The 53,434-nt window shown below is 42.4% G+C and carries 59 protein-coding genes and 2 pseudogenes; 11 read left to right on the top strand and 50 right to left on the bottom strand.

What is annotated here, in order from left to right:
• The 21 genes and pseudogenes from KFO40_RS25745 to KFO40_RS17935 all read right to left on the bottom strand — a co-directional run.
• Positions 1 to 215: pseudogene (locus KFO40_RS25745) on the bottom strand (hypothetical protein); the annotation flags it as partial.
• 24 nt (positions 216 to 239) lie between these two features.
• Positions 240 to 458: pseudogene (locus KFO40_RS18030) on the bottom strand (hypothetical protein); the annotation flags it as partial.
• Positions 459 to 593: 135 nt separating this feature from the next.
• Positions 594 to 869 (bottom strand): hypothetical protein, encoded by a 276-nt coding sequence (locus KFO40_RS18025; RefSeq protein WP_008766343.1) that lies wholly within the window; start codon positions 867 to 869, stop codon positions 594 to 596.
• On the bottom strand, positions 835 to 2,256 hold the full coding sequence (locus KFO40_RS18020) for a reverse transcriptase (protein WP_008766342.1): 1,422 nt from the start codon (positions 2,254 to 2,256) through the stop codon (positions 835 to 837). The genes KFO40_RS18025 and KFO40_RS18020 overlap by 35 nt, the downstream gene beginning before the upstream one ends.
• Positions 2,257 to 2,270: 14 nt before the next feature.
• The gene (locus KFO40_RS18015) at positions 2,271 to 2,651 is read right to left on the bottom strand and encodes a four helix bundle protein (RefSeq protein ID WP_008766341.1); all 381 of its coding nucleotides are present in this window, start codon (positions 2,649 to 2,651) and stop codon (positions 2,271 to 2,273) included.
• 145 nt (positions 2,652 to 2,796) lie between these two features.
• Complete coding sequence (locus tag KFO40_RS18010; RefSeq protein WP_211146662.1) at positions 2,797 to 3,609, bottom strand: DUF1566 domain-containing protein; 813 nt, start codon at positions 3,607 to 3,609, stop codon at positions 2,797 to 2,799.
• A 22-nt stretch (positions 3,610 to 3,631) separates the two neighbouring features.
• Positions 3,632 to 4,423 carry a hypothetical protein gene (locus tag KFO40_RS18005; protein ID WP_008766339.1) on the bottom strand — a complete coding sequence of 264 codons (792 nt, stop codon included), beginning with the start codon at positions 4,421 to 4,423 and terminating at the stop codon, positions 3,632 to 3,634.
• Between the two features lies 1 nt (position 4,424).
• On the bottom strand, positions 4,425 to 10,715 hold the full coding sequence (locus KFO40_RS18000; RefSeq protein WP_211146661.1) for a hypothetical protein: 6,291 nt from the start codon (positions 10,713 to 10,715) through the stop codon (positions 4,425 to 4,427).
• Positions 10,716 to 10,721: 6 nt separating this feature from the next.
• Entirely contained in the window at positions 10,722 to 11,564 is an 843-nt protein-coding gene (locus tag KFO40_RS17995) for a hypothetical protein (protein ID WP_008766337.1), read from the bottom strand.
• Positions 11,557 to 12,045, bottom strand: a complete 489-nt coding sequence (locus tag KFO40_RS17990) for a hypothetical protein (protein WP_008766336.1) — start codon at positions 12,043 to 12,045, stop codon at positions 11,557 to 11,559. Before KFO40_RS17990 ends, KFO40_RS17995 begins: the two co-directional genes overlap by 8 nt.
• Complete coding sequence (locus tag KFO40_RS17985) at positions 12,035 to 12,883, bottom strand: hypothetical protein (RefSeq protein ID WP_008766335.1); 849 nt, start codon at positions 12,881 to 12,883, stop codon at positions 12,035 to 12,037. The genes KFO40_RS17990 and KFO40_RS17985 overlap by 11 nt, the downstream gene beginning before the upstream one ends.
• The gene (locus tag KFO40_RS17980) at positions 12,883 to 13,161 is read right to left on the bottom strand and encodes a LysM peptidoglycan-binding domain-containing protein (RefSeq protein ID WP_008766334.1); all 279 of its coding nucleotides are present in this window, start codon (positions 13,159 to 13,161) and stop codon (positions 12,883 to 12,885) included. The genes KFO40_RS17985 and KFO40_RS17980 overlap by 1 nt, the downstream gene beginning before the upstream one ends.
• Positions 13,158 to 13,661, bottom strand: a complete 504-nt coding sequence (locus tag KFO40_RS17975) for a hypothetical protein (RefSeq protein WP_008766333.1) — start codon at positions 13,659 to 13,661, stop codon at positions 13,158 to 13,160. The genes KFO40_RS17980 and KFO40_RS17975 overlap by 4 nt, the downstream gene beginning before the upstream one ends.
• A complete protein-coding gene (locus KFO40_RS17970) occupies positions 13,661 to 14,158 on the bottom strand; it encodes an N-acetylmuramoyl-L-alanine amidase (RefSeq protein ID WP_008766332.1) in 498 nt (165 codons plus the stop codon). Before KFO40_RS17970 ends, KFO40_RS17975 begins: the two co-directional genes overlap by 1 nt.
• The gene (locus tag KFO40_RS17965; RefSeq protein ID WP_008766331.1) at positions 14,151 to 14,399 is read right to left on the bottom strand and encodes a hypothetical protein; all 249 of its coding nucleotides are present in this window, start codon (positions 14,397 to 14,399) and stop codon (positions 14,151 to 14,153) included. The genes KFO40_RS17970 and KFO40_RS17965 overlap by 8 nt, the downstream gene beginning before the upstream one ends.
• A gap of 12 nt (positions 14,400 to 14,411) precedes the next feature.
• Complete coding sequence (locus KFO40_RS17960; RefSeq protein WP_008766330.1) at positions 14,412 to 14,711, bottom strand: hypothetical protein; 300 nt, start codon at positions 14,709 to 14,711, stop codon at positions 14,412 to 14,414.
• Between the two features lie 11 nt (positions 14,712 to 14,722).
• On the bottom strand, positions 14,723 to 15,022 hold the full coding sequence (locus KFO40_RS17955; protein WP_008766329.1) for a hypothetical protein: 300 nt from the start codon (positions 15,020 to 15,022) through the stop codon (positions 14,723 to 14,725).
• Positions 15,019 to 15,522 carry a hypothetical protein gene (locus KFO40_RS17950; protein ID WP_008766328.1) on the bottom strand — a complete coding sequence of 168 codons (504 nt, stop codon included), beginning with the start codon at positions 15,520 to 15,522 and terminating at the stop codon, positions 15,019 to 15,021. Before KFO40_RS17950 ends, KFO40_RS17955 begins: the two co-directional genes overlap by 4 nt.
• Positions 15,519 to 16,490: a hypothetical protein gene (locus tag KFO40_RS17945; protein WP_008766327.1), complete on the bottom strand. Its 972-nt coding sequence runs from the start codon at positions 16,488 to 16,490 to the stop codon at positions 15,519 to 15,521. Before KFO40_RS17945 ends, KFO40_RS17950 begins: the two co-directional genes overlap by 4 nt.
• Positions 16,487 to 17,122, bottom strand: coding sequence for a DUF6046 domain-containing protein (locus KFO40_RS17940; protein WP_008766326.1), 636 nt, complete (start codon positions 17,120 to 17,122; stop codon positions 16,487 to 16,489). The genes KFO40_RS17945 and KFO40_RS17940 overlap by 4 nt, the downstream gene beginning before the upstream one ends.
• A 4-nt stretch (positions 17,123 to 17,126) precedes the next feature.
• Positions 17,127 to 19,055 (bottom strand): phage tail tape measure protein, encoded by a 1,929-nt coding sequence (locus KFO40_RS17935; protein WP_008766325.1) that lies wholly within the window; start codon positions 19,053 to 19,055, stop codon positions 17,127 to 17,129.
• Positions 19,056 to 19,098: 43 nt separating this feature from the next.
• On the opposite strand from KFO40_RS17935, the gene KFO40_RS17930 reads away from it, so the two are divergent.
• Positions 19,099 to 19,257 (top strand): hypothetical protein, encoded by a 159-nt coding sequence (locus KFO40_RS17930; RefSeq protein WP_153842118.1) that lies wholly within the window; start codon positions 19,099 to 19,101, stop codon positions 19,255 to 19,257.
• Between the two features lie 11 nt (positions 19,258 to 19,268).
• Here the strand turns inward: KFO40_RS17930 and KFO40_RS17925 are convergent, their stop codons facing one another.
• Genes KFO40_RS17925 through KFO40_RS17905 form a run of 5 tightly spaced genes read right to left on the bottom strand, consistent with a single transcriptional unit; the run spans position 19,269 to position 23,381 of the window.
• Positions 19,269 to 19,649 (bottom strand): hypothetical protein, encoded by a 381-nt coding sequence (locus KFO40_RS17925; RefSeq protein ID WP_008766324.1) that lies wholly within the window; start codon positions 19,647 to 19,649, stop codon positions 19,269 to 19,271.
• Between the two features lie 28 nt (positions 19,650 to 19,677).
• Complete coding sequence (locus KFO40_RS17920; protein ID WP_008766323.1) at positions 19,678 to 20,118, bottom strand: hypothetical protein; 441 nt, start codon at positions 20,116 to 20,118, stop codon at positions 19,678 to 19,680.
• Positions 20,119 to 20,122: 4 nt separating this feature from the next.
• On the bottom strand, positions 20,123 to 21,346 hold the full coding sequence (locus tag KFO40_RS17915; protein WP_211146660.1) for a DUF2586 family protein: 1,224 nt from the start codon (positions 21,344 to 21,346) through the stop codon (positions 20,123 to 20,125).
• Positions 21,347 to 21,357: 11 nt separating this feature from the next.
• Positions 21,358 to 22,293 carry a hypothetical protein gene (locus tag KFO40_RS17910; protein WP_004308935.1) on the bottom strand — a complete coding sequence of 312 codons (936 nt, stop codon included), beginning with the start codon at positions 22,291 to 22,293 and terminating at the stop codon, positions 21,358 to 21,360.
• A gap of 26 nt (positions 22,294 to 22,319) precedes the next feature.
• Complete coding sequence (locus KFO40_RS17905; RefSeq protein WP_008766321.1) at positions 22,320 to 23,381, bottom strand: Clp protease ClpP; 1,062 nt, start codon at positions 23,379 to 23,381, stop codon at positions 22,320 to 22,322.
• Positions 23,382 to 23,583: 202 nt separating this feature from the next.
• Here KFO40_RS17905 and KFO40_RS17900 point away from each other — a divergent pair, with 202 nt between their 5' ends.
• The 6 genes from KFO40_RS17900 to KFO40_RS17875 all read left to right on the top strand — a co-directional run bounded on the left by KFO40_RS17900 (position 23,584) and on the right by KFO40_RS17875 (position 29,914).
• Complete coding sequence (locus tag KFO40_RS17900; RefSeq protein ID WP_004303263.1) at positions 23,584 to 24,099, top strand: DUF1804 family protein; 516 nt, start codon at positions 23,584 to 23,586, stop codon at positions 24,097 to 24,099.
• Positions 24,099 to 25,637 (top strand): hypothetical protein, encoded by a 1,539-nt coding sequence (locus tag KFO40_RS17895; RefSeq protein ID WP_055256005.1) that lies wholly within the window; start codon positions 24,099 to 24,101, stop codon positions 25,635 to 25,637. The genes KFO40_RS17900 and KFO40_RS17895 overlap by 1 nt, the downstream gene beginning before the upstream one ends.
• A gap of 2 nt (positions 25,638 to 25,639) precedes the next feature.
• Positions 25,640 to 26,062, top strand: a complete 423-nt coding sequence (locus KFO40_RS17890) for a hypothetical protein (RefSeq protein WP_008766319.1) — start codon at positions 25,640 to 25,642, stop codon at positions 26,060 to 26,062.
• A gap of 32 nt (positions 26,063 to 26,094) precedes the next feature.
• Positions 26,095 to 28,641, top strand: coding sequence for a DUF935 family protein (locus tag KFO40_RS17885; RefSeq protein ID WP_008766318.1), 2,547 nt, complete (start codon positions 26,095 to 26,097; stop codon positions 28,639 to 28,641).
• 83 nt (positions 28,642 to 28,724) lie between these two features.
• Positions 28,725 to 29,303, top strand: a complete 579-nt coding sequence (locus KFO40_RS17880) for a hypothetical protein (RefSeq protein WP_008766317.1) — start codon at positions 28,725 to 28,727, stop codon at positions 29,301 to 29,303.
• Positions 29,304 to 29,314: 11 nt separating this feature from the next.
• The gene (locus KFO40_RS17875) at positions 29,315 to 29,914 is read left to right on the top strand and encodes a hypothetical protein (protein ID WP_008766316.1); all 600 of its coding nucleotides are present in this window, start codon (positions 29,315 to 29,317) and stop codon (positions 29,912 to 29,914) included.
• 8 nt (positions 29,915 to 29,922) lie between these two features.
• Here the strand turns inward: KFO40_RS17875 and KFO40_RS17870 are convergent, their stop codons facing one another.
• Entirely contained in the window at positions 29,923 to 30,180 is a 258-nt protein-coding gene (locus tag KFO40_RS17870) for a hypothetical protein (RefSeq protein WP_008766315.1), read from the bottom strand.
• A 266-nt stretch (positions 30,181 to 30,446) separates the two neighbouring features.
• Between KFO40_RS17870 and KFO40_RS17865 the strand changes: the two genes are divergently transcribed.
• The gene (locus KFO40_RS17865) at positions 30,447 to 31,358 is read left to right on the top strand and encodes an SPL family radical SAM protein (protein ID WP_008766314.1); all 912 of its coding nucleotides are present in this window, start codon (positions 30,447 to 30,449) and stop codon (positions 31,356 to 31,358) included.
• Between the two features lie 51 nt (positions 31,359 to 31,409).
• On the opposite strand, the gene KFO40_RS17860 is transcribed toward KFO40_RS17865, so the two are convergent.
• The 16 genes from KFO40_RS17860 to KFO40_RS17785 all read right to left on the bottom strand — a co-directional run bounded on the left by KFO40_RS17860 (position 31,410) and on the right by KFO40_RS17785 (position 39,318).
• Entirely contained in the window at positions 31,410 to 31,592 is a 183-nt protein-coding gene (locus tag KFO40_RS17860) for a hypothetical protein (RefSeq protein ID WP_008766313.1), read from the bottom strand.
• Positions 31,593 to 31,600: 8 nt separating this feature from the next.
• On the bottom strand, positions 31,601 to 31,849 hold the full coding sequence (locus KFO40_RS17855) for a hypothetical protein (RefSeq protein ID WP_008766312.1): 249 nt from the start codon (positions 31,847 to 31,849) through the stop codon (positions 31,601 to 31,603).
• A gap of 20 nt (positions 31,850 to 31,869) precedes the next feature.
• Complete coding sequence (locus KFO40_RS17850; protein ID WP_008766311.1) at positions 31,870 to 32,046, bottom strand: hypothetical protein; 177 nt, start codon at positions 32,044 to 32,046, stop codon at positions 31,870 to 31,872.
• 22 nt (positions 32,047 to 32,068) lie between these two features.
• Entirely contained in the window at positions 32,069 to 32,365 is a 297-nt protein-coding gene (locus KFO40_RS17845; RefSeq protein ID WP_032841071.1) for a hypothetical protein, read from the bottom strand.
• 10 nt (positions 32,366 to 32,375) lie between these two features.
• Positions 32,376 to 32,825 carry a hypothetical protein gene (locus KFO40_RS17840; RefSeq protein ID WP_008766309.1) on the bottom strand — a complete coding sequence of 150 codons (450 nt, stop codon included), beginning with the start codon at positions 32,823 to 32,825 and terminating at the stop codon, positions 32,376 to 32,378.
• A gap of 176 nt (positions 32,826 to 33,001) precedes the next feature.
• Positions 33,002 to 33,205, bottom strand: coding sequence for a hypothetical protein (locus KFO40_RS17835; RefSeq protein ID WP_004303279.1), 204 nt, complete (start codon positions 33,203 to 33,205; stop codon positions 33,002 to 33,004).
• Positions 33,206 to 33,212: 7 nt separating this feature from the next.
• Complete coding sequence (locus tag KFO40_RS17830) at positions 33,213 to 33,476, bottom strand: hypothetical protein (RefSeq protein WP_008766308.1); 264 nt, start codon at positions 33,474 to 33,476, stop codon at positions 33,213 to 33,215.
• Positions 33,473 to 33,859 carry a hypothetical protein gene (locus KFO40_RS17825; protein ID WP_008766307.1) on the bottom strand — a complete coding sequence of 129 codons (387 nt, stop codon included), beginning with the start codon at positions 33,857 to 33,859 and terminating at the stop codon, positions 33,473 to 33,475. The genes KFO40_RS17830 and KFO40_RS17825 overlap by 4 nt, the downstream gene beginning before the upstream one ends.
• Entirely contained in the window at positions 33,856 to 34,503 is a 648-nt protein-coding gene (locus KFO40_RS17820) for a DUF3164 family protein (protein ID WP_008766306.1), read from the bottom strand. The genes KFO40_RS17825 and KFO40_RS17820 overlap by 4 nt, the downstream gene beginning before the upstream one ends.
• 23 nt (positions 34,504 to 34,526) lie before the next feature.
• A complete protein-coding gene (locus KFO40_RS17815) occupies positions 34,527 to 34,751 on the bottom strand; it encodes a hypothetical protein (RefSeq protein ID WP_008766305.1) in 225 nt (74 codons plus the stop codon).
• Positions 34,738 to 35,169, bottom strand: coding sequence for a hypothetical protein (locus KFO40_RS17810; RefSeq protein WP_008766304.1), 432 nt, complete (start codon positions 35,167 to 35,169; stop codon positions 34,738 to 34,740). Before KFO40_RS17810 ends, KFO40_RS17815 begins: the two co-directional genes overlap by 14 nt.
• Positions 35,138 to 35,815, bottom strand: coding sequence for an ATP-binding protein (locus tag KFO40_RS17805; protein WP_008766303.1), 678 nt, complete (start codon positions 35,813 to 35,815; stop codon positions 35,138 to 35,140). Before KFO40_RS17805 ends, KFO40_RS17810 begins: the two co-directional genes overlap by 32 nt.
• Positions 35,812 to 36,726 (bottom strand): AAA family ATPase, encoded by a 915-nt coding sequence (locus KFO40_RS17800; protein ID WP_008766302.1) that lies wholly within the window; start codon positions 36,724 to 36,726, stop codon positions 35,812 to 35,814. Before KFO40_RS17800 ends, KFO40_RS17805 begins: the two co-directional genes overlap by 4 nt.
• A gap of 28 nt (positions 36,727 to 36,754) precedes the next feature.
• Positions 36,755 to 38,947 carry a hypothetical protein gene (locus tag KFO40_RS17795; protein WP_008766301.1) on the bottom strand — a complete coding sequence of 731 codons (2,193 nt, stop codon included), beginning with the start codon at positions 38,945 to 38,947 and terminating at the stop codon, positions 36,755 to 36,757.
• Between the two features lie 19 nt (positions 38,948 to 38,966).
• Positions 38,967 to 39,131, bottom strand: coding sequence for a hypothetical protein (locus KFO40_RS17790; RefSeq protein ID WP_008766300.1), 165 nt, complete (start codon positions 39,129 to 39,131; stop codon positions 38,967 to 38,969).
• Between the two features lie 7 nt (positions 39,132 to 39,138).
• Positions 39,139 to 39,318: a hypothetical protein gene (locus KFO40_RS17785; RefSeq protein WP_004310117.1), complete on the bottom strand. Its 180-nt coding sequence runs from the start codon at positions 39,316 to 39,318 to the stop codon at positions 39,139 to 39,141.
• 126 nt (positions 39,319 to 39,444) lie between these two features.
• Between KFO40_RS17785 and KFO40_RS17780 the strand changes: the two genes are divergently transcribed.
• Complete coding sequence (locus KFO40_RS17780; RefSeq protein WP_055256002.1) at positions 39,445 to 39,696, top strand: hypothetical protein; 252 nt, start codon at positions 39,445 to 39,447, stop codon at positions 39,694 to 39,696.
• Positions 39,697 to 39,879: 183 nt separating this feature from the next.
• On the opposite strand, the gene KFO40_RS17775 is transcribed toward KFO40_RS17780, so the two are convergent.
• Complete coding sequence (locus KFO40_RS17775; protein WP_008766298.1) at positions 39,880 to 40,122, bottom strand: hypothetical protein; 243 nt, start codon at positions 40,120 to 40,122, stop codon at positions 39,880 to 39,882.
• Positions 40,123 to 40,207: 85 nt separating this feature from the next.
• Between KFO40_RS17775 and KFO40_RS17770 the strand changes: the two genes are divergently transcribed.
• A complete protein-coding gene (locus KFO40_RS17770; protein WP_055256001.1) occupies positions 40,208 to 41,005 on the top strand; it encodes a helix-turn-helix transcriptional regulator in 798 nt (265 codons plus the stop codon).
• Positions 41,006 to 41,400: 395 nt separating this feature from the next.
• A complete protein-coding gene (locus KFO40_RS17765) occupies positions 41,401 to 41,619 on the top strand; it encodes a hypothetical protein (RefSeq protein ID WP_007765896.1) in 219 nt (72 codons plus the stop codon).
• A gap of 300 nt (positions 41,620 to 41,919) precedes the next feature.
• On the opposite strand, the gene KFO40_RS17760 is transcribed toward KFO40_RS17765, so the two are convergent.
• From KFO40_RS17760 to KFO40_RS17735, 6 genes are read right to left on the bottom strand one after another with little or no spacing between them, the layout of a single operon-like run.
• Complete coding sequence (locus KFO40_RS17760; RefSeq protein WP_211146659.1) at positions 41,920 to 44,823, bottom strand: SusC/RagA family TonB-linked outer membrane protein; 2,904 nt, start codon at positions 44,821 to 44,823, stop codon at positions 41,920 to 41,922.
• Positions 44,824 to 44,830: 7 nt separating this feature from the next.
• A complete protein-coding gene (locus KFO40_RS17755; RefSeq protein WP_178286846.1) occupies positions 44,831 to 46,606 on the bottom strand; it encodes a RagB/SusD family nutrient uptake outer membrane protein in 1,776 nt (591 codons plus the stop codon).
• Between the two features lie 11 nt (positions 46,607 to 46,617).
• Positions 46,618 to 49,743 carry a SusC/RagA family TonB-linked outer membrane protein gene (locus KFO40_RS17750; RefSeq protein ID WP_178286845.1) on the bottom strand — a complete coding sequence of 1,042 codons (3,126 nt, stop codon included), beginning with the start codon at positions 49,741 to 49,743 and terminating at the stop codon, positions 46,618 to 46,620.
• Between the two features lie 48 nt (positions 49,744 to 49,791).
• Positions 49,792 to 50,862 carry a DUF4961 domain-containing protein gene (locus KFO40_RS17745; protein WP_178286843.1) on the bottom strand — a complete coding sequence of 357 codons (1,071 nt, stop codon included), beginning with the start codon at positions 50,860 to 50,862 and terminating at the stop codon, positions 49,792 to 49,794.
• 16 nt (positions 50,863 to 50,878) lie between these two features.
• Positions 50,879 to 51,331, bottom strand: a complete 453-nt coding sequence (locus KFO40_RS17740; RefSeq protein WP_178286841.1) for a DUF5004 domain-containing protein — start codon at positions 51,329 to 51,331, stop codon at positions 50,879 to 50,881.
• 16 nt (positions 51,332 to 51,347) lie between these two features.
• The gene (locus KFO40_RS17735) at positions 51,348 to 53,216 is read right to left on the bottom strand and encodes a RagB/SusD family nutrient uptake outer membrane protein (protein WP_178286839.1); all 1,869 of its coding nucleotides are present in this window, start codon (positions 53,214 to 53,216) and stop codon (positions 51,348 to 51,350) included.
• Between the last annotated feature and the right edge of the window lie 218 nt (positions 53,217 to 53,434).

Genomic DNA, 53,434 nt, shown 5'->3' with positions numbered 1-53,434 from the left:
TTCCTTTTTAGGCTAGCAAAGGTATATGCATGAAGGGAATTGACTAAACTTAATCCCCCAAGAATTACAACTGAGCCATTTAAAACCTCTTCTTGTGCTTCTTCTAATGGAGTACTCTTATATTCCAAAGGAATTGCTTCAAATTTATCGCAAGCTCCTAATATTCCACACATCAAAAAAAGTGAGAAGATCTTTCCATTTTTATATCTATTCATATTTATGTTCATTTAATCATTAAATTAGAATGTCAATTGTACACCAAGATTCACTACACGCTGATTCATATAAGCATCACCCGCCGTATTAGTTTTTATCTCAGGATCTTGCTGATATTTATCATAACCTGTAAATGTCAATAAATTATAAGCATTCACATAGAAACGAATGTTATCTACATACTTAGGTAATACTTTCTTTGGAAGTTGATATCCTAAATCAATCGTCTTCAAACGGATATACTACAATCGCCAAATCAAAAAATTCCCGACCGAAAAACAAAATGTGTCATTAAAACACATATTAACATAAAACAAAATGTGATTTTTGGTGCAAAATTAAAGCCTGTTTAATCATCGTTTAAACAGGCTTTAATTTTAATCTATGATCATGTAAACTGATAAATCAGGATTGGCAACAAGCGGAAGAACATCCTCATCATCAAGAACGCTCATTGCATATCTATGAATACTTTTCTTTATCATTTCCAACGTTGGTTTTTCAAGGAATATGGAACTGGCAAATGTCACCAGTTCGTTTCCTTCGTTATCGGTTCTGTCAATGGATTGTATTGCATATCGTATTATCCATGTTCCATCGGATAATTGTTCGATCGGCTTAGCCAATTTCCGGGGTAAGATATTTTTTCGCATTGCCTTTTCTTATTTGTTTTTTTAATTGTTTCTTAAAATTATATTCGTTCTTCAACACAAAAACCTCCCAATGTCCCTGAACATAAAAATATTCCCACCATGCAGGATTAATACGTTTCGCCACTTTCCGTCTTAGATTGTACGTATTGAAATGCCTCATTAATCCATAGTAGGAATTCAGGGTGGCAACAAATTTGTCCGCGTGTGCTTCCGCAAAGCCTTCCTCCGCTATTTTATTATATTTGCTGATTACATCGTATAAATTACCGACAACACGGTTTGAAATATAAATTCGACCGGGCAAAATGAATGCCCCTACAAACAAAACTCCCTTAGAATGATGCTGTATATATATTTTTTTAGGATGTAATTTAAGAAGCAGCTGCTCTTTCAGGTAACTGTCAAGCAAAGGAACAGTATTTAGAATATCTTCTTTATTACGCATTACAAAGGCGAAATCATCCACAAAACGCACATAATGCTTGATTCCCAGTATTTCGGAAACATAGTAATCAAAACAAGAACCGATAAAATTTGCGAATTTCTGCGCATGAAGACTGCCGGGGGCAAAACCATGATCCGGATCAGCATGAAACAAACTTTTATCATGAGGCAACTCATCCCATAAATGTAACGGTGATTTCCTATAACATTTATACTGTGGCTGGTGAAAGATAACAGTGCGCAATATATATAATAAACACTCTATATCGTCGCCTTTATAGTTATCCCGGATAAACAGGTCGATCATTTCCCATAACAGGGATTTGGACATTGACATAAAAAAGCTTTTGAAATCACCCTTGAAAATGTATGCGTCTTTCGTATAATTTTCACTGACTTCCATGATCATCCCATTCAGATAGATAACAGCCGAAAGTGCTCCTTCACCAATACGGCAATTTTTTGAAACATTTCCCTGTGCCTGAAAACGCTCTTCCAAAATAGGATCAAGGCGTAGATCAGCCCAATGTTGTATTACACGATCAACATAAGCGGAAGCAAAAATTTCACGAAGAACGGGCTTTTTCCGTATGAAGCATTTTGAATAATCAGGTTCGTAGCGACCGTATCTGATAGCATCCCACACGGCAACCAAATCCGTGTCATATTCAAACGAAAACTCTATGCAGTCATCTGTATTGCGTTTATTCTTGCAACAGACGTCAAATGCATGCACGATGGAAGATAAGGGTATGTCATAGATCGGTTTATCTGTTGCGGAAACGGGACGAACCCTGCCTGCGTTAGTCTTGTTGTTCGTGTTCACGTTGCCGTTGTTCATGTTCACGTACCACGCGTTCGAGGATTCAGCATTCACTGTCTTAGTCTTTCCCGGTTCATCACCGGGGGAATGCCCAATAGATAAATTAGATTGCTCTCCCATAAACTCCGTGAAGATTATGGCTCTGGCTTTACGGAAGCTGTCTTTTCCTGGGAAGCGGTGAAATTACGCCACCCTATAATTTGCTTTTCAATCGACGTAATCATCTCAATGATGTCTGCTGTCGTCTGAATATTGATCAGTTTCCGGTCTCGACATACCCTTAATAAGAGTTTCAATGTATCAAACTTAACAAGGAATTCGTTCAGGTATTCCACTCGACGCGGAAGGCTTGAATTTGCATAACGGATCAACTCGCAACAACGAAGGGCGGACATCATAAGTTCCGTACCGAATTCGTACCTGTAATTCTTCGGAAACTTGTCTCTTGCATCAAGTATCAACATTAATAACCGATACATTAATTGATAGACTGGTCTGTCCTCTGCTTTTCCCATGTTAATTTTTGATATTTTTAAAATTTTTCTTTTGCTCCGCAAAGTTAATGATTGTCAAACTATTAACACTCATTTTTTCAGAATTTTAAAACTTAAAAAGCCCCTACCGGGGCTAATTAAACGTAACTATCTAAGAGATAAAGAGTTAAAGAGATAAAGAATCTATTGCGGAAACGGGACGAACCCTGCCTGCGGTGGTCTTGTTGTACGTGTGCACGCTGCCGTAGCTCATGTTCACGTACCACGCGCTCGAGGCGTCGTATTCGGTGCTGCTCCAATACCAGTCGGCTGTAATTATATTTTGATTACCTGATACAGAGGATAATAACTCATTGATTTCGGTCTTATATTTGGCGATGGTAATGAGTTCTCCTTCGCTGGGAAGATACCACTCGGTTTTGTCTTCAAGTCCGTCCAGTTCAAGCGTACAAGCCTTATAGTTCTTTGCTGCTTCTGCGGCTGGTGCACCGACGACACCGGAATTATCCTTGACTCCTGCAGTGGCTTCTATGATAGCATCAGTATTTTGCTTTCCGTCTGCCGTTTCATAAAGCCCTTGATTACCGTTCCCGTAATTCTTAACGCCACGGATGTCCGTACCGTATGCCCCCCATTTGAAAGTACGCCCGCCTATATCGTCAGTGCAGTCGCTTTTCGCTATGACGAACTGGCGACGATCCGCACGGATACGGACACCTACACGCAGGTATTTTGAACGGTTATTTGCGCTAAGGGAATTCCATTCTTCAGCAGTAAAGAACACGTTGACACCGTCTTCGATCCGGATTGTGGCAAAGGACAGGTCAAGCAGCCCGCCAGCCCATCTGATATATTTTGCAATGTCACTGGCAGGCGTATTTTCGTTCACGTTGGTAAAACCGATCTCCTGCAAAACAGATACCTGTTCTTCTTTATTCATGCGCAAAAGCAATGCGCTTTCATTATTCTTGTCTGTCATAAATATGTACTGTTTTAATGGATTACTCTTCTGCCGTTGCCCTTACATGCAACAGGCTTGTATTTTTATTCTGTACGTTCATGTGCCCGGTATTCAAATTGCACGTCCATGCATTTGTCGTATCATAGTACGTGCTCGTCCAGTAGTATTTGTCCGTCAGGAACATGCTGTCACTGCTCCAAAATGCACGCAGCATTTCATTGATTTGGTCACGGTATCGATACATGATCATCATCTGTCCGGAAGAAGGCAAGAACCATTCAGTATCATCCTCCAGACCGTCGCCATCGAGTGTGAAGGCTTTATAGGCTACGGCAGCTTCCGCAGCGGGTGCGCCTTCCACACCGTTCGAATTTGTCCCTTTCAGGGCATCAAGGATCAGGCGTGTATCTTCTTTCCCGGTGAAGCAGGTGTACATTTTGCCCAGCATCTTTGCGGAAAGCCCGTCAATCGCTTTACCAAGACCGCCCCAATAGAAGCTGGAAGACAAGTCAGCTGCATAACACTCTTGTGCCGCAATGACAAAAGACTGCGAATGTGCCCGGATACACAAACCACGACGGATAAACTTCAACTTGTTGGCAGGAGTCAACGAGTTCCACTCCTCACGGGTAAAATACCATTTGGAATTATCGGAAATCCGGTTACATGCCACCCGCATGTCCAGCAACCCGGTAGCCCACTTTATCCGGTTAGGGAACTCGCTGGCACGCGAGTTTTCCGTAATGTCGGCAAAGCCTACCGCCTGCAAGGCTTTTACCTGTTCCTGTTTATTGAGACGCAGCAGGGTTGCGCTCTGTTCTTTTGTACTCATGTTATTTGCTGTTTACTATATCGTTAATATCCATATTTTCTTCCGCAAACCGTTGAAGGTATTCTTCATAGGTTTCACCATTATAATAGTCCATGATTTCACCCACATTATCCAATGTGACTTCGGGATAATAGGGTTCTCCGCCATACGCTTCCGCATTAAACCAGTCGATGATCTTGATATAAGCGTCGATTATGGTGCTGACGGTCAGACCTTCGAAGCCGTTCCGGATCGCTTCTATATCCGAGTTCTCGATGACTTCATCCAGCAGATAGTTCCCGGTAAGTACGGGCTTCTCTACCTGATTACCGTTTTCATCCAGTCCCCCGATACCGAGTTGCAGGATTTCCAGCACTTCCGAACCGTTCCCGATGAAATCACGGTTTGTGATACGGATATGGCGGAATACGACATTACCTTCCTGCGAATCGATTATGTCGCGGATCATCTTTACAACGTCGATAAGCGGGCAGTTTTCCACGCGCAGTGTGGTGATGTTCGGCATGGATTCAACAACGATGCCTGTGTCCGCGTTCAGCCCCTTATAGCTCAACTTATCGAGGTTCATCAACTTGAACTGTGTCATGGTGGTCGGCAGTTCCGCATATTGAACCGGACAGCCGCCTACAAAATTGATAATCTGCAGGGAACTGCCGTATGCCAACAGGCGCAAAAGGCGTGTTGCCCCGGTCAGGTCAAGAGATACCAGCTTTTTGAAGTTCTCAACGTTCAGGAGTCTCATGTACGGTTTTTCACCAAGCGGGAGGTCTGTGACGCTATTGTTGGCATATCCTTCGCGTTTGCTGCCGAACACCAGTTCCTCGACACGGATCAACGTAGTGAAGTCTTTTGCCTGTGTACCGTCGATGTTGACAGTGCTCAAATCACCCAAAGACTTGATCTTCGATGCACCGATGATATAGATCGCGCTCGATGAGTTTGAACCGTCGAAATGGAATGTCACCTTTGAGCCGTCTTCTTCCGCCCATGCCCCCTGTTGTGCGGCTGGCGTATTGAAGCCCGCCCACAATTTCCATTGCTCGCTTGCGGTCACTTCGATATTGATGTCCTCACCGATGGCGCGGAACATGCACATATTATCCGCCTTCAGGATCGTGCTGACACCGAAATAAGCGTCAAGGAAGTCATAACGGGCAGACACATAGTAATGGCGGTAAGGGATACCCATACCGGAGATCACGTTGAACGCCTGACCGCCCGGATTGGTGATATACTTCGCCACGGAATCACGGCAAGCGACGATCGCAGGGATCAAGAGGTGGTCTTTTTCTTCCGATTCACGCAGAACGGCTTCGTAGGAGAAAGCGGACTCGCCACCCGGAAGGCGCGATGTGCGGATTTTCTCCGCGGTCGCTGCAAGTCCGACCTGATCATAACGCCACATGCCTTGCCAAACGACGCTCATACGTCCGGCAAATACGTTTTCCCCCTCCATGACGCTGTCAAGCATCACGTTATACGGAAGTTTGAAGATACCGGAATTATTCTTTCCGTTCGTACTGTCCGAATCATAATCGTGGTTCATGTACCAACGGTAAATACCGTCCGGGCAGAGGTACAAAGCCCACATGCTGTTTTTCGATAACTGGTCGACGCCTGAATGATACAGGATACGGACTAGGTATGCGCGGAAAGAAGCCACGCTGCAATACTTGTCCATTTCCTCAACCAGCTTCCGGTATCGGTTTTCGAGCGTATCGCTGACCTGTGCACCGTTGATACTGATTTTGCCGCCTGCCATACGGTTCTTCGGGTTACATGAATACACCCATTCGCAGAACTGTTTCCAGTGGTACGGTGTCTTCTTTCCAAGCGCATAGGCAAGGTTCATGCCGTCATCGTCCGGTGTACGGAATTCAAAGAACATCGTCCATTTGGGAACAAGGCTTTCCGTTGACAGTTCCGCACCGTACAAGCCTTTCACCCACTTGCTGTGCGTCGACTGCATAGTCATGAAGTTGTCGATATCATCGAAGATGCACATACCTTCATAATCAAGCATTTCAACACATTCAACCGGATTCAGGACACGTCCGGTAACGACCGTTTTCCTGCCGTTGAAAGAGATTGTTCCGGTAGTGTTTTTCCATGCCCCGTCGACGTATTCCATGAACTTGTACGAAGCGTCCGTCGATTTGGAAAGCATGTAGATCGTATCCTGATCGTAGTCGTCAGCATGGGACATGAAATAGGATTCCGTCACGTCCGGAAGGTCGGTGAAGTCGCCATAACTCAAACAGTCGGCATTGTAGCCGGGAACATCCTTGAAGCCGAAAGTCGGTGGATTTCCCTTGTCAATGTTCCAGTCACCGCGACACCAAAAGTACGCGTCATTGATATTTCCGGTATCTGATTTGAAGACAAGCACACTGTTACCGTCAATACTTGTACGCAAGTCCAGCGTGTTGTTTTCATCCGCATAGTACGCGTTCTGCGCTGGGGTCATATATTCCTCGCCCAAAGCCTTCTGCATATCGTTATTGATACGGGAAATCGGGGTGTTTACCTTGTCGGGTGATGCATAGTTGACCTTCAGGCAAACCTTGTCGAATGGAATAGTCTCACCACGCAAAATGATTTTCTTGTTTACAATCGCGTCGAGCAAAGCCTGCGGAGCCCGTTCCGGATACATCGCACGGATAATTGCCTTTTTCAGCTTGTATTTCCTGTTCTTATAGGTTGGATAGAAGGCGGATGTCGTACCCTGATTGGTCGTTTCCACGTTCTCGAAAATAAGACTCATACCTTTGTCCTTGCAGAACAGATACAGGTCTGTATATATCTTGGTGGACGTGTCCGTTACGTTGTCAAGCGTTTCAAGTTTATAGTCCCCGTGTGGCATTTCGACCAGACAGTCGCACATTTCAAGTGCTTTGTTCAGGTCGATTTTATTGTCGGTTAGGATATCGTTCTTTTTGTTCAAAGCGATCATTTCGTCCGTATCAGATTTACCGATCACAAATTCATCGTTAATCTGTTCGTCCGCCATTTCCTTTTCCCAGGAGAGCAAGCGGTACATATACAGTTCCCCGGCTGTTCCGGAGAAGCTGATTTGTTCGGACTGTTTGATCGCGCTTTGTCCTGCCGTATATTTGGATGCGCCAATCAGGTCACCGTCACAATATAGCTTGGTATAGCCTTTGCCGTCCTCTTCCGCATTTGCCTTTTCAATGACGAAAGCAAACTCGTAGATGTCGCCCGGCTTGAAATACCGTTCGATCAGTTCAGTTCCGAGTGCTTTGAAGTACACACATTTTGAAGTGATACGCCACCCGATTTGGTTTGCTTCGTCCCAGCATGACACGACGTTCGCGTCAGGATCGGCAGCGTTCTGCGTCTTTATCTTGATGATGGTAGTCGATCCGGTCTGCTCAATGTTGGTACGGTTATAGGGACGATAAGTACACAATGCGGTGGCATCATCCGAAACCTTGAACGCCTTCCCTTCGTTCTTGTCGGTGACAAAGGCATTCGTGGAATAGTTGAACCCGTTCTGCTTCATTTCATAAAGTCCGTACAGCCATGACTTGTCCTGATCCGAATTGTCCTTGTCTGCCGGATTGAAATAAATCATATAGCTGGAATCACCATTGATGTCAATGACGGAACTGTTAACGGAGTACTCAATCGTATTGCTTTCCCCAGCACCGCATTTCCCGTAAATACCCAACGTATTCCTGATATTGTCCGCAATAGTAAAGCCATCGACACGGGTGGACAGATTGAATGTACTGTTACGTCCTACTGATACGGTAGTCAGCACTGTATCGGTTTCACTGTTGTCTCCGGTAGAGGTATTGGCAACTTTCGCGACCTTGTGTATTTCGACATGGGCATCGGTAGCGACATGGCTGGGATCATAGCACGCCACTTCGATGTTCAGGTTTGCATACTTCTTGACTGACCATGCCGTTTCCGTTTCTTCGGAATGCGCAAGCGCCACGATAGGCATAAGACTTGACGGGTTGACAATCATCACATCAAAGAACTGGTAGTTCGACCATACGCCCGATTCCACGTCCTGTGCGACAATCCTGACAGTATATGCACCATGTTTCAGTCCCAAAGACGAAACGTTGATTTGCAAGTCCTGTGAGCGTGTGGAAGCCACGCTGGTTTGTGAGATCAGCTTCCATTCGTCGCCTATTTTGATATGTGCCGTAACGGTTGACTTATTGGCGGAAGACAGTTTGAACACGTCCGTCATGGTGATGAGTCCCGAACCTTCCTGCAATGTTTTGTACAAAGCCCATACACGGGAAAGTTTCAGGTTTACAGCCGTGACGCTGATTGTCTTCTGCGCGGTATTTCCCCCGTCATCGGTGGCAACGACCACAAACTTGCGGTTCATCGCTTCGCTGAAATAGCTTTTAACGGAAATCGCAAAAGTGTAGTCCGTATCTGACGGGGAACTTTCCCGGTTCACGTTGAACGTTTCAAGCGTTTCCCCCGTTGACTTGTCTTTCAGTTGCAGGGTTTCGATATTGTTGTATGAAACCATTTCACCCGATCCGGTACGTGACAGGATCGCAAGCCTGATTGTCAGGTCGTCAGTTCCGAGTGCGGCATACAGGGAGGTCTTTTGCGGATAGATATACACGATTGTCCCGGCAACGCCCCCACCGCCACCAGTTCCGACTGCAAAGGTGAAACCGTCGCCCAGCGGAAACCCTTCCGCGTCCTTCATGTACACACGCACCGTTCCGTCTTCCGCCTGTTCGCCATCCACGTCGACGGGCATGGCATCATAGACCGCACCACCTGCTACCGGGTTCACGCTGTCCTTGATGATTTCGGAATCGGTTTCGACTGTTCCCCCAGCGGCAGAACCGAAGTCGTTCCATGCCGCCAAGTCATTATAATCGGCACGGGACGCGCACAACTGTTTGGACTCGAATGTTTCCTTTCCGGTGCGGTAGATGATAACCACACCGGGTTTGATGCATTCCGTTTCATTTGCCGTCTCGTAAGCTGTCAGGGCATCGATAGCCGTTTGAAGAATATAGTATCCGTTTGATAATGGCGCAATTTCATCGACCAGCAGCACTGCGCCTTTGCCCGTCATGTCGCCACCAGCACCACCGAAGTCCGTCCAGTTCGCTTCTGTGGCAAAGCCTTCAAGGGATGATCCGGCAAACTGCTTTGACTCCCATTCACCATCAGCAACTTTATAGGTTAATACTATACCCGGTTTGCGGTAAGTGACATTATCCGCATTCTCCCTTTCCGTAATTGCGGCAATGGCTGCGGACAAGGAATAGACAGAGCCGCCACATATTTCGTTGACATTGATAACGGACAGGGCTTTGTTAGCCAGCGACAATGCTGAAGACGCGGTAGCCTGTGCGTCTTCAGCCGATTTCTTTGCCGCTTTTGCAGCCAAGTCCGCAGACGCGGCTAACTGTATCGCGTCGGAGTCGGCAGAAAGCAAAGCCCCGGCAAAGTAGATGTAGGTCTTGTTGCCGAACAGGTATATTTTATTCTCGTGCGGGTGTGTGCGGTCGGTATTCATATAGGCATCAACACCTTTCCAGCTTGGATAATACTTGTTGTCAACGAAGCAGGCAAATTTACCCAGACTGGCGAGAAATACAATTTTACCGTCTTCAGTAGGCGCACTGGACTGCTCCAGCACAATGGAAGAGTCGGTTACTATTTCGTCGAAGCGTTCTGTTGAGTGATGTACGAAATCTACCATTAATGAAGACACGTCCTGTGATGTGCTGTCGGCATCGTCAGAAAGGCTTTTAAGTTTACCCCATACTGTCCCGTCTTCGCTTTCCGATTCCGTGCCGATATTATCGGACAGCTTTCCGATATTTTCATTCGCTTTTTTAGCGGATTCCGCAGCTTCGTTGGCTTTCTTTTGTGCAGCATCAGCCGTATTCTTTGCCGTTTCTACATCTTCTTTTTTTGCATATACGGAAAGGTTGCCTGTCGTTGAGACAAGTTTCCACCCCGGATTTTGAAAGGCGTAGATGTTACCATTGTCGACTGCATCGGGGGTATTCTCGTCATACACCGTCACGATCTGACCGAATTTCAACGGCTTTCCGTCAGAACCGACCGGGGAAGTACTGTCCGCGTTCATCTCCGCGACGGTGGTGTATGTGTTACGAATCCCCAACCCGATCTGGTTTTTCTCCGCTTCGTTGATGACATCCAGCGTTTCATCAATCAAGCCGCCCACTTCTTCAGGTGATATGGATAAGGAATCTTTCTTTGCCGAAAGTTCCTGTGCCCGTCTTTTTAATTCGTATATTGTTGCCATTATCAGTTAAATCTTTAATGTATCCTCGATTAAAATAGTACTTGCAGGCATTTGGACAAGTGGGCTGCCATCTGCTGAAGCTATATAACAGTTGCCGTTATCGAATGTGAGTTGAACAATCATTGATTGTGGATTATCCCATGAATCTGCATACGACATCGATAGACTGAACACTCCGGAAATATTCTTTACAGACGAATCAAATGTACATAATCTCCGTTTGCCGTTCACTTCAGGAGCTATCATGGAAGTTCCTGTATTGGCAGCAGCCAAGATATTAAAATAGACAGTTTCATTGCCCGTCTGTTTTGCCCGGTATATGATTTCTGCTTTTCCGGAAACGACTTCACTTAGGGATAACTGGGCTTTCATGTCCTTTTCTATTATGGTCTTGTCCAAATAATCTGTGACAATAGCCAATATTTTGTTCCTGAATGTTACTACATCATTTCTGCCTACATACATATCTGACTTTGTATATGTTGTTGACAGTTTTACATACCTGCGCTCATATACTTGCGCTTCGGAATTGTCCGCAAATATTTCATTTTGAAATTTTTCCTGAACAACCACCCAGTATACTGGTTGTGATGTAGGCACAGTAAGAATATCCGGTTTTATCGGATAAACTTCATCACCTATCACGATATATCCATTTCCGACAATAGTATACACTGTATTGGAACCAAGGATTTCCGTGCTGACCGGATCGCTTAACAGAATATGTTTCTCTCCCAGTTTCATCCCGGAACAAATGGCTTTCAATACGTCTGCTGTGGATTCTTGCATAAATTCCAAATCATCCAAATAAAATGGCTGTCCGCCTTCTTTAAATAACAGTTTATTCATATTCGTATATTTTAAGGACGTAGGTTCGTCCGGCTGGTTTATAATAGTCAATCAAGTTTTTAATCTCATTCTCATACGTTGACAGGAACGACGGTATGTTCACCATGTAATTTCCCGAATAGTTCCCTTCACCGCGCTGCTGGATGTGTTTCTTTCCCACTCCTTCACCCCGTTTATACAGGTAGGACGGGATTTGCTCTTCCCTGCGGTGATACAGGTACGATTCTTTTCCCGCAATATCAGTGATGTATATTTCCCTGTTTTTCAAGAAAAACCTGTCGTTCAGCACTTTCTCGATATATATCACCTGACCGTTTATATTCAGCTTGTTGATAGCCTGTTTACGGTAGCTTTTAAACAGGGTGTAAATGAAGATTAAAGGGAGAAGGAAGATGGATATGATTGCAAATATCTTCCTTTTCCTCAATGACGGACGAAGCACATACTGCGCGTATTTGATAATGTCAAAATCATACCACATAAGTCAGGGAGGTTTCAAGGCTGTTCAGGATGAAGCACCCGGCTACAGCCGTATAGTTATTATTTTTAATTACGTTATATTCCGTAGCGGATGCCGCTTTTGCGGCACATTCTCCAAGTTCGACGTCCAGTACGCCTTCAACCCTCTGTATCGCGTCAACAAGTTTTGTCTTATTGAATTTACCGCCATACTCGATACCTTTCAGATAATCGTTGATGGCGGCAAGTACTGGTTTACTACCATCCGTCAGGCGGATACCGGAAGCGTTGATAACCATAGGATCGACTTCTATGGTCGCGTTGATACGGATGTCATCTGCCGGAATTGACTGTATCGACAAGATTACCCCGGCAATCTTGATCGAATTCATATAGCTTTTAAATGCCGTCAGAACGTCCCCGGTCAAAGGACAAGGAAGTCCCCCCTCATCTCCGGACACGAGTATCTGAATACTTCCTCCGCGATCTTTGACTGCCACATACTTGACAAGCTGTTTGGTTTTGTCGATAACGGAATACCGGAACTGGTATTTCTCCGGATCATAGACCAGCGGATCACCATACTGGAAAGCCAGCGCACTGCTATGATACCATCGCACGGTCGGTATGATATTGGCGTCAATCCGTTCCTCCACGTCCGATTTGAACTGGTCAAACATTTGCTCTATGACGTGCGCTGTTGCCGCAAAAATGTAAAACAGGGTACTTTCTATTGATACGGGGGAAAACACCGAATCAAAGTCGGCATCACCCGTGATGCCATACAGGTCACGGATAATGCTGTTTGACATATAGGCATCCGTCATTTCTTTCTTTATTTCTGCGATTGTTCTAGCCATTACTTAAATTGTTCGGTAAACTGTTCGGTGAAAATTCTCAATCGTACCGCATTTGAGGCGGTTTCAGAAGTAGCCGGACAAACGGAGTTCCGCTGGCAGTAATCAGCCAGTTCACTGTTATAGACCTTTTCCGGGGTTTCGATTTCCTGTCCGGCTTGTAGGGTGTCCGTTATGCCCATATCGTTCGTCCTGGCAAGCATGAAAGCCGCTTCGATTGTACCATATTCCTGCACGGCTATGTCCAGCAGGGTTTGTCCGGCTTGTACTACAGTTTTCATCTTACATTTTTATAAATAAAAAATACAAATGCAATAAAAAAGGCTGCTATTACGGCTTTTGCCCACGGAGGAATGTACGCGACCTTTTCAACGACCTTTGTATCATTCCTCTCCTGTTTTTCCAGTTGCTCCTTCAATGTCAGCAGGGTTTCCTGAATTTCCTGTATTTGTACCTGAAGTTGTTCATTATAGGTTTCTTTCTCCTGTCTGGTAGACGTTCCTGTCGCTGTCTCCGTGGAGGTCGGGTATTGTTTCCCGGTCGAATCCGGTGGCGAATAGTTCGTCTTCTGCCAGTTGAATTCCATTTGCTGCATCATCTCGATCATTCGCTCAACATTCTTGTTTACGCTGACCTGCGCTTTGTCTGTAGAAACTTCTTCCTGTTCCGTCTGCTTCTGTTCCGTGTTATCCTGATGGACGGTCGTGTCCGTTTTGGACGATCGGCAGGAACAGACGGACAGCACCACGATTGTGAGTAAAAAAACGAGTATCTTTTTCATTACGGTCGAACGATTACAGGTGGTAAAAATGAGGTAAATTCACTCTTTACGTCGAAGCAGGGACATTCTTTCATCCACTCGCATTTTTCGACGATGCCGTTCCCGTTCTTGTCCGGACTGGTATCTCGATGCCCGAGGATATCAATAATGTCGTGGCGGTGGCAGATGTCCTGAACGAGCTCGCGCATCGCTTTCTTCTGTGCGTCCGTCCGGGTATCCTTTGCCTTGCCGTTCTTATCCAGTCCGCCCTCATAGCAGATACCGATTGAACATCGGTTATAACTGGTTTTCTCACCGGGAACGATAAAGTTATCATGTGCCCCGATTTCGTTTTCCGCACGCATGGGAATCACGCGACCGTCTTTCCGGATATAATAGTGGTATCCCCATTTTCCAAAGCCACGGGCTACGTGTGAATCATTAATTTGCTTCTCTGTGAAATCTTTGTCCTCGCGTGTTGCAGAACAATGAATGATAATGTATGTAGGTTTATTCATCTTTCTTTTCCTCCTTATTTTCTGTTTCGTCTTCTCCTTGAATGTATTTCTTATACTTGCATTTATACCTGTAATCAACTCCGAAGAGTGCGCCTGCAAAAGTCGAAACTTCGCCATAGGCGACTAAAACCGAGTTGTCAATCTGTCCCGTAGGTACTACCCAAAATCCGCAAAACAGCAGGATCATTCCGGATACGGACAGGAAAACTGCGATCCATAACTGTACGTGTAGTCTTTTCATGATACATACAGGTTATAGAATCAGTCGGAAAACTATCCATACCAGTAATATGACCACATCCGCCAACAATGCCCCGCGTACCGTCGCCCGGATGTCTGCCATATCCGGAACATCGTCTTTCGATTCCTTCCATTTACCAGCCAGCCATGCGGATACAGTTCCCAAAACCATGCCGCCCAATACGCTAGGGAAGCTCACCCCAAACAGGAAAACAGATGCTACCACGCACACGGCTAAAATGAGCATCCCAATCAGTCCGTGAATGATTTTGTCTACTCCGAACTTTTTAATCAGATCGTTACTTGCTTTCATTTTCAATCATTTTAATCGTTAGTAATTTCAATATTTATTTTGTCCACCAGCTCCGAATAGTCAATGCCCGCGCGTTTCAGGTGGATTTTCATTTGTTTCTCAATGGCTCTTTTATCAGCCTGTGAACGGATATACCGGATCAGGTTCGCACCCAGCACCGGGTCTTCTTTCAACTCACCCTGATTCAGCTCAAGCACGATTGCCGCATTTTGAATCAGAGTGTCACCGATTACGAACCCGGTCAGCCCGTCTTTTCCCTTATGGGGGACAATTCTGATATCACCATCCTTGTCGAGTAATAGTCCTTTCATTGCTTCACCCTTTCGTTTTCAATGTCCCTGACCTGTGTCTCTTTTAGTGATTCCGAAATGTAGGAAGACAATGCCGTTTTCAAAGCCGATCCCCCGTCGTTCGGTACAGGTGTCCATCCTGACAATTTCTGCTTCAATGAATTGATGTCCTTTTCAATCAGGTTCAGCCGTTCCGTCAGTTCCCCGACTTTTACCAGTCCGCCCAATGTCCCGCCATTCAGCACAATTTCGTCCACCTCATCAGCAGAAATCAGGAAGGCGTCAGTCTCCTGTCCCTCGATGATTCCGACCAGACAAGTTGTTCCCGGTTTCGGATAGATGCATAATGCACCCATTCCCAACTGGACATCATAATATTCAAGCTGGTCAATGACCCCGGTCACATCCATTGCCTTGTTTTCTTTATCAACCTTGTCTACCGTTACCCAGCGCAATTGCGCCTGTCTAGCCCCTTCGCGCCATTTTTCAAGCGCATCACGTAACTGTTCATCCGTAGTCATTCCGCACGTCCTCCCAACTCTAATTTTTGCCTGTATGTAGCATCGTCACTGAAATCCTTTGTCACCTTCTCAACGTAATAGTATCCGTTCATTTCCGGAGTTATTTCACTCTTCAGGTCAATCGTTATACCGTGGCGGACGACAGGTATCCCGAACAGTTCGACGCCCCCGCGGTACTTCTGCTTTTTAAGGCTTTCGTAGAAATCTCTGGCGAACTTCTTCAGGTCTTCGACCTTGACGGACTTTCCTTTTTCATTGTAAGTCAGGTTATAGACCTCACTTCCTTCCGTTCCGGCTTTTGCTTCCAGTTTCTTGCCGCCAGCACCGATGCTGACAACCTTGACCTGAAACTCACCGTTGGTTTCGTTCAGGTTCTGACTGACGGCATTTTTTTCCAGTACGATTTTCACCTTTTCGGTGTCGACCTTTTCGGAATAGACATTTCCGCAATACAGGACTTTGCCGATGAAATAGCAGTGGAGGTTGGTTTTCTTCCGGATGTCATTCAGGATTTCCGCGACCGTTCTGGAAGAATACCGTACCGCACCAAGTTCAGCATCATAGTTCGTCTTCACCTCATAGCCTTTGGCAACGTCTGCAAGCAGTTTCTTCAGTGTGACATTCTTTGCGGAATAGGACACTGTTTTTCTTTTCAGGTTATACATTTCGTCCTCGCACCGGATCGTCACTGGAACACCCCAGCCGATCAGCGATATATATCCTTCAAATTCCGTGTACAGGTTGGAATCATATCCGAGTTCAATCTTCACCTGATCCCCGGCAGACAGCAGTTCCTTCAGGTCTTTTCCGGCAAAGTATTTGATACGCCTGGGAAGGACTATTTCTGCAGAGTCTGTCAGCATCTTCCATGAACTTTCGATGTGAACCGACGAAATCGTATAGATGACCAGTTCCTCGCGTCTCTTGTTTGCCGGGAATGTGATCCGGCTGCACATCATATAGCTCATAGTGTCAGTTCATAAGGGTTATCACTCGTTGCTTCTATCGTGAACGGAACTACGCTGCTGTTTCCCTGAATCGGATTGAACGAAATGTTATCAATGACAATGGAGTAAATTTCCTTGTTGTTGAAGATGCTTCCCGTAACTCCGACCGCTTCCGTCACTTTGCGGAACTTGCAGAGCGCGTTCACTTGTTCGGCAACCGTCTTATAACCTTCCCGGCTTTTGTCTGCTATGCAGAATCCCCGGATATTGATTTTCCAGTCGTCGAGCCCGTAGACTTCCTTTACAGTTCCGTGAACACCCAATACCTTCGTTTTTGAACAGTTCATCGAGCGCGAAAAGTCCACGATCGTTGCATACGGCATCGGAAAACTAGCCATATTCATCGTGCCGCGTGACCCGTCCGGATTATAGGTGCTGTATTGCTTGTTACCGTCAAGGGTAAACGTCCCGATGACCGGAGTCCCCATCCAGCTGTATGCTTCGGCTTCGGCATCCGGAATCGTTGTCACTCCGATGTATTTCCCCGGATCGTAATCCTGCAGGGTTCGTCCCCACGGAAGATAAATCGGGGATGAAATCCCGAAGACCTCCGTGAACAATGCACCAATATTTAACGCTGTATTTCCTGTCATAACTTTATCCTATTGCTGGTACTGTATCGGTTATCACCGCTAAAATTTCCCGTTTGACCTTATCCGCAACATCGCGCATGTCCGCACCTGCCGCAACCCTGAAATGATTGTTGAATGTCACGTTCATGGTGATATTCCTCACGCTGCTTCCACCTTTTCCACCAAGTCCCACGTCTTTCCCGGAAGTCCCCCCGGTTGAGGTTGTGACGGTGGTCGGTTTGTTGACTGCCGCTGGTGCGGTGTCCAGCTGGAACTTGTCAAGTCCGGGGACTTTGTCCTTGTTCCGCCAGCTTTCCCGTCCCTTTTCCTTGCCTTCTTCCCATGCCCGACCGACTGCCACAGCGTTGTCAAACACTTCTTTCTTTACCCGTTCAAATACGTCGTCAATGCTCCAGTCATCCCTGAACCAGTTAACCGGATTCAGAATTTCAATGATTCCCATTTGGATGGTATGAATCGTCTTGAAAAAGGAAAGAAAGCCCGTTTTAAGGACTTCCCACAGCCCGAACAGGAACACACGGACTCCTTCAAACTTGTTATAAAGGAAAGCCACGAAAGCGATGACAGCCGTTATGATTGCAACGATCCAGCCGATGACAGGGATACCCATGATAGCGACGGAAATCAGCCGGCTACCCACGATTGTAGACAATGCCATTTTAGCCATCGACGCAACCCAAACCCCGGCAATCTTTGTTATTCCAAGTGACATGATCTGCGAAATAGACCATGCGACAGTTCCGAGCGTGACAAGCGCGCCTACAAAGATTCCCACAACTTCAATGGCAGGGGCAATCGGTTCTACAAATTCAAAGAAACTGATCTTCAGGTCGTCGATAAACGCTTGCATACGTTTCTGCTTTTCGGCATAAGTATCCATTTGTTTATTTGCCATGTCGACCGCAGAAGTAGAACCCTGTATCGCTTCCGTCCATGTGTCAATTTGGTCTACACCCTCAATCAAAGCCATCGCTGAAGCAAGGTTTTCACTTCCGAACAACGCGGACATGATTGTAGCGTTGTGCATGACCGGAGTCAGGGCACGCAGTCGGTCAGTCAGTGAAAGGGACTGGTTTTGCATCGTTTTTATATTGACCCCGGCAGCTTTCAGTTGCTTGATCGCGTCCGTAGTCGGAGCCTGCAATTTGACTATCGTGTTACGCAAAGCGATACCGCCTTCTGAACCCTTTTTCCCCGATTTGTCAAGCAACTGGATCAGGGAGTTTGTTTCGGCAAATTCAACCCCGAATGTTTTTGCAACACTACCCGTTTGTTTCAATGCTTCCGCGACCTCCCTGATTTCGGCAGACCCTTCGACAGTTCCTGCCGCCATGATGTTCATATAGTCCGTCATAGTTTGTGCGGCTTTCATCGGATCATCGAGGGAAACCTTATACTGGTTCATGGCGGTGGACATGGCTGCAGACGCTCCGGGGACGTCATTTTGCATCGTTTTACTAAGTGTCATTACATTATTCGACATGATTTCGAGCGCGTCCGGTGCTTTTTTCAGTTCCGGAGTAATCTTTGAAAGCAAGTCCTTATAAACGACCATAGCATTTGACGCATCGACACCGAACGCTTTTGCCGTGTTACGGGCTTTGGTGGCGAGAACGTCCAGTTCCTTCCCCTCCATGTTGGTGATACCGGACATTTCGGCAACGGCAGTTTCAAACCGGACGCCCGGTTCGATGGCGTCGTTAAAGGAATCACGGATATTGTCAACACCTTCCTTCAGCTGGTTGAGAAAGAACATTCCCTTTCCCAGCCCTTCCAGTTTTCCGGCTGTTTTTCCCGATGTCTCCCCAAGACGTTCAACCACTTCCTCCGTGTCGTCGATTACCCGTGTAGCTTCTTCGGCTGCATCGGTTGCCGCATGTAGCGGAGACGTGATCCTGTCAACCAGTTCCAATATCCATTGAGTCACTTGCATTGTCTTTTGAGAATAATCGGTTTACAACTTTAGCGAATGCATTGTGCATTACTATTTCAAATTCTTCCAACTCCGTTTTCCGCAACATGCGGTATTCGGCATAGAGCCGGAGCCATTCATCTTCGTCCAGTTTGTCCGGGATGTCGAAGCCATATACTTTTTTCAGGATGGCATCTATTCCCTCGACAAGACCGAACGCTGATGAATATTCCTCTATGCTTTGCTGATAAAAGCCGCCTGTCCGGCAATCAGTTGTCCGATGGCGGTCAGGACTGAAGTATAGACGGTAGAATCTTCCAACGCCTCCATATTGCCAGCCGCCACGCAGTTCCGGATCAGGATGTCATTTGCTTCTTCAAGATCATCCTTTTTCTTTGCCATAGCCAGCAGGATGTTTTTTTTCGGGCGGACGATCAGGTAGTCGTAACGTTCATCCTCGTCCACCTGTACGGTGACATGCTTCAGGCGTTTTCCGTATTTCAGTTTCAGTTCCGTATGCTCTTCCTCTGTGAAATCGACAATCAAAGCCTTTTCCTCCGTTGTCAGTTCCTCGTAAGGCTTTCCAGCCTTGATTTTCATTTCTTCTTCTTTCATTTTAAAAGTCTTTTAAACGGTTATTAAACTACATTGCCACATTCCAGTCGATATGGCTGGGAAGAAGGGTGAATTGTGTGGCAATGCTTTTATCACCCTGTTTAACGTCCACGCCATTGTCCGTGAATTCGACGTTCCGGATTACGTCCTTCATGACAAGCCCTTTATACTCATACATGACCGGAATGTCGAACGGCTCGATATCCGTGAGACGCTTTCCCGAACCGAGTGTCAGTTGCAAGGCGTTCACTTCTTCTTTCAGAAGGGTGATCGATGCTTCAGCCTTGTAATTCCCCTCACCGCGACCGACAGGAAATTCACCGGCACCGTAGATGTTGTCTTTCTCTTTGCTGTCTTTGTAGGAAAGGGCTGTGATACCCTCTACCTGACGACCGAGCATGACAACCTTGACGCTGTTCCATCCGGCTATTTTTCCGAACTTGTTGATTAATGTTCCTAACAATGCCATATTTTCAGATTTTATTTGTGAAACCCAAGTCAATCTCAAACTCATGTACAATACCGTCTGCAACCAGTTTTACCTTGATATTGAAAGGCTTGTCGCTGACAGCCATCTGTTTGGGATTGATATAAATGTCGAAGTCTGCAATATCCTCCGAAGTTACCATAGTTTCCAGTGCGGATTTGACAAGCGCGTCCCAACTGCTGATCGTGGTATTACTGATATATCCGGTTGACGGGTCAGCTTTCACCTTACTTCTCACACGCGGTAACAAGGTATTGCGGATAATACGTGCCGCCTTGTTCCAAACAGCGTTATATTCAATATATGCATAGTCGCTCTCCGCTTCCGTACACGTACATGAATTGCTGAAAAAGAATCCGGCATACCCTTGAAAGCTGCCGACGAAGATATACCCTTGGTCAGTCAGTTTTTTCTGGTCGGATACGCTCAACTGTGAGAAGGGTTTGCCATTGCTCAAGGCTGCATCCAGCCAAAGCCCGTTCAGTTTGTCAGTCAATGGATAGTCCTTTGTCCCCTTTGCCGTCCGTGGGTGGTTTTCAATATCAACACTGCCCATATTTTCATGTACATAGCGGACAGACAGCATTCCGAGTGCGCTGCCTACGGCAGCGTGTGTCCGGTATGCTTCATCCTTTGCCGCCCGTGCCGGGTCTTGTGCAATCACGACAGAGACGTTTTCAGCATCCAACTTCCGGAGGTCGACAGCATCGGCAATGGCATTGATATACTTTCCGACACCTTCCAATATTACCGCATCGATATACAGGTGGTCTTCCCTGAATTTATTGACCATCTTCTGTGCCTCTTGTACGGCTACTGTGATTGTTTCGTCCGCAGTCAGTGAGCAGATACCGATGGTGTTTACTCCGTTGATGGTACGTACCGCATTGACGAAATCTTCCTTCGTCAGCAGGCTTGACACTTTTTCAGACTTCGGAACCAGCATAAGATACAGCGAACGTTCCGGAGACAGGCGGAAGACTTCGCTGGTATGGTAATGCACCAGTTCCTTGTTTTCAAGATCAATGGTATCATCCCAACCAAGTGCTTCCAAATCGGTAATGTCGTTGAGGTTTTCCGGCTTGTAATATTCAAGTTTTCCGATCTCCGATCCACCGACCACGAGCAAGATGATGCGGTCACTGGTATCGGTATCCCGTACCAGCCCGCCATTAACTTTGTTGATGATTACTCCTGTAAAATTTCCCATAAAATAATTCGTTATACGGATTTACCTGATAAAATTGCACCAACACCGAAATCTTCAATACGGTCTACAATACCGTAGGTTTGGGTACGATATTCGGATGTAGGACTCTTGCTGCGTGTATCGGTCGTTTCCGGACGATACAGGGATTTCACGGATTCGATGTGGTAATACGTATTCGGAGCATAGAAGAACGTGCTTGCCTGAAAGTCCGTTTCGGCAGACGGTTTTGTGCCTTCCGCCACCTTCTTGGCTGTTTCCGCATTATAGAACGGGCAGTCGTTATTCTCAAAGAACTTGATACCCATGAAGCCTTTCGGTTTTCCGGTTGCCGGATCAAGGTAGAAAGTACGGTCATAGAAGTACTTGGACGCATCCTTATCCAGCAACAAGTCACCCATGTGCAGGGGGGAAAGCACCATGTACAGGGCATCGGTAACGGGAAGGTTCCACGTCTTTGCGAGCGTTGCAAAATCGACCAGATCCTTATAAGACAGTCTCAAACGACCATTAATATCTTTCTCACCCGTTGTCCGGATAACAGGCATTTCTTCGTTTGAATCATCCTCCGGAGCCAGTTTGTGCAGCACATGGTTGCGGATACCGACCTGAAAGGCTTCATTGTGCTTCACACGGATAGCAGCGCGCTTGTCAAAAGCGAGATAACGGATTTCGTCATCCGTACAGGAACTGGGTTCCGTATCGTAGATTTCCCACGGTACGATATAATTCTTTCCGGTCATTTGCTTCGGCTCGAAATCTTCCGTGTTGTTTACGCGAAAACCGACATTGTTAATCAGTTTGTTTCTGCGTACACCGTCCGCAGCCAAAGCTCCGGCAGGAACAGAGCCTAAGACCTGCATGAAGTCCGCCCTGTAATTGCGACGTTCGATCAACAGTTGGGGATCGACGTACTTGTTCAAATAAAGACCGTCTACTGGTTGTGCCATATTCTTTTTTTTAAATGGTTAGTATTTTATTTTCCGTTACGCTTTATGTAGTCATTCAAAAGACGTTCGTATTCAGCCGGATTCTTCTCCATGATATTTTTCAAAGCCTCCGGATCGTTTTGAAGGTCTTCGAACTTTTTGTTTGTGGTATCCGTCAGACTGGGAGCATGAACTTCCGGCATTTCCACAGGCTTGATAGCGTCGAGCAGCTTCTTTGCGGTATCGAAATTGCTGGTCAGGTTCGCCTTCCAGTCGTCACGAACGTCGGCTGTGATTCTTTTTTCCTTGATCGCACTGTTCAGGATGTTTTCGATTTCCTGTTCCTTGCGTGCCTCCTCCTGTCTTTCGAGCATGTCGACGCGGTCTGCCTTACGCTTCCACACGTCTACCTGTGCGATGAATTGTGCTTCCGTGGTACTTGCGTCCATTCCGAAGCGGGTAGTCAACATTGTTAAATCCATGTCATTTTTTGATTTTTCGTTATTAATAGAGTCAGTAATCTCAATTTCACCTGTGTAACCGCAGTTGGTAATCATTTGTGCCATAGCCTTATCGACTTTTGCCTTGCCTGTAACTTCCGTCACAAAGCCGTTTTCCTTCGCTTCCTGCGCGCTCATCCAGTAGTCGCCCTTCTCCCAGGCGTCCCGGATTTTCTTCTTGTCCGTGCACTTTGACAGGAAGGCATTCAGATAGTGCTCATTCAGTTTGCGCATGACCTCCAGAGCCGATTCAATATCAGCGACTCTCCCGCATGCCCCTCCGCTGACCTGATGGATCATGAAAAGTCCGTTGGCAGGCATGGAGAACGATGTGCAGTTGATAGCGATGTAGGTTGCCGCACTGGCTACCAGCGCACCGCCTTCACCCGTAATTTTGCCGGGAAACTTCTTGATCACGTTCACGATCTCGTTGGCTTCGAAGCATTCGCCACCGGGAGAGTTGATATAGATATGCACATCCTTGATTCCTGATCTTATCAGTTGCTCAATTTTGGAAGTGAATTCCGCTTCCGTCTCCCTCCATTTTGATATTGTGCCTTTGAGTTCAATCCGGGCACGTCCGTTTTCCGCTGTTGCAGTCAGATTCATTTTCGCGATATTTAAAATTTCATACTGCAAAATTGGAAAAGGAAAGGCGGGTACGGAAAAAGCGTTTTCATCTTGGAAAAAAAACAGTGTTAACAAGGACGTATTTTTTCCAACTTGGAAAGAATACGTTCCAGCATGAAAAGCCGTTTTCCACAGGTGATGATGAAATATGACCTTTGCTGCGTAAACGAAAGGAAGCGATATGCCAAGCAAAGAATACTACCGTAAATTGAAGAAGGAAGCGCACGACCTTTATGTACGTGAAGGAATGACGTGCAAGGAGATTTCCACACGAATAAACGTGTCGGAAAGGTCTGTTTCAAGCTGGATTAATGAGAATGACGCACTTTGGAAAAAAGAGCGTCAGGCATCTGTTATTTCATCGCAAAAGCAGGGTGACAACCTGAAACAGATTATCAACATTCTTGCAGACCAAAAACTGGAGCTGCTGCGCATGATTGACGAAGCCATTGCGGAAGGTGACAGCGACAAGGTGCTCGAACTACGGAAACAGGCGGCTACGCTTGACAACAGTGTGGCGCAATGGGGAAACCAGCTCAAAGAGGTGGACAAAAAGAACCGGATTACGCTCGCTATTTACATTGATGTCATGAGCCGGATATTCGATGCGATGAAGGTGTACGATGCAGACCTTTATTTTAAAACACTGGACTTTCAGGAGAACCACCTTTATGAAGCCGCAAAAATGTTGGGATAATGAAAGTCGAAGATAGCAAAGCCCTCAAGGAGTATCAGGAGAAGTTAAAACGTGCGCGGTGCACGGGCAACCTGATTGATCCGGACGAATCGCTGACAGTTCGGATGAACCGCATACAGCGTGCGAAGCGGGATGTCAAGTATCTTGTCGAAACCTATCTTCCCCATTATGCGACCGCAGACTGTGCGGACTTTCAGATCGCTCATGCCAATAGGGTGATGAACGATCCAATTTATAAAGGATATGCCGAATGGGGACGCGGACTTGCAAAATCGGTATGGAACGATGTGATCATTCCCCTATGGTTATGGATTAACGGTGAGACGCATTATATGTGTATCGTTTCCGACACATTTGACCGCGCTTGTGACCTGCTGGAAGATTTACGTGCGGAATTCGAGGCAAACGAACTTTTGAAACACGACTTTGGCGAGCAGTATAATCCGGGATATTGGGAAAAGGGAAACTTCGTAACGATGAACGGCTTTATTTGCAAGGCGTTCGGTGCGAAGCAGAAGGTTCGCGGGCTTCGTAAAGGCGCACATCGTCCTGACCTGTGGATAATTGACGACTTGGAGACACCGCAGACCATCAAAAACAACCGGATGCAGGATGATTATGCGGACTGGATCGAAGCGGACGTGCTGGCAACCATGACGGGAAAGCGCAGACGTCTGATAGGTGCTAACAACCGTTTTGCATCCCGGATGGTACAGACGATTCTCAAACAACGGCATCCCGACTGGGACTGGCATCTGGTGAAGGCTTATGATCCGGTAACGTATGAACCAGCGTGGAAATCGATGTATTCCGCCCAGTTCTATCGTCAGCAGGAAAAAGACATGGGCATTCTCGCGGCACATGCGGAATATAACCACGTACCGCTTGTCAAGGGTAAAATATTCAAGCCCGAAATGGTGAAGTGGGGAAAGCTCCCTGACCTTCACACGATGAATGCGATCGTGGCACATTGGGACATTGCGTATGCCGGGACAGATACAAGTGACTTTAACGCATGTAAGATTTGGGGACGCCATAAAAATGATTTTTGGCTGATAGACGGATTCGTAAAGCAGTCAAAGATGAAACTCTGCGTACAATGGATGTGCATGAAGCAGGCTGAATTCAGGGCAAAGGGCATTATCTGTTTTTGGCAATATGAGAGTCAATTCTGGAATGATGAAGTTAAACGGAACATTGAGGAAGCTGAAGCGGAAACGGGGGTGGAGCTTAATTTGGTTCCAATACAAACTCCCAAAACGATGACCAAGTTGCTTCGTATGCTTTCCATGCACCCGTATTATCAGAACGGTCGTATGTATGTCAATGAACTGCTAAAGTCAAACCCTGACATAGCTGTCGGCTTAAAGCAATTGTATGCGGTTGAACCGGGTATGACAGAACATGACGACAGTCCGGATGCCGATGAACAGGCGGTGAAGAAACTTGAAATATACACTGATCCCCCACAATCAGAGGATGAACCCGCGTCACGACCGTGGAAAGCGGGAAGATATAAACGTAAATACACTTGGTAACTATGAAGTACATCAACATGGATGATTTGACAACCATCATACAGAATCGGTTGCTGATCGAAAGTATAGAGAAAGAAGAAGAGATACTGGCAGGGATTGAAGACCTTGTCATAAGTGAAGTGTGCGCCTATATCGGTGGTCGTTACGACGTGGGGAAAATATTTGGTGATCCTCCGATCCGGACAGGGTTGTTGGTACGTGTGGTCGCATGTATCACAGCCTGTCGTGCTGTCAGCCGGAATGCAACCCGTAAAGTTCCGGATTCCTTGTCGGGCTTGAACGATTGGGCGGACGGCATACTTGTCAAACTGCGCGACGGGATCATGACTTTGCCACAGGATATTCCCCCGGTAACGGATGAAGACGGGAACGTGCAATATCCCATATTATACGGGCACACGCGCAATGGTGGATGGTTTCTTTAAATAGTTTTTAAACCGCTTTTAAAAGGTATGTTATGTACAAGAAGTTAAGAGAAATATTCAACTGGTTTCAACAGAAGGCTATTCGTCGGATGAGCCTGAAGAATATACTCAATGAGTATTATTATCGAATGGACAGCAGTGGGTTGCCAACGTCAGGAACAATGTATAAAAGGCAGGCTGTTGTTTATCGGGAAAAGACCATTGACGACTGGATCATGTCAGTGACCGCAGCTACCGATCCGGATGATCCCAGGCGTGGTTTATTATACCGCTTTTTTCAGTCGTTATATAACGATGAACATTTGCAGACGACCATTGACAATCGCGTCTTACCTGTGCAACAGGCAAAATATAACCTTGTGGATGATAATGACAATGAAGATGAGGAAGCAAAAAAATTACTGGATCGTCCATGGTTTCACCAGCTTATCAGAATCTGTTTTCTGCATCAGTTACAGGGGGTATCGCTTGCCGATCTTTCCCACCTTGATGATAATTTGGAAATTAGCCATGTCGAAGAAATTCCCATGTCAAATTACATTCCACAACAACAAATCATCATCAGGGAGGAATCAGACCAGACTGGATGGTCGTACAAAGACGGTGCGCTTGAACCGTACTATGTACAATTCGGGAATCCGTGGTCGCTGGGGATGCTCAACGAACTGGCGGTCATCATTCTTGCCAAGAAATTAGGATTGGGGGCATGGATGAATTATATCGAAAAATATGGTGTTCCGCCCGTCTTTGTTACTTCAGACAGAATGGATAAAAAGCGGATGGACGAATTATTCGAAATGATGACGGACTTCAGGAATAATTTCTTTGCTGTGCTGCAAGGAAACGAAACGGTCGAGTATGGGAAAGAAGCCGGGGGAAATACAACCAATGCTTTTTTACCGTTAGAGGAACGATGTGACAACCAGATCAGTAAACGTTTGCTGGGTCAGACGGGAACAACTGAAAACGGTGCGTGGGAAGGTACGGCAGAAGTACATGAACGTGTTGAAAAATCGCGGCACGAATATGATAAAATGTTGTTCCAGTTTTATTTCAATTACATTATCATTCCCAAACTGGTAAAGATCAGCCCGGTATACAAACCGCTTGAAAGGCTGAAACTGAAGTGGGACGACACGGAAAGTTTGTCTATCACGGAATACATCGAAGCAATCAACAAGCTGGCTTATACCTTTGAGTTTGACCATGAAGAAGTTGCTAAAAAAACAGGTTTGCCGATCATTGGTCAAAAGAAAAATCCCGGTGGTGAGCAGCAGGGAGGAACATTGCCGAATCAGCCCCAAACAGACCCTCAAAAAAAAAAGACCGAACCGGACGATGAAACGGTAACGTCGCCTGTCATGGAAGCCGGGGAGTATGATTTCAGCAGTATCATCGGAAGAGTGATGAAACAGGTTTACGAACGTAAAGTTAAGACAGGGAATATTGACGGGGAATTATTCAGAAAGACATACGAGGAACTGAATAAGAAGGCGGCTGAAGGATGGGGAGAAGACGACTATAATGATCCGGAACAGGCGGAAGAACCTCAACGGATACGTGACAACTTGTTCAAGTTCTCCGGAGCGAAGACGTATCAGGAAATTAAGGAGATGAATGATGCCCTTTATGATGATAAGGGGAAAAAACTTTCTTATGAGGACTTCCGGGAAAAAGTAATGGCAATTCATAAAGACTATAATGAAAATTACCTTCGCACGGAATTTGAAACGGCAGAAACAAGCGGCAGACGCGCCAGTGAATGGCAGGAATTCAAGGAGAATGCGGATATAATGCCTAACCTGAAGTATGTGACTGCCGGGGATGAACGGGTAAGAGAATCACATAGGATACTGGATGGTGTCGTAAAACCTATTAACGATCCGTTTTGGCTGCAGAACTACCCGCCCAACGGATATCGGTGCAGGTGTTATGTCGAACAAACGGACGAACCGGAAACACCTGCTACGCCTATTGTGACGATACCGGATGCTTTTGCGAATAACGTAGGTCAATCCGGTGAGATATTCACGGTTGCACATCCTTATTTTTCAATGCCGGACAATGACCTGATAAAAATCAGGAAAGAGACGGAGCGGAATAAAATATACGCCCCTTATCATCGTGATCCGGAATCGAAAGTGATGATCAGCGACTTTGCTGATCCGAAAGACTTGGCAAAGAATGTGGAAAGCGCACGGGTAATTTCAAAGGAACTGAAGATGAAAGTAAAAATCCGCCCGCACATCAACGAGGACGGGGTAAAGAACCCGGAATATTTGATTGACGAAAAGCTGGCAGACCTGAAAAATATTCAGGGGCTGGGCGGTATAAAACACGGGCTTGACAGTTCGAAAAAACAGCAGTGCGAATATACTGTATTCAATTTGAGCGCTTTTGACACTGTCGAACCGGAAATGCTGAAAAACAAACTGAACGGCATATACAAACTGTATGGCGAAAAGTATGCCGGGCAGCGGATGGTGTTCATTTATAAGAGAAAAGCCGTGAAAGTGTCATGGCAAGACGTGGTGGACGGAAAAGCAACCGACCTTCTTAAAGAACTTCAGGAGCAGTAGCCGAAACTACCACTCCTGAAGGGAGCTCTTGACCTGTTACAGCCGCGAACATTGCAAATATACAATTTTATTTTGAAATGCAAATGGAAAGAACTGAATTACCTGATTTTTTTAAAGAATTATCCACACTGGTAGAAGATGCGCACCGCTACGCGAAAGTTGCGGGTGTGAACTTCTTCAAGCAGAATTTTCGCAGGCAGGGGTTTCTTGATACATCACTGACACCGTGGGCTAAAAGGTCACTCGCAATCGGTTCGGATCGTGGCGTATTGATACAAAGCGGGAAGCTCCGTGACAGCATACATGCGGTCAGCCGTGGAATAGACCGTATCATTTATCAGACCGATCCGCTGGCTTATGCCAAGATCCACAATGAAGGCGGGTACATTGTCGTAACGGAGCGAATGAAACGTTATTTTTGGTATTTGTACATGAAGTCGACCGGATCAATGCAAAAGAGGAAAAATGGCGAATTACGGCAAAATAAAGCCAATGAGCGGCTGTCTACAATGGCTTCTTTTTACAAAAGTATGGCACTTAAAAAAGTAGGCAGCAGGATAAGAATCCCCAAACGTCAGTATATGGGTGAGTCCGCTACGTTTATGAAGCAACTCGATACATGGATCGCATCGGAGATTGACAAACGATTCTCGAATATTTAATCTATATAGTTATGATTTGGACAGACTGCTACAAAGAACTGGTTGAAATAATACGGAGCAAAGATGAGTTCCTCGCATCTATCCCGGATGAGTATTCCGAGCTAAGGGAACGGATGGAAAATACACCGGGGATTGAACATATAGACATGTGGCATGAACAGGTTAGTTTTCTCGATGAAGAACATCCCTTTTCGTCCCCGGCTGTATTCATTGAATTTAATACGCTGGGTATTGAGGATGAAGGGTTACTCGTTCAGCGGCTTCACACGCAGATTGATTTCCGGCTGTTTTACGAAACTTTTTCCGATACCTACGAAGGTGCGGCTATGCAGGAAGAGGCGTTGTCCTTTCTTGACCTGTTGACATTGCTGGGGATGATGTTACACGGAAAATCGGGAAAGAACTTCGGCACGCTCCGACGTACCCATGTCGGACGGGAAGAGTCGGGGGGTGCGGGAAACCTGTACCGGATCAGCTTTGAATGTGAAATCATGGATTACACCACAATGGAACTTGCAAGCCATGCCGACATGAAAGACCGTGAAATGAAAATTAGCAATGGGGACTTACCGGAGAAAACGGAAGACGAAGAACCGCTGTATCATCTATGATGCAACGGTTAAAAACCAAGACTAAGTTGATTTGTATCGTTCTTTTTTGAATCGGGCTTTTTGCCCTCTTTTAATTGTTCGTAATATGATAAATTCTCCGATATATAAAAAATCCGTTTGTAGATGTAGTTCTGATCAAGAAAGAACAGGTCATGACTCATACGCAAAAGAACATCCTCCAAACGGATGCGCTTTTTATCATAGAGAAGATAGAACGTTTCTACCATCTTCCGGTCACGTATTTTGGTCATTTCAGGATTCCGCATAAGAAAGCACTATTATAAGCGCAAATATACGGATTTTCAGTGATTTGTCAAAATTGAATATAAGCCTGTGGGGGAAAGGCTATAAAAAAGCCCCCAGCCTGTTAGTAAAGACGCCAATCACATACTAACAAAATGCGAGCAGACGCACAGCCGGGGGCAAAAACCCTTGCTGCGTCTACTCGCATTTTTGTTTTATGTGATTGGCATTGCAAAGATAATCAAATTTGTATTATTATTATAAACATTCATTTTAAAAGAGTATGAGCATGTTGAAAGAAGAAATTGCGGGTATGACTACCGGATATACAGTAAATGCACCACAATGGGTGACTACGTTCACAAAAGCACCAGAGTTTAAGTCCTTTTATAAGACCGTCTCCGGAAATGAAGGAAATAAATGCAATTACCCGACACGTTTAGACCTCTACGGCTGTGGATGCTTTCACGACTGTTCTTATTGTTATGCAAAGTCACTCCTTAATTTCAGGGGACTATGGCATCCTGATAATCCATCTGTTTCCCGGACGGACAAAGTGGGGAGGAAGATCTGCAAATTAGAGCGGGGAACAGTTGTGCGTTTGGGTGGAATGACTGACTGTTTCCAACCTTGTGAGGCTGTTTACAGGGAAACCTATAAAGCAATTCAGAACCTGAACCGACAAGGGGTACATTACCTTATCGTGACAAAGTCCTCAATGGTAGCAGATGACATATATATCCGGTTGATGGATAGAAAACTGGCGCATATACAAATATCTGTGACTTCTACGGATGACACTCTTTCACGTACATTTGAAAAGGCGTGTCCGCCATCTGCACGGATTAAAGCTATTGAGAAGCTGCAGGAGCAAGGATTTGATGTCTCTGTCAGGTTATCACCATTTATCCCTCAATTTATTGATTTTAGGGTTCTGAACAGTATCAGATGTGATAAGATTCTGGTGGAGTTCTTGCGGGTAAACACATGGGTGAAGCAATGGTTTGATATTGACTATTCCGAATACACCCTGAAGCATGCAGGGTATAATCATTTGCAGTTGGAGCGAAAAATCGAATATCTAAATAAGATTTCAGGATTCAGGAAGATTTCAGTTTGTGAGGACGTGGATAGTCATTTTCAGTACTGGAAGAAGAATGTAAACTACAGCCCGAATGATTGCTGTAATTTGAGAATATAAAATTAAGCCGCGCAAAGATTTTTTCTTGCGCGGCTTTTCTCGAACGGATAATCATTTGTAGAATATGTATTTTTCTTCGCAATAAATGCAATGATTTTCTTTGCAATACTTCTCAACTGCCTTGCGCGTTTTAAAGTCTTTTACTTTTCCGTCTTTCGATTGAATATGCCCCACATTAAAGTCTTCATCTATCTTTAGGGGAACAAACCTTGTTTGGGTATTAAATCGTTTCATGTTTATAGTTATTCTTTTTCCATTAATTTTAAAATCCTGTTGAACTCATCACGGCTCATATTGGTAGGTACAAAAGATGCTTTTACCTCTTCAAACGGACGAAGAGAATGTTTTAATGTTTCTTGAGCTTCCTCCCTTGCTTTTTGGGCACACATTTCAATATATTCTTCATCTGTCATATTATAATCACTAACAGTATCTATCACCGTTGAGAATCGGCATAAAAGCCCATTCTTTTGTCTTGCAATAAAGCTCATCTATTTTGTTTTACTTAAAATTACCACTCTACTTTATATACGCCATTCCAATTCTCATCTATAGAGAAACGTATTTTATATCCGACTTTTATTAGTATATGTCGTACATACGAAGACAGATTTATGAATGTGTGCGAATGTTCTCCACGTTCTTTCGCCTCTTCGATTATTGCTACTACTTCTGCTATATATAACATTCTATTCCTTTCCGTATTGTTATTAGTCAATTATCAAAATTTCACGATATGCAATGTCTATCTCATTCGTCTTCTCATTCTCATTGAAACAATAGCAAAGAAACCATTTCAACGCACCTTCATTCTCATATTGTGCTTTCCACATTTTACCATTATAGAGAGCTGACGGTCGAGAACAAGTATAATCCATGAGTATTTCAAAATCAAGTCTACTCATCACTGCATGAGTATCATCAATTAGTATCAAGTAAGTTGGCGGCTGTTGCCAACACATCCCATAAGGATGCGTCATAGGTGGAATAATATTATCTTTATTCATTATTATCTTGTTATACGTTATTTTTCTCCTTGTCAAATTCAGCTAAAAACATCTGTAATCCTACCCCCATTGAGCACACACCATCGAACAACTTATACATCAATTCCGGCTCTTCTTCCCAAATTTGATAGACTATTACTTTTTTTCCTGCTCCTTTCATCCATCCTGCCTCCGAATGTGCAGAGCGTCCACAAGGCAATACAAGAACACAAACATCTGCCCATTGCATTGCATCAAAATCAGATTTGAAACCAGCCTGTGCAATGGGATGTTCAAGCGCAGCCCTATATTGGTCTGTACTCCAATTCCGCCAATCTTCATCAATCTGTGACCACTGAAATCCAGTTTTTCCAGCAGGATGCCTAAAATCGTAAACCTCATGTCCCTGCTCGCGAAGGAAACTAACTACTTGTGGTTGATGTTGATTTCTCCAACTACTTGCTACATAAATCTTTGCCATATTCTTATTCCTTTCTAAATTAAATATTATCAAAAGCCGATCTTTCCCGGCTGTTATCCCTTTATTTTAAAACTCCACAATAAGCCAAAACCGATAAGGAGGTAAATATACCTATTACTGATACTAAATATAGAATCAGTAGATCCTCTAAGCTATTATCTTTTTTCATATCCAATTTAATCTTCTACTATTTTATCATCTGTTAGCAAACGTTTCATTGCCCGGTCTCTTTCCGCTTTTGAAGGATAATTGTCCCCATACCTTTTCCAACTATCCGGATTTATATCGCTTTTAAAAGTGATATGCGGCTGGGGGTAATCATGGCGACGCAGGATTGTATAGCCGGCTTTGCACAGTTTTCTTTGATCTTTTGCATTCATCTTTTTGCTAATTAGAATTAAACTTGATTCTGGCATAACGATAGAATCGTATATAACCAAACTGGTAGGAAGGGTGCTCCGTATTATCCGATATGGTAATTTGTACATTATAACCTTTTATTCGTAAGAAACGGGCAGCAATTTCCTCAATAGTGTATGTTTTTATATATATATCCCAATCACTAACGACCAATATCGTTTTCACATTCCCACTTTTCAGAATCCTTTTAAAATTTCTGATAGTGCGTATTATCTCCTTCTTCTTGTTCATACTTTAGTTTTATCCTCTTTTAAAATAGTTTTATAGGCTTCTTCCATCCGTTCAATCTCCTCCACACATGCCAGCCATCCGGGAAAACCTCCGATGTTTTTGTCATCGATATAGCAATGGGCATATATCTTTTTCCCGCCTTCCCCATATTTAGCGACATTTTCAGGATCATGGTCATTTACACGGTCGAATGGTATTTTGCGTTCCAACAGCCAGTTGATGGCATTCAATAACTGATCACCAGTACGGCATGTCCAAATAATGATTTTATGTCCTTCATCATGTAATTTCCGGAGCGATTCACCAGCGTATGGTTGCTCCCCGTCAATAGCCGGGAATCTCCCCCGGCTAATGGTTCCGTCAAAGTCAACTGCTATAATCATAATCTACAGAATGAAGGTTCAATACGACGCCATACTCCGTTCTCGTCACGCTTATGGAAATAGTAATTAGTTGCAGTTTTATACACGACATTACTTTCTTTAAACAGTTGCATGATAGAGGCATATTCTTCATCAAAACGTGACTCCAATTCATATAATTTGCTGATAGACTTATAGTCCAAATCCCCCTGACGGTTACGTTCGAGAAGCGTCATCGCCATTTGATACATCGGATCATCGACTCCTTTTTCCGAATGGGCTATATAATTCTTCAGGTAGTCAATCAGCCTTTCGGCAGCGAGATCGGCACGTTCATCAAAACTTTTCACCTTGTTGCTTTTTACCTCCAGTTTGAAGTTCCCGTCTACTACTGAAAAAGTGGCGGTTTCTTCACCCTGACGCATACGGAGCTGACCGTATTCACGCATCACGTTACGGAAAGCCTTGCTTTCACCCACAATCCAATCATAAAAGCCCTGAACATCATTCACTACTGGCATGAGTTTACTTTCCACATCGAACATGAACTGATGTCTCAACGCTTCGTAGGTTTCCTTCCGCTGAATGGACTCTGTTTTTTCTTCCTCTTTCAGTTTACGCAACAGTTCCGCCTTTTCTTCTTTTGACAATTTACTAATATCCATACTATTAACTTTTAAATGATTAATTACAATTTGATTTTATATACTTCTTTCAGTTCCCGTTCCTTGTTTTCCGCTTCGATATAAAGCGATGACCTTTGGTCTACCAACTTCGCAAACTCGTTACGATTCATATTTCCGGCATACAATTTTTCGTGTATGGCATCCAGCTCACCGGGAATCTTGTCAAGCCGATCCAGTAATTCATTAATCCGGTTTATCCGGTGTTGTTCCGCACTAATATCCGCCATCTTCTTTCTTTTTTAATATTGACTCCAGCTTCGGTATCAACAGGAGAAGTTCTTCCCCGTCCAGTTCGCGAAACTTCTTTCCTGCTATCCGGGTATCAAGGCAAAACGCATTCACCGCTCCCCAGTCCGTTGTGTCGATTCCGATCCGCTGCACTCTCTTCAGGACAGCCGATCTGCGTCTCCTTATTTCCCGTTCGGTGATGGTTAGATCCTGGTTTTCTTTTTTCGCACCGTTCAAATAACCGCAGAGATACATTGCCTCGCTGTATGTCAACTCTTTTGTGGTATTTGTCCGTCCGTCTGTCAGGTCTAGCAGGATAGCCCGCTTTTGTTCGTCATCAATGCCTTGTGCGCTGTATATGATATGCAGGCGTTTGATAAGGCTCTTACTGATAGGTTTCTTCGTCTTCTGTTCCATCATTATCGCTTTTAATATTTTCAATCCAATATTTTTGATACCCTTCCGCCCATACTATGTAATATCCGCGTGAACCTCCTTTGCCACGTCCGATAAATGTTGCCTTGAAATGTTCCACGTAGATTCTTTTAAAGCTGTCACGTTTCACGTCATAGGCTGTTTTTCCTTCCACCTCGCGCCCGTCCACATGCGAGATGAAGACAAATATCTTTCGCGGATACTTCTTGCGCAGGCGGATTATTTCGGGGGCTTTCGCTCCCCCTTGCTGCTCGAAGTATTGTATGGAGTCTATCATTATCACGTCCGGGCTGCGTTGCTTTGAGAGGTATTCGTCCAGTTCTGTGATGGTGGCTTCATCCGAATAGATTATATTATTCGTTTTACTATGAATGCCGACACTAAGAACGGAATTCACGAAGTCGTCGCACGCGCCCATTTCAAGTGTTAAATAAAGAACCCGGAGCCCCATTTCATCAAATTTGCGTGCCAGCTGCAGAGCGAAAGAACTTTTTCCTTGTCCCGACTTTCCGTAAATGATCCAGCAACCGGATTTTTCCGGACGACCGAATGCCAGATACCATTCACCGTCAAAATCAATATATTCATGTCGGATGTCTTCTAGGTTCTTCTGACTCCAAACTTTCATGCCAGTTCTCCACGCTCGATTTGTTGTTTGATTATACGGTCTTCGATCATGCCGGACAGTTCACGCAAATCATCGGTAAACCAAACATATTTTCCCGGCACAGGCTCTTTTTTCTCTTTATTCAACTTTCCCCAAATGTTTTCCTGTTCCTCCGTATCATTGATCCCGTTTGCCGCGCAAATGGCTTTGACATCCTTCTTTGTGGCTCCCAGTAATGCGATGTAGTTCCGGCAAAATCTGCCGTCTATTTCGTCGTATCCTTCTACACGACCGACATAACGCTTTATATTGCGTTCCAGCGTCTCCGTTCCGGCTACGATAGCCCCCAAACGGTGTAAAGTATCATCATATAGAGGTATCAACGTACAAAGGGCACTGTGCGCCAGTTTTCCGGCATCATCAAGGATTAACAAAGGGGATTTTCCAGCCATGCGGTTTATGTGTGAAACAACCAAGTCCATAAGGTCATCGTTATCCATATAGCGCGTTACCGTTTCCCCCATGCATGTGGCTAACTTGGTCAGGAATTTACGTGCCGTCCACTTCCGGCATTTCAGATATATGACTGAATTATCAGTACTCATGTTATAAAGGTCTATGAGGGATTGAGTCTTCCCACTGCCGGATCGGGAAGATATGCACATCCATTTGTGATTCCGTTTGGCTGCCACGAACGCGGTGCGTACCTGCTGGTAACTGGTGACGCTTTCCACTACATTCCAGGCGTTTTCGTAGTAATTAAGACCGGAAGCGATCTTTTCAGCGATAGAGTCTTCGTTAGCTCCATACTTGCCGCTTCTGAATTGGGACATGGCGGTATCCGATATTCCACATTTACGCGCCAACTCCGTTGCAGATGATCCGCGATTGATTAACTTCTCTATGTACGTTTTTAATGCTTGATTATCCATGTTGTATATCTTTTAAATTGTTTTTAAATCATCTTGAAAAATTCATGTCCAGCGGGTTGTAATCGTAATCTTCATCATCCGTTCCGGTGGAAGCCATTGCTACACTTTGCCGGGTGATATGTTGGGTCACTTCCATGAAATCCGCGTCCGTGGCGTCATCCCTCATTTTCGACCGGACATCCTTGTGCTGTCCCAAGCTGTCGGTTATCAGGTAGCGGTCAAGAACCGTTCCTGCAGCTATTTCGGGGATACGTTGGCAAATGGTGGTGATTCTCCTGTCTACCTCTTTCACTTTCTCCTTCACCGTTTCCACCATTTCAGTGTTGAACCTGTCGACACGTGCCCGGTATTCAAAATGTTCCGGTTTCTGATCAGCCAAAGCCATCGGAACTTTGATATCACGTTGCAGTACGTATTGCAATGTCCCGATCTCTTTGTCAACACGACCGGACTTCAGGCGTTTTGCGTTCGATACAAGCACCTGACTCATATCGTCCGGGTCAAAGCGTACTATCCAGTCTTCGTTGTAATGGTCGCGGAGGGAAAGGTCGAAGCTGTCGAAGCAGATTCGTTCACCCATGAACTCGATAAACAGTCCCGAACCTGTGATCTTGTTTGTGCGTCCGGTGGTTTCCCCCATGAGCATCAGATATTCCTCAATCCCGAAAGGCATTTTGCGGGCTTCTTCGGTACGTTCCCATGCAGCGCGGTAAGCATCTATCTTCTTTGCCCGTTCCTGCGCTATTATAGCCTCTAATTGCGCAATAACGGTGGCTTCATCCGGGATGAACTTGTGATTCTGGTTTAATACTTCCAAATTAGGCTGGTTATCTTTGTCGGCAGTGATACCGAAGCCCGACCAGTTCGCCTGTTTTTGGCAGTATTCCACGTTCAGCCGTTTGAAATAGGGTTCTACAATTTTGGACTTTGCATTTCCCAAAGCGGCTGGTGTATAGTACTTGGTCATGGCTTCATAGAAGGGAACCATCACCTTCTTTTGATAATTGTCGCTTTGTAGCTGTAAAGGCTTATAGCGTTCCCCAAATAGCTCTTTGGTATGTTGTACCGCATTTCGTAATGCTTCACGAATAAGAGCGGGTGATTCATGGTCGCCAATGGCATACCCTACCGGATATTTTTCACATGCGTCAAGTACGACTACCATCGTTTTCCGGTTGGTATAAGTGGTGTACATATATCTCTTTTCCTCACCGTTTTTCTTTACCGTTTTGGGAGTCTTTTTCTGGTAGAACAGTTCCGCATCCCATCCGTCCAGCGTCCAGTAAGTAAGTGCTTGTGTCGGGGCTTCGCGGTGTATCTGTTTCATGCGTGTGTTCTTCAGAGCTTTGTCTCCCTTGTTTCCCGCCATTGTTGTGAGAGCAAATTTTTGTCTCCAGTTCTCAACGGTGGTAGGACTATCGATCGGTTTCCAATCCATCAGGGAAGCCACCTTGTTGTATTCTTCCATGATTTGAACATTATTCAGATTGTTATGCATACTGATTAATTTATGCATCACTGCCTTTGCGTCCTCGTTCAGTACGACTGCCGCGTATTTGTTGCCATACGATTTATGGATGACACTGCGATAGCCTTCTTCCTCACTGATCCGTCGTGCCGCTTCATATTGCTCGCATTTACGTTTCAAAGCCTTCCAGTTCTTCGGCAGGTTATGAGGAAAAATATCACGCCCGTTCGGGTCTTTCAGTGTCAGAAGATCATTGCTCAACTTACAGAGCTTTTCCCAAACGTTGATGCGCGTACCACCACCGCCTATCGAGTTGGCTTTACGACCATCGCGAAGGGAGAGGAGCGCGTTCATGATGCGCACATTAAGGGTATATTCGTCAATCTTCGCGGGGGGAAGCTTCTTGTCACCGTCATAGCGGTATTTCACACTGAAAAACTCGTAGGCGGCATTGCTGTAGACAATCGCATCTTCCAGTATGGATTTCTGTGTTTTAGCGGCAATTTCTGCACGGGGATCACCTTTACGTACAATGTACCCTTTCTTTACGTCCTTTCTCATGGTTTCAAAATCTACTAGGGCAGGACATCCGGGAATACCACGACGGAGTACGATAAGTTGCCCGTTCCTCACCATCGAATAGTATGTTCCTTCAGGAATGAACCCATCTTCACTCCCAACTTGCGTTTTGGGATTGAAGATGATTAATTCATTCGCAAACACGCAAATCCGATTATTAAATATCTCAGCCATAATAATTATACTATTAACTTTAGCGCAAGTCCCGGCACTGCCCCAGGATTGTAGCTGCTTCCCCTCTTTTCACCTGTTCCCATTGAAAACCTGTCCTAACACCATTAAATAATACCATGACAAATTCAATCTGAAACCATGAGTCTGTGTTATCCCGAAATACGGGGAAGTTCCTTGCTTGCATACTTGTTTTACTCTTCGTCCTTTTCCGAACGGAATTCCCTTTCAAGAATGGTCACTATCGTGAAACAGGCAATAACAAAAGCCGCCTGCACATTAGAGGCAGACACCTCAATCCCGTCAACCAATGAAACGGTAGTTATTATCCCGACCGCTATCAACACATTCTGAATCACTCTAAATGTTTTCATATACTATATCGTTTTTCTTGTTCTACATTCATGTTTCTAAAAAGGCTATTCCTATTCATCACGAACCGGAATAGTTTTGCTACATTTGTAGCCAATATGGAAAATATTTAATTTAAATAAACCGTTATGATGTTTTTCGATGATTTGGAATCTAAACTTGCATCAGACCAAACAATATGCAAGAGTATACTCCGAGATGTAAAATGTCCTGTTCATAAGCTAAAGGCACGTATCATCTATGATTACGACAAAGACTTCACTTATGCCCATATTACGAAATGCTGTTGTCCTCAATTTGCCCAAATAGTGGCGGATACGATCCGTAAAACAGAGACTATTGATGTAGTAGTAATTGACGACTGTGAATATACTCGCTGAATTGGACAACTTTCTCACTGAAACCCGGCACGTGTCACCAACCATGAATAGTTTCTTCTTGAATCTGGCATGGTTGCCGAGGCGTAGCACATCATCTGCTGTTAAGTTATCACCCATGACAATGGCTTGAAAAATAATGCGATCTATACGTTTCAAAATCTTATTCTTTTGCATTGCAGATTTTTATTTATTGCTTATTACTCTTGTTACATTTCCGTGAGAATCCAAAACCTTCACTTTTGATGGTTCATTACCTTCAGTATATTTAATTCCACCATTTTCTTGTGCCATTCTACGAATAGCTTCTGCATTCTTTCCATTCCGTTTGAAACGGAGTATTTGACTAAGATTTGCGAGAGATATTCCAAATGTTTCTGCAATCATCTTTCGTTTTTCGGTGTCTCTTAATTCAATTATTTGTTTCATACCTTTTTATTTTAGAGTAATTATTCATACATTTGAGCGCTGTTAATCTGTAACACGCTGCAAATATAATAGAGATATTTCAATTATGAAAGAAAACATGAGAGATTTTTCAGTATTAAAGCAGAGAATTCTGCAATATTTAGATTTTAAAGGGATTACAAAGTATGAATGTTATAAAAATACAGGCATAACCAATGGCGTGTTGAGTCAACCAAATGGAATGTCTGAAGATAATTTATTGAAATTTCTCTCATATTATAGCGATATCTCTACGGATTGGTTGCTTGCTGGATGTGGTTCAATGTTGCGTGATGACAATCAAACGAAAATTTCTAAAATCGTTCCAATAGAGTCGGAATTTGAGTCAATCCCTATCGTTGATATATCTGTAGCTGCAGGTTATGGATGTGAAAATCCTGATTTTATAGAAGTCGTGGAGACTATTAGGCTTCCTTACAATATGCTACGTAGGAATAGAAAATATTTCTGTGTTAAAGTACGAGGAGAAAGTATGTCTCCGACATTATTAGACTGTTCATATCTCATTTTAAGATTATTGGATCGAAGTGAATGGAATGAGATTAAAGACAATCATGTATATGTGGTAAGCGACAGAAGTGGACGTGCTTACGTGAAACGCATAAAAAATAGATTCCGTGAACATGGTTTTATAGTTTGTACCTCTGATAATGTTGATAAAGCTAATTACCCAAACTTTAATTTGATGGAAGATGAGATTAATACTATACTATATGTGGAATGGTATTTAAGCGCAAAGATGCCTAATATTAACGCGACGTATTATGATAAAGTAAACCATTTAGAAGACGATGTGGATGCTTTGAAAAGTCAAATGTCCCTACTTATGAAAAGGTTAACTTAATATTAAACATTATATTTTATTATAAATCATTGTTTTTTAGCATATTACCAAAAATATCTGTATTCCTAAAAGTTGTATTATAGGGTATAACTCAATGCATATACCAGTATTATAGGGTAAAACTCAATAATAAAAACACTTCTTTTTTAATGGGTGTTTAATGGGTGATATTCACATTTTGTCTCTATTTTCTAATGGGTGTTTAAAGGGTGCTGACATGGGTATAGGCTATTTTAACAATAAATTATATCTTTTCCATAAGTCTGTATTTATCACGAAATAAACAAAAATACATCCTATTTTCTTCATTTATTTCGTATATTTGCAATTAGAAAAACTTCCATATAGCAACTATATAGAAGTTTTTAGTATTACAAATATCTAAAAGTAAAGTCATGGCTAAAGAGACTAAGGTTATACATGTTCATCTCATTTTCAAAAAAACAAGCCGTTTTTTTGGTTCTATATCAGCAATCTATTCTGAATTTACTGCTGAAGAAATAGGTATTACGGAAGAAACCCTACGTCACAAAGGGTTGTCCGATGGTGTTTCCTTCGCTACTAAAAAAGCGATCATACAACAAGGAGTGCTTATTCGAAGCGCACGAAAATAGCATTTTAAGCCGCTGTAATGTATTTCTATATCTAAATTAATAAAGGCTATACACCCATCTAAATGGAGCGTATAGCCTTTGTTTTAAGCCTAAAAACAGAAGCAACATACAGTCTTTCCTTCGCCTTTTCAATCTGTCTCTCATTGTTTCCCCTATTTACAGCACAGTCCACCGGAATGAATATAGAAGCAACGGAAGCAAAATAGAAGGAACGGAACTTTTTGTTTTCTTCCCAAATATATTGCGTGACATTCGTCAATCACCGATGTACAGGCGGTTTCACGTACTTCACCTTACATTTCATTCATGCCACATTTTGTATTGAGCCCCGTAATACCAAGCATTAATCAACCAGAAATCAGACATATAAGTACTGGCACTATTTATAGTGGAAGGATTGGTCGTTAAACGAGGGAAAGTTATTTCTTCTCCATTTTTATAACGATCTAATGTCCAACGTCCAGTATGGATAGGCTGAAACTGACTTTTAAACGATTCTATACCAGTACCATTGATTGCAAAACTATAGTCAAATGAACCTTGAAATAATACATTAAAACTAAATCCTTTCCAATAACCTCCAAATGACCACCCTAAAGTTGTTGTAGGCAGATTAGGCTTACCAATAGCACCCTTATCAAAATCATCAATAGAACCATCACCATTCAAATCAGCATACTTCAAGTCACCAGCCTGAACTGGAATATCAGTATAAGGTACTGCTGGAGCTTTAATAGTAGGATCTTCCTTTGCAGCATTTATCAGTTCAATATCTTCCGGAGTATAATAACCTATCCATTTATATCCAAATGGTTGATTCAAAGGTCTTCCTGTTTCTGCTAACCAAGGATATTTCTGTTGAGCCTCTGCCTTAAAATCAACTTTATTCTTTGCATAAGAGAATACTAAACTTGTATTAAAATCAAATTCTCCAAAACGATCTTGATAGCCAATTTGTCCATCAAATCCTTGATTAGTAGTTCTTGCTACATTACTCGGAGCATACCCTATACCTATTATTAAGGGAACGTCAGCTCTTGTCACCAATTGGTCATAACGTTTATCCAAGAAGTAGTCAATAGTAAATGAGACCTTATTAAATAAATTCATATCTAAACCAACATCAAATTTCTTAGCCTTCTCCCAAGTTACACTAGGAGTCCCTAAGTCTCCCTCTTTTATCACTGGACTATCGGCTGGATAATCTCCAAAAGGATAATTTCCATTTTCTTGATATACTTGTTCATACAAATAACGATTACCAGCAGCTACATCAGATCCTACCAAGCCATATGAAGCTCTTATTTTCAATAACTGAACATTTTTTTTTAGCCAGTCTACATTTTTAAAGAAATTTTCCTCTGAAATAGCATACCCAATACCAACAGCTGGGAAAAAACCAAAACGATTGTTTTTACCAAAACGGTCAGTTCCGTTATAAGCCATATTGAGATCAATTAAATATTTACCTTTATATTTATATCCCATCGTTAAAGTATAGCCCTCAAAATTATTGGGAACAGCTGCATCCTTTTCATTTGTCGTACTCTGACGATTATACAAAAACATAGCATTCACATCGTGGTCTCCATTAAAAACATGTGCATAATTTAATGAAGCTTGAATATTTACATCCTTCGTAGCTTGATCTGTACCGCTAGTTACAGAGTATGTTCCATAATCATATTTCTTATTAGGATTAATTTCATATTCATTAGTTGACGAATTATAGTAATACGTTGGATAATCCCCACGATGCACTTGACGATAATTTTCATCTACACTTGAATAAGCTACACGAAAATTAGCTGCAAGTCCCTGCGTTAGAAAGTCCATCTTCCAGGTGGCACCATATAAAATATTATTATCATTACGACGAGTACGCTTATACCCCTCATTAGCTAAACGAGCATTCAAGGTAGGTTTATATCCTTCTGTATCTCTCAAATAAGCATACGATCCATTAGGATTTAATACTGGAGCAGAATAAGGATGCATCTTAGAAAAGTCATAAATTTCACCCGTTGCATTCATATTACAAGGCTCATTAATATTCATAAAACGTGAAGATACATCTAAACGCATATTCAAATTATCCGTTACATCAAAATCTACGTTAGTTCGATAATTGAAACGACGATAAAAATAATTTGAATTTACATCATTTCCTTTCGTTCCAAAATCTTTTACCATACCATCCTGAGTAAAATAGCCGGCAGAGACAAAATATCTTAATCTCTTAGAACCTCCAGAAATATCCACATTCACATTTTCTTGAAAGGCATTCTTTTTAAAGATCTCATCATACCAATTTACATCAGGATGGCCATAAGGATCAGTGTGATCTCTAAATGCCATAATATCTTTCTTAGAGAACAATCTAGGCATGCCATCATTCTCATACGCTTCATTCACCAAAATAGCCGTATTATATGAATTCAAGAAGTCAGGAGTACGAACTGGGGTCTGTATTCCTCCTTCCAAACGTACATTGATCTGTGGTTTGCCCTCTTTTCCTCTTCTTGTTTTCACTACTAATACCCCGTTTGCTCCTTTGATACCATAAATTGCAGTTGTCGAAGCATCTTTCAAAATTGAAATACTTTCTATTTCATTTACATTAATTTGTGATAATTGCTCGTATGTATACTGCACATCATCTACAATAATCAAAGGTTTATTACCTTCGGAGTTCAAAGAGCTAACACCACGAATAAAAAAATCCGAAGCATCCTTACCTGGCTGTCCAGAGGACTGCTGGCTAAAAAATCCTGGCAATTTTCCAGTTAAAGCATTTTGTAAACTACTAGTTGGTACATTTCGAATTTCACGTGCTTGTATACCGCTAACCGCCCCTGTCATAGTGATACGTTTTGCCTTTCCGTATGCTACCACCACTACTTCATCCAAATCTGTTTGATCAGGTGCCAACTCTACATTCCAAGATGTCTGATTTCCTACTTTTAGTTCATACTTTTTAAAACCTATATAGGTAAATACTAATATATCTCCCTTATTCGCTTTCAACTGATAATTACCGTCAAAATCTGTAATTGTACCAATCGTAGCATTTTTTATCCTTACATTTACTCCTGGAAGCAATTCACCATCAGTAGAAGAGACCTTTCCTTTTATCGTTAACGATTGCGCCAAGGCAAACGTAAACAGATTTATACTCAATAATATTAATAATATTCTTTTCATAACGTAATTACCAATTCGGGTTTTGAATCATATTTCCATTTTTTATCACTTCTGAATACGGAATTGGATAGAAGTAACGCTTCGTATCAAATTTGGCCGAAAGCACATCCACTTCATGATAATTGGTTTTAGTACCAACAACCTGAATACTTAAACCTCTTAAAGGTTTTTCGAAAATAGTTTCCGCAATTCTCCAACGTCGAATATCCCAATAACGTTGTTCTTCAAAAGCCATTTCAATTCTTCGTTCATTACGAATAATGTCACGCATCTCAATAGGGTCATAAGTCTCTGGAGTAGGTAAACCATAATTATTATCATCTCCAGGTTCTATACCAGCTCTTTTACGCAATTGGACAAGGCTACTGATTACTTCTTTATAATCAATCATACCACCTGCTATAGCCACTTCATTCAATGCCTCTGCATAATTTAGCAACACTTCACCATAACGATATATTACCCACAAATGGGTATCGTCCTCATAATTGCCCAAAGCCTGATAATTTTTCATAAATTTCGCCATATAATAACATGTCCGACTATATTGGGCTCCTGAAGGGTTATGTGTGCCACCTACTTTTGTATCAAGAGTTGTATTCAACCATCTAGATCCGTTATGCAATACCGTCAAATCTAATCGTGGATCACGGTCCTTAAAAGGATCATCTACTGAATTATAAATATATTTAGTGCTTTCACCCGGTTTTTTACCATCTTTCATTAAAAAAGACTCCACCAAATTCTGTGTAGGATTAGTATTACCATTACCTAAAGAATTTCCAGAAAAGCCCAAAGGACCATTAACGGTTTCTATATTTTTATTCTTACCTACTGGACGAAAAAATATTAGTTCAGGATTATTTCCACCATAGAAATTTATAAAAATATTACGATAGTCTTGCGCTAAATTTAATGTACCTTTTCCTTTCGGTCCATACTGATCTATCAAATCTTTAGCAGCTTGTGCAGCCAAATTCCAACGTTGACTATCATAAGAAGCATATCCTATCAATTCATTACCTGCTTCTAGAGGTTTTTCATTGAATAAAGGACTAGCAGCATACAACAACACTCTAGCTTTCATAGCCAAACAAGTTTCTTTGGTTGGAGCATGTGCAAACTCGGTGGCATCTGACATCGGTAACGAACGAAGATCGTCCTTTATCTCATCCAATTCACCTATGATATAATCAATACATTGAGCAAATGTATTTCGTGGAAGTTGTACATCATCTCCCAATACATATACATTATCACCCACTAAAGGAACACCTCCATAACGCTTCACTAATTCGAAATAAAAATATGCTCTTAAAAAACGAGCCTCTGCCTTCATTGTATAATTTAATGGCTTTGTCTCTCCCAAAGCATTAACATACGTCAAATTAAAAGGCACCACATCTATATTATTAATCAAAATATTCGCTTTGCGAATTCCTTGATAATATGCCCCCCATTCCATGTCTCTCAAACGAGAAACTGCAGAATAACGACCCATAAATAACTTATAGATTTCTGGAGAATTATTATCAATAGAGATAGCATCATCTGAAGCCGCATCCAAAAAATCTCCATCTATACGGTTGTATCCACTATATAAATGTTCCAAATAGATATTATTCAAAAAGTATCGAGATTGTATCCCTGCTGAATCAACTCGTGAGAACACATAATCAAGTGTAAAATGTTCTACTGGCTCTTTTTCATACCCATCATTACAAGCCGATGCCATGAACAATAAGCCCATTCCTAAAAATGTTAAATATTTATTTCGTATCATATAATAACTCATTAAAATCTGATATTAATACCTGTACTAATACAACGTTGCAATGGATAACTAGTAAAACCGACTTCTGGATCAACCAGATCACACGCAGATTTTGTAAATAGATTTTGACCATTAACAAATATCTTCAAACGCAGTCCTCCCAAGTAGTTATTACAGAAAGAATCAGGTAAGTTATATCCTAAACTTATATCTTTCAAACGGATAAAGTTTCCTGATCGCAGCCAAAACGAAGAATTCCAGCCATTACCCCGATTATATTCATTTCCACCAGCTGTTAATCGTGGAAATGTCGCACTTTCTGCAGTTTCTGGTGTCCAACGTCCTAACATATTTTCATATGCTTGTCCGTAATAACGACCATTTGCTTGAAATCCTTCAAGCAATGTCCAATCCTGCAAATAAAGATCACGATTATAAGCACCTTGCCAAAACATAGAAAAATCTAATCCTCTCCATTTAAATCCCAAATCAATACCGAAATAAGAATAAGGTTTATCACCACCAATAACAGTACGATCAAATTCATTAATTACTTTATCGTTATTCAGATCTTTATATTTAATATCACCAGGTTGAATATTTTCGAATCCTTCAATTACCGGACTTTTCTCAATTTCCTCTCTTGTTGTAAAAAATCCATCAGCTACTAATCCGTAAATAGCTCCTGCAGGACGTCCAGTTTGGCGTAAATATTCTTCTGGAACTTCTTGCTCATCCATATAAAGTAATTTACTTTGTTCACAACTCCAGTTAGCAGAAACATAATAACTAAAATCATTTACACGATCTTGATAAGTAATAGACAAATCTCCACCAAAACGACGAACCTTTCCAATATTTTCCATAGGATAATACTGTCCTATCAATTCAATACTTTTACCTCTGTTTTGCAACAAGTCAAAGTATTTATCATTATAATAATCCGCTGTAAATTTTAAGCGATTATTGAACATAGCCAAATCAACTCCTACATTCAATTTATACGCTTTTTCCCACGTCAAGAAAGGATTTGCTAATGGAGTATTTTCCATTGTTACATTTCCCATAGCCGACATCTCCGTCCCTAATGGATAACCAGCTGTCCCAATATGTGAAAATGTTTGCCGGTACATATAATAACCAGAATTGTCTATGCCATTTCCTGTTTTACCAAATACTCCACGTAGTTTTAATTGATTTAACCAATCAGCATTCTCCATAAAGTCTTCTTTGCTGATATCCCATCCTAAACCAAATGCATAGAAAGTTCCCCATCGTTTACCAGGAGCATACCGATTGTAATAGCTTTCACTTAGAGCTGCTTGCACAAAATATTTCTCTGCATAATCATAAGCTACATCTGCTATAATATTAGAGGGCAATTGAGGTAAATCATAATTTGCCAATGTATGGCGAGTATCACCCATTAAAGTTGCCTTTACCCCATGTACTCCAAAACGACGATTATAATCTACAGCAAACTGTCCGTACATTTGCTGATAACTAGTCACCGAGTAGAATCTATTAATTTGTGAATTACTTGATCCATACTGAGTATATATTTCTTTCCCCTCTTTATCGAAGCCATAAGAATGTACCGGAGCACGTTTACTACGTTCTGTATATGAACGATTTTGAATAGAAACATTTCCAACTAAACGTGCAGATAATCCTTTTACTAATTTATTAAAATCATATTTCAAATTAATACCTCCCACCATATCACGAGCAGTATCCATAATGTAACCGGAATTAATGGCTTGTGACATCAAGTTATTGTCAAATGTCACATTACCTCCCCATGTCCCATTCGGGTTTTTAATCGGATATGCATTATTAGGAGTAGTATAAATTGCATTCAGCAAATTACTATATTTTGCACCAGGTTGATTTCCATCTTCCACACGCCCTAATAAAGTAACTTTAGCAGTAAAATCATCCGTTATATTAATATTTACTTTGGAAGAAATCATATAGCGAGAATAAGATAAATTAGTATCATGCGCATCACTTTCTGTTGGATTCGAAAACAATCCATTTTCTCCCATATAACCTACACTGACAAAATACTGTGCGAACTTATTACCTCCAGTCACATTTAAATTATAGGATTGAGTAGTAGAAGTCTTATTTAATATTTCATCAAACCAATTTACATTAGGATGTGTATATGGATTTGACTGTGTACGAAATTTATTAAAATCATCATATGTATAAAATGGTTCCTTCCCATCATTCTGTAATGCCTCATTCAACAAATAAGCATATTGATGTGCAGATAAAGGATTAGGTGTTTTAAGAGCACTCTGTACCCCAAAACGCCCAGTAAATGACAATTGAAAACCTTGTTTTATAGGCTCTTTAGTAGTAATCACTAATGCGCCTCTCGAACTACGCATTCCTAAAAACATAGATGACAAAGCATCTTTCTGAATAGAAACTGACTCTATTGCCTCTGGATCTATTGAATAAAGTTCTCGTTGTATTCCATCAATTACCACCACGGGGGCTATACCACGCGAACCAACATTAAACTCTGTGTTATCACTATAGAACCCTTCTCCAAACACAGGAACATTTCCTACAATATCACTCGTTGAGTTAGCAGAAGTTTGATGAACACGTGCCCCCCTATATTGAGTAATATTCAAACCTGACAAACGTCCTTCTAAGGCAGGAAGAATGGTAGTTCCCATCATCGATGACAATTTATCCGTATAAATAGTAGAGGCTGAGCCTAAAAAATGATTTTTATCTTTTCCTTCGTAAGGGCCACTAATTACCTCTTTATCTTTAATAAAGTGTTCATCCAACGTCACCTTAAATACACGCTCAGTATTTTTCAATTTATTCACCTTTATTTCCTTATGAATAAATCCCGGATGTGACAAACACAATATATCCCCTTTCTTCAATTGGAATTTGAAAATGCCATCAACACCTGTCACTGCTTTAAAATTACTATTTTTCATAGTTACCGTTACATCCGAAACTGGATTACCATATTGATCGACAACCTTACCAGTAATATCAGCATTACTCATACCCTGTGCCGACATATTCGGACTCAGCATTCCAAGAAGCATGCACATTGCAAGCAACATGAAATAAAACCGGTCATTTTTTTTAATTACTATATTATACATACAATTTACTATCATTTAATATTAATAAAAAGCATAAGTACCGACGTACTATTCGCAAATAAGCTCACTGTAAAATGGCTCTTCTTCCCCTTCTACCTCATCATCTCCCCCAGCTGCTATTTTATCATCAGTACTAGTAATATTTATTGTACCATCTTTATTTGTAAATATATAATCAATCCGTATAATTGTCTCACCCGCAGGTATAGCAAAAAAACCTGCTGGCCAAATCGTTAAATTATAAATATTAGTATAGGGACGATCGTCTTTAATCATCAATGTTTTTTCGCTCTTTTCATTTACAGAATAAACTTTTCCATTATCTGTATATGCCGTAGCTTCCATATAAACAGCATCCTCTTTCACAAGATCATTAGAATAAATGTCGCCTAAAAAAGAAAAAGTCACATAATCATCTTGTAATGCCGCTAATGGTTCTACTTTATTAAAATGGAAAGAGCAAAAGTCAATTACTCCACCATCTCCTTCTACTACTTCAAAACACTGATCACTATCACTATACTTTTTATATTTTTCATCACCAGGGAAATCGTCTTCTGCAAAATTGATAAAGAAAGCTGGTTTAAAACGTAAATTCTTAGGCCCTGCTTTACATTTTAAAGTTATAGTGAAATTTGCATAATCATGATTTTTTATAGAATATAATTTATCTGTACGAAAAGCTACCCATTCCATATCATTCAACACATTTGTACCAACCCCATATTCTGCCATCAATAACTCTGCCCAAGGCACGGTTGCATTCTTTGGTACCAATTTAGTGTCTACTGGAGACATTGGTAATGAAGTAACTCCATCTTCTACACCATCAGCAATATAAGTTACCGTCGTATTTTCACGTGCATTCCAACTTTTAGGAACCAATATGGCAACAAGAAATCTTCTTGTTGCATCCTCAGCAGCCTCAATGTGACCTTTTACTGTAAAGGTGGCAACTTCTCCTGCTTTCACCCAATAAACAGGTTCTTCTTCCGGATTTGTATTTTGATTAATATTAATAGAATCAAGATAAACACATCCGACCATTATAATGGTTATCAATAATAGAAGAACTCCCAAACCATAGTTTCTATCTTTCTGTTTACTATTTGTTTTCATAAGGTTATATTAAAGGTTATTCCATTACTTGTTTAAAAGTATAAACATATGTATTAGTATGACATCCTGGACTTAATTTTATAGTCAATTGACGTTCCCCATCCACTGTTAAAAATCCAATTTCTGTTTCTACAGTTTCATCTGCTCCATCTTCTCTAAAAATGAGATGAAACGGAAACTGCGGATCATCTACACTCCATGTTCCATTACCTTTCACAATAAATGGTAAATAATTTTTTATTTCATACGTATTGTCTTTATTTAATACAATATGGAAACGACTAAAATCCATATATTTCGTAATATCTATCCCATTTCGGGAAACGGTAAACAATCTCCAATTACCATCTACGTGTTTAATTGTCTCCGAATAACTATCGGGTGTCATTTCATCTTCAAACGTGTCGCAAGAACTGATCATAGTTAATGTCAGAAATGCCCCAATTACCAATTGCATATTCAGTCTCATATTTCTATTTTTTTTATTATTCGTAATAAGGATTCTGAAGTAAATCTTCACTCTTCACAGTTTCTTTATAAGGAATAGGGAAAAAATACATAGCTTCTCTGAAAGTATGTTTACGCACTGGCACTTTTTCACCTTTTTCAACACCATTAGTACTTCTTGTGATTTTATATCCATACATCTGTTGATTTTGTGTCGTCTCTGCTATCATCCAACGACGTACATCAAAGAAACGATGTCCTTCAAAAGCTAACTCAATACGACGTTCCAAGCGAATAGCCTCCTGCATTTCCTCATAACTCATATTTTTCTTTAGTCCATACATTCCATCATCCCCCGGCTCAATTCCAGCACGTTCCCGAAGCGTTTTCAATACTTCATACGGACTTACAACATGGCCATCTAAAATATCCTCATGATCTGGTCCATAATATTCATTAGCAGCCTCCGCATAATTTAATAAAATTTCAGCATAACGAATCAGATCAAATGCCTGCGAAGTAGCAAGCCAATGATTACCAGCTAATTGACGATGGCCAAATTTACGTATATAATATCCAGTCGGTGTACCTGTTCCAAAAGCATCGGAAGTACTTCCAGCTCCTACATGAGTATAAACAATGTGATTCAAATCACCACCACTAGTTAATTTCGATCCATTCCATACCACTGTATTAGCAAAACGTGGATCTCGTCCTTCATGTGGTTTCAATGGGTTATAAGAATATTTACTACTAGGATCATTTATGGATTTCCCATCTTTCATAGGAAATTGCTCAACTAAATCATGATAAACATAACCGCCATTACCATTCCCCCCACAACTTGGAGCTCCAAACAACGCTTCACGCTCATTACTAGAAGCCACAGGTCTATATTCAAATAACATCTCACAATACGTTCCATCAGGATAAGTCACTCCATTTCCTGCATCAGGGACTTTATAAAAGTCATTGTTGTGGAAAATTGCATAGAATCCCCACCCCGGCTCAGGACTTCCTTTTCTATCTGTATCATCATTACATATATGATTAGAATAAATAGCAAAAGTATTCATCCTAATCACATCAAGAGCTGCATCAACAGCTGTTTTCCAACGTTCCTTATTATATTCCGGATGCCCAATCAATTCTTTTGGAAAACCTGCAGATATTCCGAAGTTACTACCATTAAATAATTTACTAGCTTCATACAAACGAACACGTGAAATTAGTCCATTACATGCTCCAGCAGTAGCACGTCCGGTATTGATTCCTCGGAACTTGTTAGGCAAATCGCGAGCAGCCTGTTTACATTCACTAACAATGTATTCTACACAATCAGCATACGTATCACGACTTGTTTTCATTTCATCATCTATCTCATATATATTATCACCAATTAAAGGAACTCCACCATAATGCCGTAATAACATTGCATAATACCACGCCCGTAAAAAACGAGCTTCTGCTTTATACTGTCGTTTGATAGATTCAGTTAGTGGACTCCCATCCACATATTTCATGAAAACATTCGCACGACGAATATTAACATAGGCAATCTTCCACACATCGTCCTCTTTGGTGTTCACCGGATTAATCGTACCTGTAGCAAACATTACATCATTAGTCACATCAGTAACAACTTTGTATGCAGCTTCATCACATGCAGTTTGTAAACCTCCATGTTGAGTCACCCAGCCCATATACTCTGTTTTGTAACGATTAGGTTTCACATCATAACCTACATCTGTATAAATTTGCGAAAGAAACCTTGCCGTATACGCACTATCAGCGAATACTGTTTCCCGATCAAGATCTGTCGTTTCTACTTGCTCCAAATTGGAAGTACAAGAAGAAAGCGCAAATGTACCTGTAACAAATAAACACAAAAAAACAACTTTTCTCATATTACTAGAAATTATTAATAAGTCCTTAATACATATTTATATTATGACGATTATACATATATATACCACTAAAAAAAATTGATTATCGTCTCATAGTAAAAATTCAATTATGGCAACTCTTTGAAATAATGAATCTCTACATAGGGATATTCCTAAAATAATAAAATTTAAGGCAACTAATTCATTGCGAGTTAGTTGCCTTTTTTGTATCTTTAAGC

The sequence above is a fragment of the Bacteroides sp. 1001302B_160321_D4 genome, assembly GCF_015667765.1.
In the GTDB taxonomy this organism is placed as follows: domain Bacteria; phylum Bacteroidota; class Bacteroidia; order Bacteroidales; family Bacteroidaceae; genus Bacteroides; species Bacteroides xylanisolvens.
The sequence above is the reverse complement of the archived record's forward strand: the minus strand, read 5'-3'. Positions and strand labels throughout refer to the sequence as shown.

Excerpts from the sequence above, each read along its gene's own strand:
- KFO40_RS18025 (WP_008766343.1), bottom strand. The coding sequence starts at position 869 with ATGCGAAAAAATATCTTACCCCGGAAATTGGCTAAGCCGATCGAACAA.
- KFO40_RS18020 (WP_008766342.1), bottom strand. The coding sequence starts at position 2,256 with ATGGGAGAGCAATCTAATTTATCTATTGGGCATTCCCCCGGTGATGAA.
- KFO40_RS18015 (WP_008766341.1), bottom strand. The coding sequence starts at position 2,651 with ATGGGAAAAGCAGAGGACAGACCAGTCTATCAATTAATGTATCGGTTA.
- KFO40_RS18010 (WP_211146662.1), bottom strand. The coding sequence starts at position 3,609 with ATGACAGACAAGAATAATGAAAGCGCATTGCTTTTGCGCATGAATAAA.
- KFO40_RS18005 (WP_008766339.1), bottom strand. The coding sequence starts at position 4,423 with ATGAGTACAAAAGAACAGAGCGCAACCCTGCTGCGTCTCAATAAACAG.
- KFO40_RS18000 (WP_211146661.1), bottom strand. The coding sequence starts at position 10,715 with ATGGCAACAATATACGAATTAAAAAGACGGGCACAGGAACTTTCGGCA.
- KFO40_RS17995 (WP_008766337.1), bottom strand. The coding sequence starts at position 11,564 with ATGAATAAACTGTTATTTAAAGAAGGCGGACAGCCATTTTATTTGGAT.
- KFO40_RS17990 (WP_008766336.1), bottom strand. The coding sequence starts at position 12,045 with ATGTGGTATGATTTTGACATTATCAAATACGCGCAGTATGTGCTTCGT.
- KFO40_RS17985 (WP_008766335.1), bottom strand. The coding sequence starts at position 12,883 with ATGGCTAGAACAATCGCAGAAATAAAGAAAGAAATGACGGATGCCTAT.
- KFO40_RS17980 (WP_008766334.1), bottom strand. The coding sequence starts at position 13,161 with ATGAAAACTGTAGTACAAGCCGGACAAACCCTGCTGGACATAGCCGTG.
- KFO40_RS17975 (WP_008766333.1), bottom strand. The coding sequence starts at position 13,661 with ATGAAAAAGATACTCGTTTTTTTACTCACAATCGTGGTGCTGTCCGTC.
- KFO40_RS17970 (WP_008766332.1), bottom strand. The coding sequence starts at position 14,158 with ATGAATAAACCTACATACATTATCATTCATTGTTCTGCAACACGCGAG.
- KFO40_RS17965 (WP_008766331.1), bottom strand. The coding sequence starts at position 14,399 with ATGAAAAGACTACACGTACAGTTATGGATCGCAGTTTTCCTGTCCGTA.
- KFO40_RS17960 (WP_008766330.1), bottom strand. The coding sequence starts at position 14,711 with ATGAAAGCAAGTAACGATCTGATTAAAAAGTTCGGAGTAGACAAAATC.
- KFO40_RS17955 (WP_008766329.1), bottom strand. The coding sequence starts at position 15,022 with ATGAAAGGACTATTACTCGACAAGGATGGTGATATCAGAATTGTCCCC.
- KFO40_RS17950 (WP_008766328.1), bottom strand. The coding sequence starts at position 15,522 with ATGACTACGGATGAACAGTTACGTGATGCGCTTGAAAAATGGCGCGAA.
- KFO40_RS17945 (WP_008766327.1), bottom strand. The coding sequence starts at position 16,490 with ATGAGCTATATGATGTGCAGCCGGATCACATTCCCGGCAAACAAGAGA.
- KFO40_RS17940 (WP_008766326.1), bottom strand. The coding sequence starts at position 17,122 with ATGACAGGAAATACAGCGTTAAATATTGGTGCATTGTTCACGGAGGTC.
- KFO40_RS17935 (WP_008766325.1), bottom strand. The coding sequence starts at position 19,055 with ATGCAAGTGACTCAATGGATATTGGAACTGGTTGACAGGATCACGTCT.
- KFO40_RS17925 (WP_008766324.1), bottom strand. The coding sequence starts at position 19,649 with ATGAAAGAAGAAGAAATGAAAATCAAGGCTGGAAAGCCTTACGAGGAA.
- KFO40_RS17920 (WP_008766323.1), bottom strand. The coding sequence starts at position 20,118 with ATGGCATTGTTAGGAACATTAATCAACAAGTTCGGAAAAATAGCCGGA.
- KFO40_RS17915 (WP_211146660.1), bottom strand. The coding sequence starts at position 21,346 with ATGGGAAATTTTACAGGAGTAATCATCAACAAAGTTAATGGCGGGCTG.
- KFO40_RS17910 (WP_004308935.1), bottom strand. The coding sequence starts at position 22,293 with ATGGCACAACCAGTAGACGGTCTTTATTTGAACAAGTACGTCGATCCC.
- KFO40_RS17905 (WP_008766321.1), bottom strand. The coding sequence starts at position 23,381 with ATGAATCTGACTGCAACAGCGGAAAACGGACGTGCCCGGATTGAACTC.
- KFO40_RS17900 (WP_004303263.1), top strand. The coding sequence starts at position 23,584 with ATGCCAAGCAAAGAATACTACCGTAAATTGAAGAAGGAAGCGCACGAC.
- KFO40_RS17895 (WP_055256005.1), top strand. The coding sequence starts at position 24,099 with ATGAAAGTCGAAGATAGCAAAGCCCTCAAGGAGTATCAGGAGAAGTTA.
- KFO40_RS17890 (WP_008766319.1), top strand. The coding sequence starts at position 25,640 with ATGAAGTACATCAACATGGATGATTTGACAACCATCATACAGAATCGG.
- KFO40_RS17885 (WP_008766318.1), top strand. The coding sequence starts at position 26,095 with ATGTACAAGAAGTTAAGAGAAATATTCAACTGGTTTCAACAGAAGGCT.
- KFO40_RS17880 (WP_008766317.1), top strand. The coding sequence starts at position 28,725 with ATGGAAAGAACTGAATTACCTGATTTTTTTAAAGAATTATCCACACTG.
- KFO40_RS17875 (WP_008766316.1), top strand. The coding sequence starts at position 29,315 with ATGATTTGGACAGACTGCTACAAAGAACTGGTTGAAATAATACGGAGC.
- KFO40_RS17870 (WP_008766315.1), bottom strand. The coding sequence starts at position 30,180 with ATGCGGAATCCTGAAATGACCAAAATACGTGACCGGAAGATGGTAGAA.
- KFO40_RS17865 (WP_008766314.1), top strand. The coding sequence starts at position 30,447 with ATGTTGAAAGAAGAAATTGCGGGTATGACTACCGGATATACAGTAAAT.
- KFO40_RS17860 (WP_008766313.1), bottom strand. The coding sequence starts at position 31,592 with ATGAAACGATTTAATACCCAAACAAGGTTTGTTCCCCTAAAGATAGAT.
- KFO40_RS17855 (WP_008766312.1), bottom strand. The coding sequence starts at position 31,849 with ATGAGCTTTATTGCAAGACAAAAGAATGGGCTTTTATGCCGATTCTCA.
- KFO40_RS17850 (WP_008766311.1), bottom strand. The coding sequence starts at position 32,046 with ATGTTATATATAGCAGAAGTAGTAGCAATAATCGAAGAGGCGAAAGAA.
- KFO40_RS17845 (WP_032841071.1), bottom strand. The coding sequence starts at position 32,365 with ATGAATAAAGATAATATTATTCCACCTATGACGCATCCTTATGGGATG.
- KFO40_RS17840 (WP_008766309.1), bottom strand. The coding sequence starts at position 32,825 with ATGGCAAAGATTTATGTAGCAAGTAGTTGGAGAAATCAACATCAACCA.
- KFO40_RS17835 (WP_004303279.1), bottom strand. The coding sequence starts at position 33,205 with ATGAATGCAAAAGATCAAAGAAAACTGTGCAAAGCCGGCTATACAATC.
- KFO40_RS17830 (WP_008766308.1), bottom strand. The coding sequence starts at position 33,476 with ATGAACAAGAAGAAGGAGATAATACGCACTATCAGAAATTTTAAAAGG.
- KFO40_RS17825 (WP_008766307.1), bottom strand. The coding sequence starts at position 33,859 with ATGATTATAGCAGTTGACTTTGACGGAACCATTAGCCGGGGGAGATTC.
- KFO40_RS17820 (WP_008766306.1), bottom strand. The coding sequence starts at position 34,503 with ATGGATATTAGTAAATTGTCAAAAGAAGAAAAGGCGGAACTGTTGCGT.
- KFO40_RS17815 (WP_008766305.1), bottom strand. The coding sequence starts at position 34,751 with ATGGCGGATATTAGTGCGGAACAACACCGGATAAACCGGATTAATGAA.
- KFO40_RS17810 (WP_008766304.1), bottom strand. The coding sequence starts at position 35,169 with ATGGAACAGAAGACGAAGAAACCTATCAGTAAGAGCCTTATCAAACGC.
- KFO40_RS17805 (WP_008766303.1), bottom strand. The coding sequence starts at position 35,815 with ATGAAAGTTTGGAGTCAGAAGAACCTAGAAGACATCCGACATGAATAT.
- KFO40_RS17800 (WP_008766302.1), bottom strand. The coding sequence starts at position 36,726 with ATGGATAATCAAGCATTAAAAACGTACATAGAGAAGTTAATCAATCGC.
- KFO40_RS17795 (WP_008766301.1), bottom strand. The coding sequence starts at position 38,947 with ATGGCTGAGATATTTAATAATCGGATTTGCGTGTTTGCGAATGAATTA.
- KFO40_RS17790 (WP_008766300.1), bottom strand. The coding sequence starts at position 39,131 with ATGCAAGCAAGGAACTTCCCCGTATTTCGGGATAACACAGACTCATGG.
- KFO40_RS17785 (WP_004310117.1), bottom strand. The coding sequence starts at position 39,318 with ATGAAAACATTTAGAGTGATTCAGAATGTGTTGATAGCGGTCGGGATA.
- KFO40_RS17780 (WP_055256002.1), top strand. The coding sequence starts at position 39,445 with ATGATGTTTTTCGATGATTTGGAATCTAAACTTGCATCAGACCAAACA.
- KFO40_RS17775 (WP_008766298.1), bottom strand. The coding sequence starts at position 40,122 with ATGAAACAAATAATTGAATTAAGAGACACCGAAAAACGAAAGATGATT.
- KFO40_RS17770 (WP_055256001.1), top strand. The coding sequence starts at position 40,208 with ATGAAAGAAAACATGAGAGATTTTTCAGTATTAAAGCAGAGAATTCTG.
- KFO40_RS17765 (WP_007765896.1), top strand. The coding sequence starts at position 41,401 with ATGGCTAAAGAGACTAAGGTTATACATGTTCATCTCATTTTCAAAAAA.
- KFO40_RS17760 (WP_211146659.1), bottom strand. The coding sequence starts at position 44,823 with ATGAAAAGAATATTATTAATATTATTGAGTATAAATCTGTTTACGTTT.
- KFO40_RS17755 (WP_178286846.1), bottom strand. The coding sequence starts at position 46,606 with ATGATACGAAATAAATATTTAACATTTTTAGGAATGGGCTTATTGTTC.
- KFO40_RS17750 (WP_178286845.1), bottom strand. The coding sequence starts at position 49,743 with ATGTATAATATAGTAATTAAAAAAAATGACCGGTTTTATTTCATGTTG.
- KFO40_RS17745 (WP_178286843.1), bottom strand. The coding sequence starts at position 50,862 with ATGAAAACAAATAGTAAACAGAAAGATAGAAACTATGGTTTGGGAGTT.
- KFO40_RS17740 (WP_178286841.1), bottom strand. The coding sequence starts at position 51,331 with ATGAGACTGAATATGCAATTGGTAATTGGGGCATTTCTGACATTAACT.
- KFO40_RS17735 (WP_178286839.1), bottom strand. The coding sequence starts at position 53,216 with ATGAGAAAAGTTGTTTTTTTGTGTTTATTTGTTACAGGTACATTTGCG.